The organism is Mesorhizobium sp. LNHC229A00, from assembly GCF_000502415.1.
Taxonomy (GTDB): domain Bacteria; phylum Pseudomonadota; class Alphaproteobacteria; order Rhizobiales; family Rhizobiaceae; genus Mesorhizobium.
In genome coordinates this window covers 1-57090 of record NZ_AYWQ01000019.1, presented here as the reverse complement: position 1 = coordinate 57090, position 57090 = coordinate 1, and the positions used below count along the sequence as shown (strand labels likewise).

At 64.0% G+C, this 57090-nt stretch carries 51 protein-coding genes and 2 pseudogenes (1 of these 53 only partly in view); 34 read left to right on the top strand and 19 right to left on the bottom strand.

What is annotated here, in order from left to right; genetic code table 11:
- Positions 1-739: the 3' portion of an alanine racemase gene (locus tag X742_RS144315; RefSeq protein WP_023774567.1), read on the top strand. It extends 602 nt beyond the left edge of the window; 739 of the gene's 1341 nt are visible here — the last part of the coding sequence; its start codon lies beyond the left edge, outside the window; the stop codon is at positions 737-739.
- Between the two features lie 76 nt (positions 740-815).
- The gene (locus tag X742_RS144320; RefSeq protein ID WP_023774566.1) at positions 816-1766 is read left to right on the top strand and encodes a helix-turn-helix domain-containing GNAT family N-acetyltransferase; all 951 of its coding nucleotides are present in this window, start codon (positions 816-818) and stop codon (positions 1764-1766) included.
- Between the two features lie 7 nt (positions 1767-1773).
- Here the strand turns inward: X742_RS144320 and X742_RS144325 are convergent, their stop codons facing one another.
- The 6 genes from X742_RS144325 to X742_RS144350 all read right to left on the bottom strand — a co-directional run bounded on the left by X742_RS144325 (position 1774) and on the right by X742_RS144350 (position 7738).
- Positions 1774-2607: an AraC family transcriptional regulator gene (locus X742_RS144325; protein WP_023782966.1), complete on the bottom strand. Its 834-nt coding sequence runs from the start codon at positions 2605-2607 to the stop codon at positions 1774-1776.
- A 150-nt stretch (positions 2608-2757) separates the two neighbouring features.
- Positions 2758-3810 (bottom strand): ABC transporter permease, encoded by a 1053-nt coding sequence (locus X742_RS144330; RefSeq protein ID WP_023774564.1) that lies wholly within the window; start codon positions 3808-3810, stop codon positions 2758-2760.
- Positions 3807-4604 carry an ATP-binding cassette domain-containing protein gene (locus X742_RS144335; RefSeq protein ID WP_023774563.1) on the bottom strand — a complete coding sequence of 266 codons (798 nt, stop codon included), beginning with the start codon at positions 4602-4604 and terminating at the stop codon, positions 3807-3809. Before X742_RS144335 ends, X742_RS144330 begins: the two co-directional genes overlap by 4 nt.
- 85 nt (positions 4605-4689) lie before the next feature.
- Positions 4690-5703 (bottom strand): substrate-binding domain-containing protein, encoded by a 1014-nt coding sequence (locus X742_RS144340; RefSeq protein WP_023774562.1) that lies wholly within the window; start codon positions 5701-5703, stop codon positions 4690-4692.
- Positions 5704-5798: 95 nt separating this feature from the next.
- Positions 5799-6704 carry a sugar phosphate isomerase/epimerase gene (locus tag X742_RS144345; protein WP_023782969.1) on the bottom strand — a complete coding sequence of 302 codons (906 nt, stop codon included), beginning with the start codon at positions 6702-6704 and terminating at the stop codon, positions 5799-5801.
- A gap of 2 nt (positions 6705-6706) precedes the next feature.
- Complete coding sequence (locus X742_RS144350) at positions 6707-7738, bottom strand: Gfo/Idh/MocA family oxidoreductase (RefSeq protein WP_031248395.1); 1032 nt, start codon at positions 7736-7738, stop codon at positions 6707-6709.
- A gap of 169 nt (positions 7739-7907) precedes the next feature.
- Between X742_RS144350 and X742_RS144355 the strand changes: the two genes are divergently transcribed.
- The 5 genes and pseudogenes from X742_RS144355 (at position 7908) to X742_RS144370 (ending at position 12906) form a co-directional block, all read left to right on the top strand.
- A complete protein-coding gene (locus tag X742_RS144355; protein ID WP_023782971.1) occupies positions 7908-8933 on the top strand; it encodes a LacI family DNA-binding transcriptional regulator in 1026 nt (341 codons plus the stop codon).
- Between the two features lie 184 nt (positions 8934-9117).
- Positions 9118-9282 (top strand): annotated as a pseudogene (locus X742_RS1000000174260) (iron ABC transporter permease); the annotation flags it as partial.
- A 172-nt stretch (positions 9283-9454) separates the two neighbouring features.
- Positions 9455-9934, top strand: a complete 480-nt coding sequence (locus tag X742_RS144360; protein WP_023774557.1) for a MarR family transcriptional regulator — start codon at positions 9455-9457, stop codon at positions 9932-9934.
- Positions 9931-11109, top strand: coding sequence for an HlyD family secretion protein (locus X742_RS144365; RefSeq protein WP_023774556.1), 1179 nt, complete (start codon positions 9931-9933; stop codon positions 11107-11109). The genes X742_RS144360 and X742_RS144365 overlap by 4 nt, the downstream gene beginning before the upstream one ends.
- Positions 11110-11415: 306 nt before the next feature.
- Positions 11416-12906, top strand: a complete 1491-nt coding sequence (locus X742_RS144370; RefSeq protein WP_023774555.1) for a DHA2 family efflux MFS transporter permease subunit — start codon at positions 11416-11418, stop codon at positions 12904-12906.
- Here the strand turns inward: X742_RS144370 and X742_RS1000000171605 are convergent.
- Both X742_RS1000000171605 and X742_RS144375 read right to left on the bottom strand, forming a co-directional pair.
- Positions 12828-13376 carry a CAP domain-containing protein gene (locus X742_RS1000000171605; RefSeq protein WP_023774554.1) on the bottom strand — a complete coding sequence of 183 codons (549 nt, stop codon included), beginning with the start codon at positions 13374-13376 and terminating at the stop codon, positions 12828-12830. The genes X742_RS144370 and X742_RS1000000171605 overlap by 79 nt on opposite strands.
- 77 nt (positions 13377-13453) lie before the next feature.
- Positions 13454-14677 (bottom strand): pilus assembly protein TadG-related protein, encoded by a 1224-nt coding sequence (locus X742_RS144375; RefSeq protein ID WP_023774553.1) that lies wholly within the window; start codon positions 14675-14677, stop codon positions 13454-13456.
- Between the two features lie 240 nt (positions 14678-14917).
- On the opposite strand from X742_RS144375, the gene X742_RS144380 reads away from it, so the two are divergent.
- Positions 14918-15742, top strand: coding sequence for a DUF2189 domain-containing protein (locus X742_RS144380; RefSeq protein ID WP_023795546.1), 825 nt, complete (start codon positions 14918-14920; stop codon positions 15740-15742).
- Positions 15743-15746: 4 nt separating this feature from the next.
- On the opposite strand, the gene X742_RS144385 is transcribed toward X742_RS144380, so the two are convergent.
- Positions 15747-16379 (bottom strand): LysE family translocator, encoded by a 633-nt coding sequence (locus tag X742_RS144385; RefSeq protein WP_023774551.1) that lies wholly within the window; start codon positions 16377-16379, stop codon positions 15747-15749.
- A 123-nt stretch (positions 16380-16502) separates the two neighbouring features.
- Complete coding sequence (locus tag X742_RS144390; RefSeq protein ID WP_023774550.1) at positions 16503-18488, bottom strand: TadE/TadG family type IV pilus assembly protein; 1986 nt, start codon at positions 18486-18488, stop codon at positions 16503-16505.
- Between the two features lie 258 nt (positions 18489-18746).
- Between X742_RS144390 and X742_RS144395 the strand changes: the two genes are divergently transcribed.
- Entirely contained in the window at positions 18747-19607 is an 861-nt protein-coding gene (locus tag X742_RS144395) for a TIGR01459 family HAD-type hydrolase (RefSeq protein WP_023774549.1), read from the top strand.
- Between the two features lie 6 nt (positions 19608-19613).
- Positions 19614-20594, top strand: a complete 981-nt coding sequence (locus X742_RS144400; protein WP_023774548.1) for a bifunctional riboflavin kinase/FAD synthetase — start codon at positions 19614-19616, stop codon at positions 20592-20594.
- Between the two features lie 29 nt (positions 20595-20623).
- On the opposite strand, the gene X742_RS144405 is transcribed toward X742_RS144400, so the two are convergent.
- On the bottom strand, positions 20624-21178 hold the full coding sequence (locus X742_RS144405; RefSeq protein ID WP_023795547.1) for an HdeD family acid-resistance protein: 555 nt from the start codon (positions 21176-21178) through the stop codon (positions 20624-20626).
- A gap of 187 nt (positions 21179-21365) precedes the next feature.
- On the opposite strand from X742_RS144405, the gene X742_RS144410 reads away from it, so the two are divergent.
- From X742_RS144410 to X742_RS144420, 3 genes are all read left to right on the top strand, one after another.
- Complete coding sequence (locus X742_RS144410) at positions 21366-22178, top strand: MipA/OmpV family protein (RefSeq protein WP_031248393.1); 813 nt, start codon at positions 21366-21368, stop codon at positions 22176-22178.
- A gap of 285 nt (positions 22179-22463) precedes the next feature.
- Entirely contained in the window at positions 22464-25448 is a 2985-nt protein-coding gene (gene ileS, locus X742_RS144415; protein ID WP_023774545.1) for an isoleucine--tRNA ligase, read from the top strand.
- A 205-nt stretch (positions 25449-25653) separates the two neighbouring features.
- Positions 25654-26331, top strand: a complete 678-nt coding sequence (locus X742_RS144420) for a hypothetical protein (RefSeq protein WP_023774544.1) — start codon at positions 25654-25656, stop codon at positions 26329-26331.
- A gap of 36 nt (positions 26332-26367) precedes the next feature.
- Here the strand turns inward: X742_RS144420 and X742_RS144425 are convergent, their stop codons facing one another.
- Complete coding sequence (locus tag X742_RS144425) at positions 26368-26817, bottom strand: nucleoside deaminase (protein ID WP_023795549.1); 450 nt, start codon at positions 26815-26817, stop codon at positions 26368-26370.
- A 181-nt stretch (positions 26818-26998) separates the two neighbouring features.
- Here X742_RS144425 and X742_RS144430 point away from each other — a divergent pair, with 181 nt between their 5' ends.
- From X742_RS144430 to X742_RS144450, 5 genes are all read left to right on the top strand, one after another.
- Complete coding sequence (locus tag X742_RS144430; RefSeq protein ID WP_023774542.1) at positions 26999-29011, top strand: pseudouridine synthase; 2013 nt, start codon at positions 26999-27001, stop codon at positions 29009-29011.
- The gene (gene rsmD, locus X742_RS144435; protein ID WP_023774541.1) at positions 29008-29562 is read left to right on the top strand and encodes a 16S rRNA (guanine(966)-N(2))-methyltransferase RsmD; all 555 of its coding nucleotides are present in this window, start codon (positions 29008-29010) and stop codon (positions 29560-29562) included. Before X742_RS144430 ends, rsmD begins: the two co-directional genes overlap by 4 nt.
- A 119-nt stretch (positions 29563-29681) precedes the next feature.
- A complete protein-coding gene (locus X742_RS144440) occupies positions 29682-31070 on the top strand; it encodes a pitrilysin family protein (RefSeq protein WP_023782981.1) in 1389 nt (462 codons plus the stop codon).
- A gap of 2 nt (positions 31071-31072) precedes the next feature.
- Complete coding sequence (locus tag X742_RS144445) at positions 31073-32470, top strand: pitrilysin family protein (RefSeq protein WP_023782982.1); 1398 nt, start codon at positions 31073-31075, stop codon at positions 32468-32470.
- A complete protein-coding gene (locus X742_RS144450) occupies positions 32467-33339 on the top strand; it encodes a patatin-like phospholipase family protein (protein WP_023774538.1) in 873 nt (290 codons plus the stop codon). The genes X742_RS144445 and X742_RS144450 overlap by 4 nt, the downstream gene beginning before the upstream one ends.
- 82 nt (positions 33340-33421) lie before the next feature.
- Here X742_RS144450 and efp read toward each other — a convergent pair whose 3' ends face one another.
- Positions 33422-33991, bottom strand: a complete 570-nt coding sequence (efp, locus tag X742_RS144455) for an elongation factor P (RefSeq protein ID WP_023782984.1) — start codon at positions 33989-33991, stop codon at positions 33422-33424.
- Between the two features lie 114 nt (positions 33992-34105).
- On the opposite strand from efp, the gene epmA reads away from it, so the two are divergent.
- Complete coding sequence (gene epmA, locus X742_RS144460; RefSeq protein WP_023774536.1) at positions 34106-35152, top strand: EF-P lysine aminoacylase EpmA; 1047 nt, start codon at positions 34106-34108, stop codon at positions 35150-35152.
- Between the two features lie 25 nt (positions 35153-35177).
- Here the strand turns inward: epmA and X742_RS144465 are convergent, their stop codons facing one another.
- The gene (locus X742_RS144465) at positions 35178-35594 is read right to left on the bottom strand and encodes a VOC family protein (RefSeq protein ID WP_023774535.1); all 417 of its coding nucleotides are present in this window, start codon (positions 35592-35594) and stop codon (positions 35178-35180) included.
- A 173-nt stretch (positions 35595-35767) separates the two neighbouring features.
- Between X742_RS144465 and X742_RS144470 the strand changes: the two genes are divergently transcribed.
- The 6 genes from X742_RS144470 to lpxK all read left to right on the top strand — a co-directional run bounded on the left by X742_RS144470 (position 35768) and on the right by lpxK (position 41360).
- Complete coding sequence (locus X742_RS144470) at positions 35768-37111, top strand: TldD/PmbA family protein (RefSeq protein ID WP_023774534.1); 1344 nt, start codon at positions 35768-35770, stop codon at positions 37109-37111.
- The gene (locus X742_RS144475) at positions 37098-37901 is read left to right on the top strand and encodes a 3'(2'),5'-bisphosphate nucleotidase CysQ (RefSeq protein ID WP_023774533.1); all 804 of its coding nucleotides are present in this window, start codon (positions 37098-37100) and stop codon (positions 37899-37901) included. Before X742_RS144470 ends, X742_RS144475 begins: the two co-directional genes overlap by 14 nt.
- A gap of 76 nt (positions 37902-37977) precedes the next feature.
- Positions 37978-38223, top strand: a complete 246-nt coding sequence (locus tag X742_RS144480; RefSeq protein ID WP_015318348.1) for a DUF4170 domain-containing protein — start codon at positions 37978-37980, stop codon at positions 38221-38223.
- Positions 38224-38228: 5 nt separating this feature from the next.
- A complete protein-coding gene (locus tag X742_RS144485; RefSeq protein WP_023774532.1) occupies positions 38229-39020 on the top strand; it encodes a lysophospholipid acyltransferase family protein in 792 nt (263 codons plus the stop codon).
- Positions 39017-40333, top strand: a complete 1317-nt coding sequence (gene waaA, locus X742_RS144490; RefSeq protein ID WP_023774531.1) for a lipid IV(A) 3-deoxy-D-manno-octulosonic acid transferase — start codon at positions 39017-39019, stop codon at positions 40331-40333. Before X742_RS144485 ends, waaA begins: the two co-directional genes overlap by 4 nt.
- A gap of 1 nt (position 40334) precedes the next feature.
- Positions 40335-41360, top strand: a complete 1026-nt coding sequence (gene lpxK, locus X742_RS144495; protein WP_023774530.1) for a tetraacyldisaccharide 4'-kinase — start codon at positions 40335-40337, stop codon at positions 41358-41360.
- Positions 41361-41453: 93 nt separating this feature from the next.
- Here the strand turns inward: lpxK and X742_RS144500 are convergent, their stop codons facing one another.
- Positions 41454-41687, bottom strand: coding sequence for a DUF2093 domain-containing protein (locus tag X742_RS144500; protein ID WP_023774529.1), 234 nt, complete (start codon positions 41685-41687; stop codon positions 41454-41456).
- Positions 41688-41801: 114 nt separating this feature from the next.
- Between X742_RS144500 and X742_RS144505 the strand changes: the two genes are divergently transcribed.
- A complete protein-coding gene (locus X742_RS144505) occupies positions 41802-42401 on the top strand; it encodes a hypothetical protein (protein ID WP_031248390.1) in 600 nt (199 codons plus the stop codon).
- A gap of 61 nt (positions 42402-42462) precedes the next feature.
- On the opposite strand, the gene X742_RS144510 is transcribed toward X742_RS144505, so the two are convergent.
- Positions 42463-43389: a LysR substrate-binding domain-containing protein gene (locus tag X742_RS144510; RefSeq protein WP_023774527.1), complete on the bottom strand. Its 927-nt coding sequence runs from the start codon at positions 43387-43389 to the stop codon at positions 42463-42465.
- Positions 43390-43479: 90 nt separating this feature from the next.
- Here X742_RS144510 and X742_RS144515 point away from each other — a divergent pair, with 90 nt between their 5' ends.
- Both X742_RS144515 and X742_RS144520 read left to right on the top strand, forming a co-directional pair.
- The gene (locus X742_RS144515; RefSeq protein WP_023795561.1) at positions 43480-44373 is read left to right on the top strand and encodes a DMT family transporter; all 894 of its coding nucleotides are present in this window, start codon (positions 43480-43482) and stop codon (positions 44371-44373) included.
- 104 nt (positions 44374-44477) lie between these two features.
- A complete protein-coding gene (locus X742_RS144520) occupies positions 44478-45269 on the top strand; it encodes a hypothetical protein (protein WP_023774525.1) in 792 nt (263 codons plus the stop codon).
- A 22-nt stretch (positions 45270-45291) separates the two neighbouring features.
- Here the strand turns inward: X742_RS144520 and mutL are convergent, their stop codons facing one another.
- Together mutL and X742_RS144530 are read right to left on the bottom strand one after the other, a co-directional pair.
- Positions 45292-47181, bottom strand: coding sequence for a DNA mismatch repair endonuclease MutL (gene mutL, locus X742_RS144525; protein ID WP_023774524.1), 1890 nt, complete (start codon positions 47179-47181; stop codon positions 45292-45294).
- Between the two features lie 55 nt (positions 47182-47236).
- Complete coding sequence (locus X742_RS144530) at positions 47237-48199, bottom strand: helix-turn-helix domain-containing protein (protein ID WP_023774523.1); 963 nt, start codon at positions 48197-48199, stop codon at positions 47237-47239.
- A 113-nt stretch (positions 48200-48312) separates the two neighbouring features.
- Here X742_RS144530 and X742_RS144535 point away from each other — a divergent pair, with 113 nt between their 5' ends.
- Entirely contained in the window at positions 48313-48621 is a 309-nt protein-coding gene (locus tag X742_RS144535) for an antibiotic biosynthesis monooxygenase (protein WP_023774522.1), read from the top strand.
- A 53-nt stretch (positions 48622-48674) separates the two neighbouring features.
- On the opposite strand, the gene X742_RS144540 is transcribed toward X742_RS144535, so the two are convergent.
- Positions 48675-49577 (bottom strand): LysR substrate-binding domain-containing protein, encoded by a 903-nt coding sequence (locus tag X742_RS144540; protein WP_023774521.1) that lies wholly within the window; start codon positions 49575-49577, stop codon positions 48675-48677.
- Between the two features lie 92 nt (positions 49578-49669).
- On the opposite strand from X742_RS144540, the gene X742_RS144545 reads away from it, so the two are divergent.
- From X742_RS144545 to X742_RS144560, 5 genes and pseudogenes are all read left to right on the top strand, one after another.
- On the top strand, positions 49670-51220 hold the full coding sequence (locus X742_RS144545; RefSeq protein ID WP_023774520.1) for a trimethylamine methyltransferase family protein: 1551 nt from the start codon (positions 49670-49672) through the stop codon (positions 51218-51220).
- Between the two features lie 45 nt (positions 51221-51265).
- Positions 51266-52915 carry an ABC transporter substrate-binding protein gene (locus X742_RS144550; protein WP_023774519.1) on the top strand — a complete coding sequence of 550 codons (1650 nt, stop codon included), beginning with the start codon at positions 51266-51268 and terminating at the stop codon, positions 52913-52915.
- A gap of 74 nt (positions 52916-52989) precedes the next feature.
- Positions 52990-54973, top strand: a pseudogene (locus X742_RS04655) (FAD-dependent oxidoreductase).
- Positions 54974-55210: 237 nt separating this feature from the next.
- Positions 55211-56320: a mandelate racemase/muconate lactonizing enzyme family protein gene (locus tag X742_RS144555; RefSeq protein WP_023774517.1), complete on the top strand. Its 1110-nt coding sequence runs from the start codon at positions 55211-55213 to the stop codon at positions 56318-56320.
- Positions 56321-56444: 124 nt separating this feature from the next.
- Positions 56445-56921, top strand: a complete 477-nt coding sequence (locus X742_RS144560; protein ID WP_023774516.1) for a DUF3828 domain-containing protein — start codon at positions 56445-56447, stop codon at positions 56919-56921.
- The last annotated feature ends 169 nt before the right edge of the window (positions 56922-57090 follow it).

The following is a 57090-nucleotide window of genomic DNA, read 5'->3' as shown; positions in this document are numbered from 1 at the left end:
GCGAGCCTCCGAACAGGCCGCCGCTTTCGTCGCACGCCTTGGCGCGGACCAGCGCCATATCCTGAACATCGGCGGCAGCAAGACCGCGCTGCTTCATCATGGCGGCATTGCCAATGAAGTGTCGATGGGCTCGGCCTTCGTCCTACCCGTCGATTTCGACACGCCCGGCCTTGATGGCTTCCAGCCGGCGGCCTTCATCGCGACGCCAATCCTGAAAGTGGTCGAGCCGATGCTGCCTGGCCCGCCGGCGGTCTCACGTCTGCTGCAGGCGCTCGGCCGGTTNCTGCTTCATCATGGCGGCATTGCCAATGAAGTGTCGATGGGCTCGGCCTTCGTCCTACCCGTCGATTTCGATACGCCCGGCCTTTATGGCTTCCAGCCGGCGGCCTTCATCGCGACGCCAATCCTGAAAGTGGTCGAGCCGATGCTGCCTGGCCCGCCGGCGGTCTCACGTCTGCTGCAGGCGCTCGGCCGGTTTCCGCGCAAGGGCTGCTATGTCTATGGCGGCAAGTGGATGGCCGAACCGTTGTTTCCCGAAGGCATGAGGACAAACGGCCTGATTGGCCTATCTTCCAACCAGCAGTTCATGGGTCTGCTCGCCCAGGCCGTCGTCAGCCCCGGCGACTATGCGTTCCTGCGGCCGACGCAGAGCGAGGCCGTGCTGCAGCAGTTCGGACCGATCGCGGTGCTTTCCGGTGGCAGGATCGTCGACCGCTGGCCGGTGTTGCCGATGATGTAGGCATCTCGGGCACCTTCCTTGATAGTTGACTCCGTCAAGTAAATGATCGATCCTGTGCCGGCAGGAGATGACTCGAATGACAATCCACCATCAGCCAGACAAGGCTGCGCCGAACAAGGACCTGATCGATGCGGTGCGGGCGTTCAACCGCTTCTACACCCGCCAGATCGGACTGCTTGATGAAGGGCTGCTGAAGAGCGCCTTCTCGCTGACCGAGGCACGCGTGCTCTACGAACTGGCGCATCGTGACGGACTGACCGCGACCGATCTCGGGCGCGATCTCGGTCTCGACGCCGGCTATGTCAGCCGTTTGCTGAAGAAGTTCGAGCGCCTTCACCTCATCTCCAGGGCCACCCTGGCTTCGGACGCTCGGCAATCGTCGATCGCGCTGACGCCGGCGGGCAGGAACGCCTTCGCGCCGCTTAACAAGGGTTCGCACGATCAGGTCGCGGCGCTGCTCGATCGTCTGCCTGCGTCGGAGCAGGACCGGCTGGTCAAGTCTATGCGGACCGTGCAGCGTCTGCTGGATGTCGATGCCGAGCTCAAAATCCCTTATCTGCTGCGGCCGCTGCAGGTCGGCGACATTGGCTGGATCATCCGCCGGCAAGGCATGCTCTACGCGCAGGATTATGGCTGGGATGCAACCTATGAGGCGCTGGTCGCCGAAATCCTCGCGGCGTTCGTAAAATCCTACGATCCGAAATGGGAGCGCGGCTGGGTCGCCGAGCGGGAAGGCGAGGTCGTCGGCTCGGTCTTCGTCGTGCGCAGGTCGGATCAGGTGGCCAAGCTGCGGCTGCTCTATGTCGAACCTTCGGCGCGGGGTCTCGGCATCGGCAAGCGCCTGGTCGAGGAATGCATCGGCTTTGCCCGCGCCAGGGGGTACAGAACGCTGACCCTATGGACCAACGACATTCTGACCGCCGCCCGGCACATTTACCAGGCGGTCGGTTTCAAGCTGATCGAGGAAGAGCCTCACCATTCCTTCGGCAACGATCTGATCGGCCAGAACTGGGAACTGGAGCTGTAGCGGCGCGTCATGCCTTGACCGGCACCCAGATCTCCAGCCCGCCATTGCCGGTGCGGGCATCGAATTCAGGCCCGTAGCGCTCGAATTCCGGCGCATCGGCAACCTCATGGCCGGATGCGGGCAGCCAGCTGTTCCAGATGGTGTTGATCGTGCGCCGGATGGTCGAGATGTGTTCGCGATGCGTGAAAACGGCGTATTTCCGCGCCGGCACCCGCACCCGTTGGAATTCCTTCGGCAGATCGGCGAAGTCGCGCACCTCGACGCCGACGACATAATCGAAATTGCCGGCATCGTCGCCGTTGAGGCAGACGCCGTAGAAAACGCCGGCCACTTGCCCGGGGATGTGGCCGATATAGGGAGCGAAGCGCTGCCATTGCATCGGAATGCCGGCGCTGGACTCACAACTGTAGCGCTCGCCCAGTCCGGCGATGAGGAATGGCCGGCTGGTCTCGAACCGCGGTGGTTCAAGTGTGGTCAAAAGCGAATTGTCCATCAGGATGGGCTCCACAAGGTCGAGGGTCTCAGTCGAACCTTGCGCGCGCACCAACTCCGGCGTGGTGCCGAACTGGTCGCGGAAGGCCCGGGTGAATGCCTCATGCGAGTTGTAGCCGGCGTCGAGCGCGACGCACAGGATGTCGGGCGCGCCGCCGGCCAGCCTTCGCGCCGCCTCGGTCAGCCGGCGCGAGCGCATGTAACCCATGACGGAGCGGCCGGTGGCGGCGCCGAAGGCGCGCGTCACATGAAAGCGCGACGCGCCGCTGCTTTGGGCGACGTCGTCGAGCGTAACAGCCTCCGGCAGGTGGCTTTCCACAAACCATAGCGCCTTCTCGGTCGGGTTCATGTGTTCCTCGCATGTGGCGTCCTCACTGTGGCGCCTCGTTGCCCGGCCAGCTTGATCGAAATTGCGCATCGCGCAAATAGGCGATCGGCCGCGCGGTGTCGTCCGCGCGGCCTGTCGTCTATCGTTGGCTCGGATCGCCAGCCGGCTGGTTCAGCGGTAGCGCGCCTGGTTCCATTTGTGGCCAAGCAGGGAGAGGATGATGATCAGCCCGTTGAAGAACTGGACGTAGAAGCCGCTGAGGCCAGCCGCCACGACGCCGGTTTGGATAAACGACACCGTGACGGCGCCGATCGCGCCGCCGGCCACGGTGCCGATGCCACCCCAGGTCGGCGTGCCGCCGACGAACACCGAGGCCAGCACCGGCAAGAGATAACCGTCGCCGGCGGTTGGCCACCAGGTGAAGTTGATCATCACCGAGAAGGTGCCGGCGATCGCGGCCCCGATGCCGACGAAGACGAACACTTTCACCCGCACGCGCTTGACGTCGATGCCCATCTGCTGGGCACTGTCGGGATTGTCACCGACCACCTTCACCTGCGCGCCGAAGCGGTGGCGGTTGTAGAGCATCGCCGAAAAGACGACGAAGGCGATGGCCCAGAAAATTTGCACCGGAATGCCCAGGACCTGGCTGGAGAAGATCCTGTAGGCCCAGCTGTCGGCAAGGCTGGTCAGCGAAGTCGATCTGCCCTCATTGATGATCTGAATCAGGCCGCGCAGCAGGAAATTCATGCCGAGCGTGGCGATCAGCGACGACAGCCCGCCATAGACCACCAGCGACCCGACGAGGAAGCCGAGCAGCGTGCCGGTGACCAGCGCCGCCGCGATGCCGAGGAACGGATCGTAGCCCGCCTGCACCACCAGCGCGAAGACCCAGGAGGCAAACCCCATCGTCGCGGGAAACGACAGGTCGATCTCGCCGCAGGTGACGACGAAGACCAGCGGCACGACCACGAACAGCGCCACCGGAAGCGTGGTGAGCACGGCGCTGTAGAGATACCAGGTTGTGAAGACCGTCGGGTTGGCGATCATGAAGACCGCCATCATGACGACGAACACGCCGAGCGTGCCAAGCGAAGCGCGGTTGTCAAGGATGAAGCCGCGCATCCAGTGATCGGACGGGTGCTTCCACTCGCTCTGGGAACTGCCTTGGCGGGAAATGCCGGCCGACGGCTCGTGCAGATCGGGCTGCATGGTCTTGCTCATCGTGCTCTCTGCTCCGCGTCACCGGTGTCGTGCAGCCCAGCCAACCCGCCCGGATGCGCAACGTCTTCCATGAAGTTGATGAGGTCTTCGGCCGACTTGACCTCGCCGCGGTCGGCGGTGAGCGCGACCTTGCCGCGATCCAGCACCACGAAGCGATCGGCGATGTCGAAGACATGATGGATGTTATGGCCGATGAACAGGATGGAGCGGCCGCTCGCCCGCACCTGGCGCACGAAATGGAAGACCTTGGCGGTCTCGGTCAGAGACAGCGCCGTCGTCGGCTCGTCGAGGACGATCAGTTCCGCCTGCTTGTAGATGGCGCGCGCGATCGCCACGCCCTGGCGTTCACCGCCCGAAAGCTGGCCGACGATCGAATGCGGCGTGAACACTTTCGAGGTGAAGCCGATCTCGCGCATCAGCCGGCTCGCTTCCTCGATTTCCTTGCCGACCTTCAGCCAGCCCAAAGGGCCGGTGAGTTCGCGGCCCATGAAGATGTTGCGGACGATCGTCTGCTGCACGGCCAGCGCCCGGTCCTGGAACACCGTTTCAATGCCGGCCTCGCGCGAACGTGCCGCATTCCATCCGGTCACCGGCTTGCCGCGGATGAGGATCTCGCCGCTGGTCGGCTTGACCACACCGGAGAGGATCTTGATCAGCGTCGACTTGCCGGCGCCGTTGTCGCCGATGAGGCCGACCACCTCGCCGCGATCGACGCTGAGGTTGACCCCGCCAAGTGCGTAGACATGGCCGTAGGACTTGGCGATATCGCGCAGTTCTATGAGACGTTCGGCCATCGCATCCTCGCTTGATTGTCTGGCACCAGCCTTCTCGCCAGCGGCCCCGCCGGCCGGGCCTGATCCCGGCCGGCGGCTTGGGAGGTCAGCGCAGCGCCTGCTTGGCGAGTTCTGCGACGATCTCGTAATTTTCGGGCGTGACGAAACCGGCGCCGGTGTCGACATTCATCGGCGCCAGACCCAGCACCACCTGCTGGCACAGGCTGAGGATCGGCAGATAGCCCTGCAGGAATGGCTGCTGGTCGGCCGTCAATTGCACCCAGCCCCCCTTGAAGCCCTCGACGATCTGCGGGCTGGTGTCGAAGCCGAAATTGAAGATGTCGCCAGGCTTTCTGCCAGCTGCCTGCATGTAGGTGGCGACATTGCCGAGCATCTGTCCGCCGGGATAGCCGACGGCCTTGACATCAGGATTGTTGAGCAGCGCTGCCGTAAGCACCGGTATCGCCAGATTGGGGTCGGAAGCCCATTCGCCGCTCGGCGGCGACGACAGCTGGATGACTTCGACGCCCGCCTCCTTCAAGGCCGCCACCGTGCCGCGCTCGCGTGCGCCGCGGCTCTCGTTCTCGAACGGGCCGATCATGATCGCCTTGTCGCCTGCCTTCAGCTTGCCGAGCTTGAACGCTTCGGCGCCGAGTGCGCGGCCCTGCTGTTCCTGCTGCGCGCCGATATAGCCGCCACCGAATGCCGCCGTCACCTTCGGCACCGGGACGTTCTGGTACATCATCTTGATGCCCTCCTTATGCGCCTCGTCGGCGAGCGGCATGATCGCGGCGTCGCCCGGATGGCCCATCATGGCGATGCCCTGGGGCTTGACCGCGACCGCTTCGCGCAACTGCTGCACCATCTTCTCCGCGTCCCACTGGGAGAAGATGTAGTCGACCTTGGGCCCGAGATCGGCCGCCGCCTGCTTGGCGCCATTGTAGACGATGGTGCCGAAGGCGTCGCCCTCGGCGCCGCCGACGAAGAAGCGGATGTGGACGTCCTTGCACCATTGGGCGTCGAGCGCCTGCGCCGGCAAGGTGAAGATTGCGGCGGTAAGCGCCGTGGCCGCTGCCACGACGGTCGTGCGCAGAAGTGTCGTCCTGATCGCGATGCTCATGCACGTTCCTCCCATGTTTTCCTCGTCAGCCGAGGGCCTTTGAACGATTGCTTTGGCAATGCCACTTGCGGCCGGCTCCTCCCGCCGACCGATCCTCACGCCGGATTTGGCAGGTAGCTCGCACCTCCCCGGCATAGTTTGAGATACTCCAGGGCGCGTGCCTGCCCCGTGATCTCGAGGTCGCCGCGATAGACCGGGTCGTGCCAGCCTTCGATGTCGATGGCGCCCTTGTACCCGGCCAGCCTGAGTTCACTGATCACCCGGGTCCAGTCGCTGTCGCCGAAGCCGGGCGTGCGCATCTGCACGAAGGGCAGGCGGCCGAACACGCCGTGCTCGCGGATGACGTCCCAGCGCACCGTGGCGTCCTTGCCGTGGACATGAAAGATGCGATGCGCCCATTTGCGGATCTGCGGCATCGGATCGATCAGGTAGACGAGTTGGTGGCAGGGCTCCCATTCGAGACCGAGATTGTCATTGGGCAATTCGTTGAACATCAGCTCCCAGGCATCCGGATTGTGGGCGATATTCCAGTCTCCGCCGGCCCAATTGCCGTCCATGGCGCAATTCTCGAAGGCGATGCGCACGCCCTTGTCGGCGGCGCGTCTGGCCAGTTCGCCCCATACCTCGCGATAGCGCGGTAGGCTGTCGGTCAGCGGTTTCCCGCGGATGCGGCCGGTGAAGCCGCTGACCAGCGTGGTGCCGAACAGATGGGCGTTGTCGATGACCGTTTTCCAGGCATCGAGCACGCCGCGGTCGGTGTCGCCGCTCTCGAGCGGATTGCCGAACATGCCGATCGAACTGACGGTGACGTCGGCATTGCCGATCGCCTCTTCAATCTCTCCGGCGAGCCGCGCCAGATCCTTGCCGCCGAGCGTCTGCCAGAAGAAGGGCTGGATGCTCTCGAAGCCGAGCGGCAGGATTTGCCTGACATAGGCGGCCGGGTCTTCGAGATTGGCCCGCACCATGGTGCCGATCCTGATGTCGAGAAGCGGGTTCGGCATGGTCATCCTTCCTGCGATGCGATGTTCACGCGACGACCGGTCTCGGCGCTCTCGATCGCCGCGAAGACCATGGCCAGGCTCTTGATGTTGTCCGAGCCCCGCGTCTCCGGCTCGGTGCCGGTTTTCACGGCTTGCACGAAGTCGGCAATGACCCCGAGATGCCCGCCGATACGGTCGGACGGATCGAGGGGAGGCACCGTCACCGGCCCGACCTTGTCGATCAGGCCTTCGCGCTCCGGCAGCACGACTTCCGCCTTCACCTCGTCATGGCCGTCCCAGATCAGGCTGCCGCGCTCACCGACGATACGCCAGCTGCCCTCCCAACTGGTGCGAAAGCCGTCGGCGCACCAGCTGCCCCGATAGGTGAACATCCTGTTTCGGCCGAGCTCGAAAGTGGCGCTTGCCGACGACCCTTGCCGATACCAGGAATTGGCCGGCTCCCATTCCTGGCAATAGACGTCGGCCGGTTCGCCGTTGACCATGTAGCGAGCGGCATCGAAGGTGTGGATCGCCATGTCGAGCAACAGCACGTGACGCATCTCTTCGCGAAAGCCGCCAAAATGCGGCGCCACGAAAAAATCCGCGTGGATGCTGGTCGGCGCGCCGATGGCGCCGGAATCGAGAAAGCGACGGATGCGCCGGACATTGGCGACATAGCGGCGGTTCTGGACGACGGCGTGGACGCGGCCGGCGCGCCGCGCGGCGTCGACGATGGCGCGGGCGTTGGCCGGACTGTCGGCGAGGGGCTTTTCCGTCAGCAGGTGACAGTGATGGGCAAAGGCCGAATTGGCCACCTGGCGGCGGGCGGCCGGAACGACCACGTCGAACACCGCATCGGCTTTGGTCTGATCCAGAATGACGTCGAGATCGGTGCCGATCGCGACCCCTGCAAGTTCGTATTCGCGGGCTCGCTGGCGTGCCCTGTCGGCGTCGAGGTCGACGAGACCGGCAATCCTGATTTCAGGGGACTGACGGGCGGCCTCGAGCCACGTTTTGCTCATGGCTCCGCACCCGACCAGGACGACGTGCAGCATCCGGCGCTCCTCCGCCAACCCCTCCCGGTTGGCATTCACGGCCCTTCCGTAAACGTTTACGATGACACACCCGAAGGCGTAGAATGTCAACCGGATTTGTGGGCCGTTCGTCTGTGTGGCCTTGGCCGCAAGGTCCGCTAATGTTAGCGGGAACGGAAGGGGATTGGTCTTGGCATCCAGCATTCACGATCTTGCGCGTCATTTGAATATTTCGATCGGCACGGTGTCCCGCGCGCTCAATGGGCGCGCCGATGTCAATGCCGAGACGCGGCAGCGCGTGCTCGATGCGGCGCGCCTACTCAACTATTCACCCAACCAGTCGGGCAGGAACCTGCGCCGAGGCACCACCCATGCCGTTGCTTTCATGCTGCAGCCCCACCCGGGCGATCAGCAATATGGCGAGCCGTTTTTCATTCCGTTTCTGAGCGGGCTGCAAGCGGCACTGGCCGAGCACGGGCTCGACCTGATCATCGTCATGGGCGCGCCCGCCGATTATCAGCAGGAGCGCCTGCGACGGGTCGTCGAGACACGCCGCGCCGATGCCGTGCTGCTGGCCTGGACCCGGCGTGAGGACGATCGCATCGACTATCTCAGCAGCGCCGGCTTTCCGTTTGCGACGCTTGGCCGAAGCCAGTCGGGTGACGAGACCTATCCCTCGCTCGACCTCGATTTCGAGAAGGCGGGCGCCGACGCAGTCGACCGCCTGGTTGCACGCGGCCACCGCCGCATCGCCGCCATCCGGCCGTCGCTCGACCTAAACTTCGGCTATCTGTTTCTTGATGGCTATCGCAAGGCGCTGCGGCGGCACGGCATCGACATCGATCCCGAGCTGATAGCCGACGGCTTCATCAACGAAGCCGGCGGGTACGCGGTGACGCCGCAAGTCATGCGCTCGAAGGATCCGCCCACAGCGATCATCTTCAACAATGACGCGATGGCGCTCGGCGGCTGCAAGGCGCTTGCCGAGATGGGGATCATGCCCGGCCAGGGCATCGCGGTGATCGTCATTGTCGATACGCCGCTTTGCCGCTATTTCTCCCCGGCGCTGACCGCTTTCCGTCCGGCATTGGAGCCGATGGGACGGCGGCTCGGCGAAATCCTGCTCGCCTCGCTGCCGGCTTTCGCCGGCAGCGAGGGGCCGCAGACCATCCGGGAAGTCTGGCCGCTGGAACTGGTCGCGCGTGACAGTGACTGACCACATGCCTGTATTGTTACAACATGACAAAGACCGCCGCCTTGGCTCGCCGCCGCGCGCGGCCTAGGCTGCGGCTCGTGATGGTCCCAGGCCGAAAGGCGAGGGGTGAAAAAGGGAACGCGGTTAGACCGTCGGCAAGATCGTCGTCGACCTGCGGCTGCCGCGCACGATCCTGGCGATCTGTGTCGGACCGATGATCCCGCATCTGTCGCGGCCGCTGGCCGGTCCCTTGCACCAGCGCCTGATCGCAAGCAGCGCGCTGTTCGGGGCGGTGCCGCCGCAGGAACCGCCGATCGGCATCATCACCAGCTCGCTCGGCGCGTTCTTCGTCGTTATAATGATTGTCTGAAACCGCCTTTGACAAAGGCATCTTCCGTGGCTTTCAGGCGTTGTCGCGGACGGGTACGGCGTTCACGCGGCGCCAACCAGGATCGAGTTTGCAGGTCCGCCATACGTGTTTGCCGGCTTTCATCGCGAAATGGCATCTTGAATAGTGAGCACGCTTATCATATGTATCGCTCATGGTTTCAGATGGCATCGATAGATTGGGATTTTTGATCCACGACGTGCAACGCCTGATGCGCAAGCGCTTTGAGGCGCGCGCCAGCGGGCTCGGCCTGTCTTCGGCGCAATGGCGGCTTCTGGTCCGTGTTGCCAAGGAGGCGGGCGTTGCACAGGCGCGGCTCGCCGAACTGCTCGAAATCGAGCCGATCAGCGTTTCACGCCTGGTCGACCGAATGGAGGAGGGCGGCTGGATCGAGCGCCGCTCCGACGCGGCCGACCGGCGCGTACGCATGATCTTCCCGACCGAGAAGGCGAATGCGGCCTATGCGGAGGTCAAGAGCCTTGCCGGCGAGGTCTATGAGGAATCGCTGAGCGGCGTTTCGCCGGAAGACCGGCGCGTCCTGATCCGGGCGCTGGATGTAATCGTGCAAAATCTGACGGAAAGCGAAGCTTCGTCGCTTGAAAAGATCAAGAGTGCGGAAGGTGCGACAGCATGAACGCGGTAGCCAAGGTAGAAGAAAACGCTCCCAAGGTGGAGATGGAAAAGCCGGTCCAACCGGCATCAACCCCGGTCGCGGTCGCTCCTCCCGTGCAACCCGCACCGGCGCCGAAGAAGAAGCGCCGCATCGGCCGCTTCTTCTTGATGTTCGCCTTGCCGGCGGCATTGATCATCGGCGGCGGCTATGTCTGGGTGACGGGCGGGCGCTACCAGGAAACGGAAAACGCCAATCTGCAGCAGGCCAAGGTGTCGATCGCCTCTGATACGGCCGGTCGCATCGTCCAGGTCGCCATATCGGACAACCAGACGGTCAAGCACGGCGAGCTCCTGTTCGCCATCGATCCCGAGCCCTACCGGATCGCGCTCGCCCAGGCGGACGCCGCGGTCGCTACCGCGCGCCTCAATGTCGAGCAGTTGCGCGCGGCCTATAGCCAGGCGCTGTCGCAGCAGAAGTCCGCTGCCAGCGAGGTCGACTATGCGCAGTCGCAATTCGATCGCGCCGCCGATCTTGCCCAGAAGGGCATCAACGCCAAGTCGTCGCTGGATCAGGCCAAGAACGATCTCGACAAAGCCAGGCAGCAACTGGCTGTTGCCGAGCAAGGCATCGTCAGCGCCAAGGCGGCACTCGGCGGCAACCCCGACATCGAAACCGACAAGCATCCGACGGTGATGTCGGCGCTGGCGGCGCGCGACAAGGCTGCCTATGATCTGGAGCAAACGACGGTGAAGGCGCCTGCCGATGGTGTCGTCTATCAAGCCGCGTCCTTCAAGGTCGGCCAGTATGTCGGCTCCGGCACGCCATTGTTTGCGCTGGTCGAGACCGGCGACACCTGGGTCGACGCCAATTTCAAGGAAACCCAACTGACCAACATGAAGCCGGGCCAGAAGGCGGAGATCGTGGTCGACACCTATCCGGGCAGGACCTTCGAGGCGACGGTCAGGGCTATCGGTGCCGGTACCGGCGCGGACTTCTCGCTGCTGCCCGCCCAGAACGCCACCGGCAACTGGGTCAAGGTCACCCAGCGCATCCCGGTGCGCCTGGAACTGACCGACCCCGACGCCAAGATGGCGCTGCGCACCGGCATGAGCGCCTCTGTTACAGTCGATACGGGCGTCGCGCGTGGCTGGCCGTCGATCTTCGGTCACGCTACGGCCGGCGAGCCCGCGAAGTAGTCGGCGGAAGCCCGCGGGCACCAGGCGGGTTAAAGCGAGTTGGAGGATTGGTCTGACGGGAGGGGTGGGAAGGATCAGCGTTTGGGCCGAGCCGCGTGGCAGGCGTCCAAAATCTGAAATCTTCGACACGGACCTGTCGGTCCTCAGGTTTCCGGGCGGCAGGCATCCGCTCATCAGAGACTTTCAGTCGATGTAACCCCCACATCGACAATCGCGTCCCACCGCGACGAAGGTCTCTCGACGGAAGGCTTCGCCGCCCGGAAACCCGTTGTACACGTTTCTGTTACCTTCTGGAAGTTCTGCCCCATGAGCACGTCCGAACCATTCAAAGAAGTGCCGCATCGTGGCCTGATCACGGTCGCGCTCATGCTGGCGACGATCATGCAGGCGCTTGACACCACCATCGCCAACGTCGCGCTGCCGACCATGACCGGCGATCTCGGCGCCTCACCCGACAACATCAACTGGGTGCTGACCTCCTACATCGTCGCCGCCGCCATCATGACCCCTGTCACCGGCTGGCTCGCCGACCGTTTCGGCCGCAAGGAACTGTTCCTGACGGCGGTGGTCGGCTTCACAATCTTCTCGATGTTATGCGGCCTGGCGTGGAGCCTGGAAACCATCGTGCTTTTCCGGCTGATGCAAGGTGTGTTCGGCGCCGCGATCGTGCCGCTGTCGCAGACCTTCCTGCTCGACATCAACCCCAAGGAGCGCCATGGTCAGGCGATGGCCATATGGGGCGCCGGCATCATGCTGGGACCGATCCTCGGCCCCACCCTAGGCGGCTGGCTGACCGAGAATTTCAACTGGCGCTGGGTGTTCTTCATCAACCTGCCGGTCGGCATCGTCGCCTTTCTTGGCATGGCGGCCTATCTGCCGGCGGTCGCCAGGCGGGTGCGCAGCTTCGATTTCTTCGGCTTTGCCATGATATCGCTCGGCGTCGGCGCCCTGCAGCTGATGCTCGATCGCGGTGGCGAGGTCGACTGGTTTTCCTCGGTCGAGATCTGGATCGAGCTTGGTCTTTCGCTCACCGGCTTCTGGGTGTTCATCATCCACACGATGACATCGGAACATCCCTTCATCGATCCGAAGATTTTCCTCGATCGCAACTTTGTCACCGGGCTGGCATTCATCTTCGTCATGGGCGTGCTGATCCTGGCCTCGATGTCGCTGCTGCCGCCGATGCTGTCGACCATCTTCGGCTATCCGACGGTCACCATCGGCATCGTCATTGGGCCGCGCGGTGTCGGCACCATGATTTCCATGCTCGTCGTCGGGCGCATCATGGGCAAGGTCGATGCCAGGATTCTCGTCGTCATCGGTTTCCTCCTGACCGCGCAGTCGCTCTACACCATGGCCAGCTTCACCCCGCAGATGGACAACTGGCTGATCCTCAGCTCCGGCGTGATCCAGGGCCTGGGCATGGGCATGGTGTTCGTGCCGCTGTCGACGGTTGCCTTCGCCACGCTCGACGCCCGCTACCGCACCGATGCAACCTCATTGTTCAGCCTAGTGCGAAATCTTGGCTCGTCGATCGGCGTGTCGGTCGTGACCGTGCTGCTGGTGCGCAACACGCAGATCAACCATGCCGAGCTTTCAACCTTCATCAACCCGTTCAATCCCAATCTCTGGGCGGTTTCGCCGGCGGCCGCCGGCGGCGACCCGACGGCACTGTCGCAGGTCGACCGCATGGTCAATCTGCAGGCCATGATGATCTCTTACGTCAACGACTTCAAAATTCTGATGATCATGACGCTGGCCGCCATCCCGTTCGTCTTCCTGCTGCGCAAGCCNTAGGCAAGTCCAAAGCGGCTGAAGTCCGGATCGAGTATGTTGCGCCGGTGCCCCTGCGAATGCATCCAGATATCGAACAGCTTCTGTTGGTCGAAGCGGCCGGCCGCGATGTTCTCGGCCGCGGCGCCGTGCACGCCATTGTCCCTCATGCGCGAGGCGAAATCCTTGCCCCAGCCGGTGGTGTGGCTCATGTTTTCACGCTTCGCCATGTAGCCGGCCTGCTGCAATGCTGCTTGCTCCAACTGCGCGTCGGGGGTCAGCGGGCCGCGCCCGGCCGTGGCGCGCAGGCTTGCCAGCGTGCCGGTTGCCGAGGAGGAAACCCCGGCGCCTTGCCCTGTCGGCAGCGAGACGGTGCTGCAGGCGGCAAGCCCAAGCAAGGCCGCCAGGCCAGCCGCCTTGAGCCCAGCCGTCTTGAGCCAGGTGCGCCTGTTCAAGTTCGCGATCCGATCGCAATCGATTTTCGAAGTGGTCATGCGTGCCTGACTCGGTCGCGATCATGGCTTTTGCCGGGCAGGCGGTGAAAAATCTCGATCGAAGCGGCCATTGGCCGCTAGTTCACAAGCGTGATGAGGCGGCTGGAGTACATCTCTCGATTTCCGAACACCGCCGTGCAGTCGGTCTTGATGGAAGAGTTGCCTGTCATCTGCACGGTCAAGCCAACAAGCCTCAGGCAGTCCCCCTGACCACTCATATCCGAGTTGCCGGCAAACGAAACGGCCGCGTCAGGCGCATAGACGAATCCGCTGATCACCGAATTTGCGCCGCCATTCAGGGTCAAGGCCGAAATGTTCCCGCGGCTCTGGAAGATCGTGATGCCGGCGTAAGGCCCGCTGGTCGGCGGGGAAAGGTTCACCTTTTCATTTGCGTTTATGGTGATCTGTGCCCCTTCCGTGAGGAATATGGTTACGCCCTGGCCGGTCAGGCTGCCATTCCCGCCCGGCTTCAGGGTGACGCCGCGCAAGATGTAGACGCCCGGGTTGAGCGTGATGTTTCCTGACAATGTCTTGTCGCAATAGGTGCCGGGCGACAGCGTGTAGGTTTTGCCGTTCGGCACCGGCAGGCAAAGTGTGTAGGGGGGAGGGACGATATCGGCGAGGGGATCGAAGGACGCATATTGATGTTCGAGCGGCGCGCCGCAGGTGAGATCGGCAGCGGGCGGAGAAAGCCCGGAAGTGCCGCCGACGGCCGATACGCAGCCCGCCGAAACCTGCGCGGAACCGCCCCTGCTGACGGCGTCGGATGCGTCCGAGTTTGCCGCGATCACGCAGTTGCTCATGGCGACATCGGTCGAGCCTTGCAGGCTCACCGCCGCCGACGCATGCGGATCGAGCGCCAGCACGCAGGCCTGCGCGCCCGGGTGCATCTTGACCGTCGCCGACCGTTGAGCTGGCCAGGGGGCAGCGCCATTGATGAAGCTCGGACGGTTGATGCCGGACGACAGCGAGATGTAATAGGCGCTCGGATCGCCGCTGGCGGTGGCCGAAAAGGCGGAAACGCTGTCTGAATATTCCTGCTGGTCGGCAATGCTCAAATTGGCTGCGAAGAATGTCAGCCCAAGCCCCTGGACATCGCTCGCGCTCATGCTGGGCAGGTATTTGGTACCGACGGCAAGGCCAGCCGCGTCGAGCGAGTTCTGCAGTTGCGCGGCGTCATCGCTCGTCCCCGTCAGGTCGAGGGTGCCGGCGACGACAGCCATTATCGGCAGCAAGGCTACGGCGGTCGCCATGGCGAAATTGCCCCGTTCGCAAGACCAGAAGCCCTTCAATGTGAACATCGCCCCACGCCAACGTTTGTAAAGCTCAGGTGATACGCTGTGGGTCTCTACGAGTAATTTAAGCAATAGCTAAAATGCATGGATTCTAAAATGAACTCAGTGGTTCGCCAGACGAGTGAACCTTATGAGGCGCGGCGACAATCCCGGGAAGATCGGCTATTATGCGAGCGTTCTTGAAGTGGCAGCTACGGGCAGCCACCCTAGGCGGTGACCGCCCCCCGAGAAAAACGGAGGAAGGTTATGGCCGGCTTTCATGTCATGGCGGACGCGTACGGGATGCATGTGCAACCTGCGATCCGCAGAATTTCCACGGCGGACCTCAGGGACGCGCTCAGGCTTGGCGCCGAGGACTTCTGGGCCAAGCCCTCGCATTACGTGTTCCTGTGCCTGATCTATCCGGTCGCCGGCCTGATCCTGACGCAGTGGACGTCCGGCTCCAACGCCATCCAGCTCGTCTATCCCTTGATGTCGGGCTTTGCCCTGGTCGGACCGTTCGCCGCGATCGGGCTCTATGAGATCAGCCGCCGGCGCGAGCTCGGCATGAACACCAACTGGCGGCATGCGCTCGATGTTCGTCATTCATCGGCGCTGCCCTCGATAGCGGTTATCGGCATCATGCTGTTCGCGCTGTTCCTGTTGTGGCTGTTCACGGCGCAGTCGATCTACACCAGCCTCTTCGGCGGCGAGCCGCCGGCCTCGGTCGGGGCCTTCCTGCGGGATGTGTCGACGACCAGCAAGGGCTGGAGGCTGATCCTTCTCGGCAACGCGGCCGGCCTGGTCTTCGCGGTGGTCGTGCTGGCGACCACGGTCGTTGCCTTCCCGCTCTTGCTCGATCGGGATGTCGGCGCCGTTTCGGCGATAGAGACCTCGGCGCGCGCGGTCATGGCAAATCCGCTGCAGATGGCGCTATGGGGCCTCATCGTCGCGGTGCTGCTGGTGATCGGCTCGATCCCGCTGTTTGCCGGTCTGGCCGTCGTCATGCCGATCCTCGGCCACGCGACCTGGCATCTCTACCGCAAGGTGGTCGAGCCGGCGCAGATCCGGCCGCCGCGCCGGCCGATGTGACGCTTCAGCGCTGCGCGTCGGTCGCCATCTTCAGCGCCAGCGCCGTCAGCACGGTTCCCATCAACCAGCGCTGGATGACCAGCCATAGCGGTCGTCCGGCGAGGAATGTGGCGATCGAGCCGGCCGTCAGCGCGATGACGGCGTTGACGCTGAGGCTGATCGATATCTGCGTCGCGCCCAGCACCAGAAGCTGCGACAGGACATGGCCCTTGCCGGGGCTGATGAACTGCGGCAGCAGCGACAGATAGAGAACGGCCACCTTGGGATTGAGCAGATTGGTCATCAATCCCATGGCGAACAGCTTGCGCGGCCGGTCTTTCGGCAGGTCGCGCACTTGGAATGGCGAGCGTCCGCCCGGTTTCACGGCCTGCCAAGCCAGCCACAAGAGGTAGAGTACGCCGGCAAAGCGCAGCACATCATAGGCATAGGGCACCGCGATCAGCAGCGCCGTGATGCCGAACGCTGCCGACAGCACGTAGAACAGGAAACCGACCGCAACCCCGCCAAGCGAGATCAGTCCTGCCTTGGGCCCTTGCGACAGTGAGCGCGAGATCAGATAGATCATGTTCGGACCCGGCGTCAGCACCATGCCGAGGCAGACCAGCGCGAAGGCAAGATGGTTGCCGGTGTCGGGCATTGTTCGTTCCCCAGCCTGCCGCGATGATGAGAGACCATGCGAGCGGCCAATCTGTGCCTGTCACGGCAGGCGCCCGCAAGGGCTTGACGGCGTCGGGCGTTGCGCCAGGGGAAGGAACTCGGGTTAGCCGACCACGCGCAGGTTGGACAGCTCGTTGCCGATTTCCTTGAAATCGTTTGCGAGGCTGGCGCCGGTCGCATTCCAGAACAGCTTCGCCGGTTTGCTCGGATCCGTCGCATCCTTGCGGAAGCGCGAATTCGACGAGCAGGATTTCAGCGCATCGATCGCCAGCTTGTCGCTGGTCTTGGTCGTCGACAGGTCGAGCGCCACCGTCATCACCATGATGTTGGCTGCCTTGGCGTTGTTGCAGAGCGTGGCCATCTGCTCGTTGAGGGCATTGGTATAGTTGCCGTTCGAATAGTCGAACTGACCGATGGCGCTCGATGTGCCCATGAACAGGCGTCCGATTGGGGTGCCGTTGTATCCGGGGTTGAGGTAGCCGAAGGACGCGTAGGTCGATTTCGAATTGGCGGGGTCGGAGTAGCCCAGCGAGGATGGCGTATAATAGGTGTTGGCGCCGTCGGTCAGCACGATCACCACCTTGTCGTTGCCTCTTTCGGTTTCCGGGCGCCCTTGCGTGAACGGCTCTCCGCTCGAGACCACCCGCCAGCCCCAGGCCATACCCTCGGGAACATTGGTGCCGCCATTCGGCTGCATCAGGTCGATCGCCGCCTTGATCGAGGTGAGCCCGTCGGCGACGCTGACGTCGGTCAGCGGCGTGATCGGGTTGGTGGTGCAGCTGTAATTCGGCCCGTTGCCGGCGGGCAGCGCCGGCGCATCGATCGGCCGCGGTTGGAAATATTTGGCCATGTTGCGCAGCCGAGCTTGGCCGCTGCTGCTCGATGGATCGTCGTTCCACCAGCTGTTGATGGCTCCATAAGTTACCGGTGCGGCCTCGTCGGGGTCCTGGGTGAGCTTCCAGTGATTGCCGGGTTCGTCGGGGGCGAACATCGGCACGAACATCGTTGCCGGATCGCCGACGGCGATGCCGGTATTGGCCGAGCCACCGGACGGCGTGGCGTCGTTGATATTGTAAGGGTAGGGCCGCGCCTCGACGCAGCCCTGCCAGCTGGCGAACGGTCCGTAGGAATCGACATAGTCGTATTCGTTGTGGCTGCTTTTGCAGGTGTTGTTCGAATTGTATTCGTCGCAGACCACGCGCTTGCTATTGACGACACGCTCGTGGTTGGTGACGACCTTCATGTCGCGGTAGAGCGAAAACCGGGTCAGCATCTGGCCTTCCTCGGTTCCCCAGCCGGTGCCGCGCTTGTACCAGATGCCGTTGGTCTGCTGGGCGTATTTGTTGGCCGTGTTCAGCGTCGACCAGTCGAAATTCTCGTTCGATACCGGCGATAGACCCTCGGTGTCCATCCACGAGGCGTTGCCGTTGCCGGGGCCGACATTGACGGAGGCGGCAAAGGGCACGAGGCCGAATTGCACCGGCCTGTCGACCTGCTTGATCATCGCGGCCTGCTGGGCAAGCGTGTCGACCAGTTGCTTGGCCGCTGTCTTGAGCAGATCGATGCGCATCTGTCCTGAGCCGGTGCCGGGCGTGACCATCGATCCGGAATTGTCGAGCACCAGGGCAACCTCCAGCGTGTTCTTCAGCCGTACTTGCGAGGTAACGTTGACGCTGAGCCTCTGGTTGGCATCGGTCGCCGATTTGCCGACGAACTGGGCGAATGCGGGGTAGAAATAGGGTTTGTAATTGAGTTGGGCGGTCATGGTCAGCAGGCCGCCGCCGCTGGTGTTGCTCGGCAAGGTGACGTTGAGCGTCGCGCTGGCGGGATCGATGTCGTTCAAATTGGCGTTGAAAAAGTCGAGCGCGTAGGCTCTCAACTGGTCGTCGGTGGCGCCTTCCGTCAGCCGGCGGGCCGTGGCGAAGTTGGCGGCGTCGAGCGCGTTCATCACCATCTGCTTTTCACGGTTCATTTCCGTGAAATCGACCGCGATCGCCAGGCCGCCCATCAGCGGCACCATCGCCACAGCCGTCATGAGAGCATAGTTGCCGCGCCTGTCGCGGCGGAACTGACGCCAGATTTCAAACATGCTTGCAGCGGCCCCCGCCGACGGATTCTCGGCCGGCGCCAGCTTTCCACGAAACGCTGAAGGACGGGTTTGGGAAACCGCTCTATTGCTTGGTCGGCGCTTCACCAACCGCTAACCAATCAAGGCCGCGGCTTGCGCCGCAATTCGCGCCGATCAAGGCGAAAGCTGGTGACAGCATGGGCCGGTTCGGATAATTCGAACCGGCCGCGGAGAACCGTCGGCCGCTGTAACCGCAACGATCATACTGAAGGAAACGGCATGGCGGATTCGCCTGAAATCGTCGGCTCGCTCGAAGATGTCTCGAAAGCCTATTCGGCAATTCTCTGCGATGTCTGGGGCGTGGTGCACAATGGCGAATGGCATTTTCCGGCTGCCGCGGCCGCGCTGGCGGCGGCAAGGGCGGACGGCACTCCTGTCGTTCTGATCACCAATTCGCCGCGCCGCAGCGCCGATGTCGTGGCGCAGATGAGCGTGATCGGCGTCCCACCATCAGCCTATGACCGTGTGGTGACCTCGGGCGACGTGACCCGTGATCTGATCGCGGAGGGCCCGCGCAAGGTCTTCCACATCGGCGCCGACCGCGATCTGACCCTGTATGACGGCCTCGGTGTCGAACTCGTCGAGGAGTTCGAGGCTGCCGGCGTCGTGTGCACCGGGCTGTTCGACGACGAGGTCGAAAAACCCGACGACTATACGGAACTGCTGCGCCGGTTGCGCGCCAGGAACCTGCCGTTCATCTGCGCCAATCCCGATATCATGGTGGAACGCGGCGAACGGATCATCTGGTGCGCCGGCGCGCTCGCGCGCGACTACGCGCAGCTCGGCGGTCGCACGCTGATCGCCGGAAAACCCTACGCGCCGATTTACGAGGTCGCGATGAAGGAGGTGGCCGAGATCCTCGGCCGGTCGGTTGAGCGTTCGCGAATACTGGCAATCGGCGACGGCATGATGACCGACGTCAAGGGCGCTGCCGACAATGGTTTCGACGTCCTCTATGTCTCTGGCGGCATTCATGCCCGCGACTATGGCGATCCATCCCGGCCGGATCCGGCAAAGCTCGGGCTCTTCCTGGAGCGGCACGGCTTTCGTCCGGTGGCCGTGATCGCAAGACTGCAGTAAGTGGCAATGGTCGCGTTCCAGCATCTTACGACAACCGCGCCGCTACCCGCAGATCTGCGAGGGGGCGTGGTCGCGATCGGCAATTTCGATGGCGTCCACCGCGGCCATCAAGCCGTGCTCGAACGGGCATTGGCGGAGGCCGTGCGGCGTGGCGTACCGGCCCTGGTGCTGACCTTCGAACCGCACCCGCGAACGGTTTTCAGGCCTGATCTGCCGCTTTTCGTGCTGACGCCGCCGCCGATGAAGGCGCGCCTCCTGTCGCTGCTGGGCTTTGCCGCGCTCGTCGAGCAGCCCTTCACGCGCGACTTCGCCTCGCTGTCGGCGGAAGCCTTCGTCACCGATGTGCTGGAGAGGGCGCTGGGCATCACCCACGCCGTGACCGGTTTCGATTTCCATTTCGGCAAGGACCGCCAGGGCGGGCCGGCTTATCTGATGGCTGCCGGCGAGCGCCACGGCTTCGGTGTTACCCTCGTCGACGCCTTTCGCGACGAAGGCGCCGAGGTGGTTTCGTCGAGCCGCATCCGTGCCTTGCTTTGCAAGGGCGAGGTGGCCGAGGCCGCCGGTCTGCTCGGCTATCGCTTCACGGTGGAAAGCGGGGTTGTCGGCGGCCAGCAGCTCGGGCGAACGCTTGGCTTTCCCACAGCCAATATGAGGCTTCCGGCGGAAGCCACGCTCAAGGAAGGGATCTACGCCGTCCGCTTCCGTCGCGCGGACGGTACGCTGCACGACGGCGTCGCCAGCTTTGGCCGCCGCCCGACCGTCGACGACAATGGCGCGCCGCTCCTGGAAACCTTCGTCTTCGATTTTTCCGGCGATCTCTATGGCGAGACTTGCGAGGTGTCGTTCTTCGGGTTCCTGCGCAGCGAGATCAAGTTCGACGGGCTCGACGCACTGGTCGTGCAGATGAAGCGCGATGAAGCCGAGGCCCGCGCGCTGCTTGGCGGCGTCAAGCCGCTCTCCGGCCTGGACGCCGCGGTGGCGTTCTGAAGCATGATACCGAAAGGGGAAACGAGTTCCTATTTCCTCAACGCAAGACCGACGGCTATGAAAGTCCAGCCCTGGAAGATCAGGTCGATCGCCAGGAACAGTCCGAGCACCCACAGGCTGTTGACCGGCCAGCCCATGGCGATGATCAGGCCCGCGAGCACGCTGATGACGCCTGCCGCGACAATCCAGCCCCAGCCGCGCTCCGGACGGTGGCTGTAGCCGACCCAGGCCCGCAGCGCGCCGGAAGCGACGAGCGCGATGGCCAGCAGGAAGGTCAGCACCGCCGAGGCGAGCAGCGGATTGTCGAAAGCGAAGAACCCTGCGACGGCATAAAGCAGTCCGCTGAGCAGCCAGTAGAAGAAGCGTCCCCAGGTCTTGACCCCGAAGGCATGCATGATCTCGATGATGCCGGCCACCAGCATCAGCCATCCGACAACGTAGACGGAAGCCACCGTGGCTATGAACAGATTGCCGAAGGCAATGCCGCCGAGGATCAGCAGCACCACGCCTAGACCGACGAACCAGCCCCATTTGTCGCGCGTCTGGCCGATCGCGTTCTTCAGAGTATCGCCGTGCAAGGTCATGTCGCCACCTCCATGGAGGACCGCCAGCATGCAGGAGGTTACCCTCGGCGCCGACCCGCGTCCAGCCGATGGCGGGCGCGATGGCGCAGGCAACACGCGCCGGATGTCTCGCCCTTAAATCAAATTTTACCAAAGCCTCGTCAAAGCTGTCGCCGCAGGACAGTTGTATCGTGTTAGTGGAGTGACCATGAGTCAGGTCGGGAAGATTTCTGTAGCTCTAGCCACTGTCGTGCTCGCTATGTCAGGCGCGGCCGAAGCCGGTGATGGCGCTTTCGGCTGGTTGTCCGGCGACTGGTATCTGACGGTCGGTGCGACCGGCTTGGTGGCGCCCAATTTCGAGGGCGGCAAGAAATATATGCTGAGCGCTCAGCCTATCATTTCGCTAGGCAAGGCCGGCCCTGCTGCTCGCTTCACCTCGCGCAACGACAATATCTCGCTGGCGCTCGTCGACGATGGCGGTGTCCGCGCCGGTCTGACCGGCAAGTTCCTGTTCTCGCGCGACGACGGCGATGCCGACGAACTCAGGGGGCTCGACCCGGTCCGCTGGGGCGGCGAGGTCGGCGGCTTCTTCGAAATTTATCCGACGGACTGGATGCGCGCGCGTGCCGAATTGCGGCATGGCATCCGAGCCCATAACGGCTTTGTCGCCGACATCGCCGCCGATGCTTTCTACGATGTGACGCCAACCGTCAGGATCTCGGGTGGCCCGCGCGTGTCGTTTGCCTCGGCGAACTATTTCGATGCCTATTACGGTGTCAACGCGCAGGAAGCCGTGGCCTCGGGCCTGAGCCAGTACAATCCCGGCGGCGGCCTGAAATCCGTTGGCCTCGGTGGCGCGGTGACCTGGAAGGTGACCGAGCCAGTGACCGCCAGCCTGTTTGGCGAATATTCGCGCCTCAAGGGTCCGGCCGCCGATTCCAGCCTGGTCAGGGAGCGTGGTGACCGCAACCAGTTCATGGTCGGCGTGTCGACCACCTACCGCTTCGACTTCAACATGTAAGCGAATCGAACGAGACGCTTTATTCCTGCGCTCTTCTCCGCTAAAAGCCCAGCAATGACGAGCTTTTTGCGCCTTGACGCGCCGACGATACGAATTACCAGCCCGGTGTTCCCAGCAGCCTGAAGGCTGTAGGAGCCGCCGGGAATATTGCGCGCGGCCTCTCGCGCTTTTCCAGATCATCAAAGCATGTCGCCCCCGAGTGGGCCCCGTTTTTGGGAACGGCATGCGTGTAAAATAGAATTTCACGCCGCAAGCCACGTGGCCCGGCATGCACATGGCAGACCAATGACCGACGAAACCCAATCGACCATCGACTATTCGAAGACCCTTTATCTGCCGCGGACGGAGTTTCCGATGCGCGCCGGCTTGCCCGAGAAGGAGCCGGTGCTGGTCAAGCGCTGGCAGGACATGGACCTCTACCGGAAGCTGCGCGAGAGCGCGGCGGGCCGCACAAAATACGTGCTGCATGACGGACCGCCCTATGCCAACGGCAACATCCATATCGGCCACGCGCTGAACAAGATCCTCAAGGACGTCATCACCCGCTCATTCCAGATGCGCGGCTATGACTCGAACTATGTGCCCGGCTGGGACTGTCACGGCCTGCCGATCGAATGGAAGATCGAGGAACAATACCGCGCCAAGGGCAAGAACAAGGACGAGGTGCCGGTCAACGAATTCCGCCAGGAATGCCGTGAATTCGCCGCGCACTGGATCTCGGTGCAGGGTGGAGAGTTCCAGCGTCTCGGCGTCGTCGGCGATTTCAAGAACCCTTATACGACCATGGCCTTCCACGCCGAGTCGCGCATCGCCGGCGAATTGTTGAAATTCGCCATGTCCGGCCAGCTCTACCGTGGTTCGAAGCCGGTGATGTGGAGCGTCGTCGAGCGGACTGCGCTCGCCGAGGCCGAGATCGAGTACCAGGACTACGAGTCCGACACGATCTGGGCGAAGTTTCCGGTGGCCAATCTCGTCGTCGCCAGTGTCGTGGACGGGCAGCCGGCGGAGCTCGATCCGGACCTGAGTGGTCGGTCGCTTGACCTGCTGGATGCTCATGTCGTCATCTGGACGACGACGCCCTGGACCATCCCGGGCAACCGCGCCGTCAGCTATTCGCCGCGTGTGTCCTATGGCCTCTACGAGGTGGAGGCGGCCGAGAATGCGTTTGGCCCGCAGCCAGGCGAGAAGCTGATCTTTGCCGATGCGCTGGCCGAGGAAAGCCAGACCAAGGCCAAGGTCACCTTGAAGCGTCTTCACGGCATCAGCGCCGAACAGCTTGGAAATCTTGTGCTTTCGCATCCCTTCAAGGGCCTCGGTGGTGGCTATGAATTCCCGGTTGCGATGATTGCCGGCGACCACGTCACCGACGATGCCGGCACAGGCTTCGTGCACACCGCTCCCGGTCATGGCCGGGAGGATTTTGATGCCTGGATGGACGCCGCGCCCGCGCTGCGCCAACGTGGGATCGACACCGAAATCCCGTTCACCGTCGACGACGCCGGCTTCTTTACCAAGGATGCGCCGGGCTTCGGCCCGGACCGCGAAGGCGGACCCGCGCGCGTCATCGACGACAATGGCAAGAAGGGCAACGCCAACCAGGCGGTCATCGACGAGCTGATCAAGCGCAATGCGCTGTTCGCGCGCGGCCGGCTGAAGCACAGCTACCCGCACTCATGGCGTTCGAAGAAGCCGGTCATCTTCCGCAACACGCCGCAATGGTTCGTCTACATGGACAAGGACCTCGGCGACGGCAGCACGCTGCGCGGCCGCGCGCTGAAGGCGATCGACGAGACGCGCTTTGTCCCGGCCGCCGGCCAGAACCGCATCCGCGCCATGATCGAGGAGCGCCCGGACTGGGTGCTGTCGCGCCAGCGCGCCTGGGGCGTGCCGATCGCCGTCTTCGCCGACGAGGATGGCAATGTGCTGAAGGACGAGGCCGTCAACCGACGCATCATGGACGCCTTCGAGGCGGAAGGCGCCGACGCCTGGTTCGCGCCCGGCGCCAAGGAGCGCTTCCTCGGCAATCACGATGCCTCCAAATGGAAGCAGGTGATGGACATCCTCGACGTCTGGTTCGATTCGGGCTCGACACATGTCTTCACCCTGGAAGACCGGCCCGACCTGAAGTGGCCGGCCGACGTCTATCTCGAAGGCTCCGACCAGCATCGCGGCTGGTTCCACTCCTCGCTGCTCGAAAGTTGCGGCACCAGGGGCAGGGCGCCTTACGACACCGTCGTCACCCATGGCTTCACCATGGACGAGGATGGGCGCAAGATGTCGAAATCACTCGGCAACACGGTCGTGCCGCAAGATGTGATCAAGCAGTCCGGCGCCGATATACTGCGGCTCTGGGTGGTGACGACCGACTATTGGGAAGACCAGCGGCTCGGCAAGAACGTGCTGCAGACCAACATCGACGCCTATCGCAAGCTGCGCAACACCATACGCTGGATGCTGGGCACGCTCGCCCATGACGATGGTGAGGTCGTTCCCCTGGAGACGATGCCGGAGCTTGAGCGGCTGATGCTGCACCGGCTGGCCGAACTCGACGAGGTGGTGCGCCAGGGCTACGACGCCTTCGAGTTCAAGCGCATCACGCGCGCAGTGCTCGATTTCATGGTGGTCGAGCTGTCGGCCTTCTATTTCGATATCCGCAAGGACGCGCTCTACTGCGACGGCCCGTCGAGCGTGAAGCGCAAGGCCTCGGTCCAGGTGGTGCGCCATCTCTTCGACTGCCTGGTGAAATGGCTGGCGCCGATGCTGCCCTTCACCACAGAGGAGGCGTGGCTCGAGCGTCATCCCGATGCGATGTCGGTGCATCTCGACCAGTTCCCGCAAATCCCGGCGGATTGGAGGAACGAGGCGCTGGCGGAGAAATGGCGCAACGTCAGGCAGGTGCGCCGCGTCGTCACCGGCGCCCTCGAGATTGCGCGTGCCCGGAAGGTGATCGGCTCGTCGCTGGAGGCCGTCCCCGTGGTCACGATCAACGACGCGACGCTCGAGGCGGCGATATCGGACGTCGACATGGCTGAAATGGCGATCACCAGCGATCTCGTCATTGCCCATGGCCAGGCGCCGCGAACCGCCTTCGCCCTCGACGATGTCAAGGGTGTTGCCGTGGTCGTCGAGAAAGCGGAGGATCGCGGCCTGGTCAAATGCGCGCGTTCGTGGCGCTACACCGCCGATGTTGGGCAGGATCCCGAGTTCCCGGATGTTTCGGCACGGGATGCCGCGGTGCTGCACGAACTGAAAGCGCTGGGAAGGCTCTAGTGCCTGTCGCCCAAAGAAGTGCACAAGTGCCACGCCGCGCGGGTGCAAACCCGCCCGTGCGTTGCCCTTAACGAGTGGTTGAGGTAAACACGCGAAACTCCGGAAGACAAATTGTCGCCGGATTTCCGTCGCAAGTGCTTGCACGATGGGGACCGGACACAAGGCCGGTGCGATCGAGAGGTTGTCTAGAGTGGGACTTTTTGGCATGACCGAAAGATATAACGCGCGCCTTGCGCTGCTGGCGCCGCTTGTCGCATCGGGCCTTGCTTTGTCCGGCTGCATGGGCTCTCCGACCTATGGCACCGACAAGACGGCCGCCGAACAGTTGGCCGGCGATCTTACAGGCGCCGTTTCCTTCGCGCCGAAGCGCAAGGACCCGATCGACTACAAGCCGCGTCCCACCCTGGTGAAGCCGGCACCTGGCCAGAAGGAAGCGCTGCCTGCCCCGCAGGAAAGCATCCAGACGGCAAACGCCGGTTGGCCCGAATCGCCCGAGCAGCGTCGCGCGCGCCTGCGCGCCGACGCCACCGCGCACCAGAATGATCCGGCCTACCAGTCGGAGATCGTCGATGACGTGCAGACGGATCCGGCATCGGTGAAAAGGGCGATGGAGGATTCAGGATCCAGCCACCCGCCGGCGTGGAAACCCGCCGATTCCGACAAGGGCCGCGCCGCCGAGATCCAGCGCCGCCTTGCCGACAGCAAACAGGGCGACCCGAACACGCGCAAGTATCTCAGCGAACCGCCCTTGGCCTACCGCACCGCCTCCGGTGCCGCACCGCAGAACGAACTCGGCGAAGACGAGTACAAGAAGGAACGCCGCCTCAAGGCCAAGGCCGAGGGCAAGAAGGGCGGCTGGTTCGACTGGTTGCCGTCGCTGTAGGAACAGTGGCGCCGCTGATCTTGCAGCGTCCTTGGCTCAATCTCGACGTCCCCTGAAAAAATCCTTCAGCAGCAGGCCCGCTTCGGTCTCGGCCATGCCCGGATAGATGTCGGGCGTGTGGTGGCAGGTCGGAGAGGCGAAGAAGCGCACGCCGTTGACGACGGCGCCGCCCTTTTCGTCGGCCGCACCAAAATAGAGACGGCGCAGCCTGGCGAAGGAGATTGCCCCGGCGCACATGGCGCAGGGCTCCAGCGTGACATAGAGATCATGGCTGGTGAGCCGCTCGCTCGAGAGTTTGCCGCAGGCTTCACGGATCACCAGCATCTCGGCATGGGCTGTCGGGTCCGCAAGCTCGCGCGTGCGGTTGCCGGCACTGGCAATAACCGCGCCGCCATTGGCGATGACCGCGCCGACCGGCACTTCGCCACGCAAGGCTGCCGCTTCGGCCTCTTTTAGCGCCAAGGCCATGAAATCCGGCCTCTTCAAGGGGTTTGTCTTCCCATTATGTCCTCGCCACCCGGCGGTGATCCTGTTATGGAGCGCATCAACCCGAAAAATCGGACTCGATTTTCGGAAATGATCATGCGCCAAATCAAAAGTGCTACAGCGTTCGTTGCGCGCCGAACGGATGCGCCACGCTGTAGCAGCGCAAACGGACAAAGGCCACATGGACGACAACGACAAGAAATCTCCGCGCAAAGCCGGCCCGGGCAGGAGTGGCCCGAAATCGGCAGGTGCACGTGGCCGCGATGCCGGCAAGGGCGGGAAGCCCTCCTTTGCTGCGAAAAAACCTTATGCGCCACGTGGCGATCGGCCGACGGCCGCCGACGGCGACCGGCCGAAGCGGGACTTCAAGGGCGGCGACAGGCCGTTCAGCAAGGGACCCCGCCCCGAAGGCAAGCCTTATGAAAAGCGCGAAGGCCCGCGCAAGCCATATGCGCCGCGCGGCGACCGCCCGATGGCGGCCGAAGGCGAGCGCAAGCCTTATGAAAAGCGCGAGGGACCACGCAAGCCCTACGCGCCGCGCGGCGACCGCCCGATTCCGGCCGAAGGCGAGCGCAAGCCATATGAAAAGCGCGAGGGACCACGCAAGCCCTACGCGCCGCGCGGCGACCGCCCGGTTTCTGCTTCGGCGGAGGGCGGTGAAAAGCGCTTCGACCGTCCCAAGCGTGATTTCGGAGATCGTCCGAAGCGGGATTTCGCTGACCGTCCAAAGCGTGACTTTGGCGGCGACAGACCCAAGCGTGATTTCGGAGATCGGCCGCAAGGCGCGTCTGGCGGCGGCTTCAAGCCGCGCCCTCGGCCTGCCGAAGCAACGGAAGAAGCCGGCGAGCGCATCGCCAAGCGGCTGGCACGCGCCGGGCTCGCCTCGCGCCGCGACGCCGAGGAGTTGATCGCCGCCGGCCGCGTCAAGGTCAATGGCAAGGTGCTCGCCTCGCCGGCGTTCAACGTCATGCCCAATGACATCATCCATCTCGACGGCATGGAAATCCCGCCGATCGAACGCACGCGCCTGTTCCTGTTCCACAAGCCGGCCGGCGTCGTCACCACCAACCGCGATCCGGAAGGCCGCAAGACCGTCTTCGACGTGCTGCCGGCCGAACTGCCGCGGCTGATGACCATCGGCCGCCTCGATATAAACACCGAAGGCCTGCTGCTGCTGACTAATGATGGCGGCCTGTCGCGCGTACTCGAGCTGCCGGCCACTGGCTGGCTGCGCCGATACCGCGTGCGCGTTCATGGCAAGGTCGAGGAAAGCGCGCTCGCCGGCCTGCGCGAAGGAATTGCCGTCGACGGCGTTTTCTACGGCGCCATCGAAGCCAGCTTGGATCGCGAGCAGGGCTCCAACGCCTGGCTGACGATCGGTCTGCGCGAGGGCAAGAACCGTGAGGTCAAGAACATCCTCGGCGCGCTCGGCCTGGACGTCACGCGGCTGATCCGCATCTCCTACGGTCCGTTCCAGCTCGAGGATCTCGCCGAGGGCCATGTTCTGGAGATCAAGGGCCGGGTGCTGCGCGACCAGCTTGGCGAGCGCCTAGTCGAGGAATCCGGCGCCAATTTCGACGCTGAGATAACAAAACCGTTTTCCAACCAGCCGGTGCGGCGTACCGAAGTGCGTGAGGTCGAGCCCGAACGGCCGAAGTTTACGCGAGACGGCGAGCGCCGGCCGATCGGCGAGGGCGGACTGATCAAGAACCGCAAACGCCGGGAAGGCAGCCGCGACGAGGCGCTCGGCAAACTGTCGACGAGCCCCGACAGGGGCGAGAGACCAGAAAAGAGCTTCGGCGATCGCGGCCCGCGACCGGAGCGCGGCGGCTTTGGCGATAAGCCGCGTGGAAGTTTTGGCGACAAGCCGCGCGGCGGATTCGGTGACAAGCCTCGTGGCGGCGGCAAGAAATCCGAACGCGAGCAACGGCCGATCGAGCCGCCCGGCCAGCGCAAGGCCAATGTCTGGATGGCGCCGGGAGCCCGGCCGATCGGCAAGGGCAGGGCGGAGGCCGATGCGGCCAAGGCGGCCGAGAACAAGGCACGCAAGGCGTCGTTCAAGCCATCTTATGGCAAGCCCGCCGGCAAACCAGGTGGCGCAAAGCCATTCGGCAAGCCGCGTGGCGAGCGTCCAGGAGGCGCCGGTGGCGGCGAGCGGCCGCGCGGCGGCCCCAAGGGCCCCCGGACAAGATGAGAATCGTCGGCGGTGAGTTTCGCGGGCGGCCGCTGGCGACGCCCCGTGGCAGCGCCATCCGCCCGACGACCGACCGCACCCGCGAGGCCGTCTTCAACGTTCTGGCGCATCGCTTTGCCGGGCAACTGGACGGCGCGCGCGTGCTCGACCTGTTCGCCGGCACCGGTGCGCTTGGCCTGGAAGCCCTGTCGCGCGGGGCATCCTATGGCGTCTTTATCGAGGAATCGGCCGAGGGCCGTGGTCTGATCCGCGACAATGTCGAAGCCTTCGGCCTGACCGGACGCACCAAGATCTTCCGCCGTGATGCAACCGGGCTTGGCGAGGCGGGCACGCTGGCGCCGTTCGGCCTGGTCTTTGCCGATCCGCCCTATGGCAGGGGCCTTGGCGAGCAAGCCCTGCGGTCGGCCCAGGCCGGCGGCTGGCTGCGGCCAGGCGCACTTTGTGTGGTCGAGGAGACGGCGGTGGTTCCCTTCGAGCCGGGCCCGGGCTTTTCCGTCCTTGATGAGCGCAACTACGGCGAGACCGTGATCCGCTTCATCGAGGCTGCCTGACAGGCCTGCTTTCAGCAGTGGCCTCTTTGCCGCCGCCTTTGCCGGCAACATGACCAACAATTCACTTTGCTTGTCGCCAGCGCCTTGCCTATCGTCGCTGCATGAAACCGGAGCCATCGATGACATCCAGGACTAAATGGCTGCGGGCCACGTTGCTGGCGACGTCGCTGGCTTTGTTCATGACCGACCCCGTCCTGGCGGACGGCCCCGTATTGCCGAGCACCGTGCCGGCCGAGTTCAAGGTCACGGACTTCCTGCTCGACAACGGCATGGAAGTGGTCGTCATTCCCGATCACCGCGCGCCGATCGTCACCCACATGGTCTGGTACAAGATCGGCAGCGCCGACGAGCCGCCGGGCAAATCCGGCATCGCCCATTTCTTCGAGCATCTGATGTTCAAGGCCACGGCCCACCACGCGGCCGGCGAGTTCGACCGCGCCGTCTCCGACATTGGCGGCTCCAACAACGCCTTCACATCCTACGACTACACCGCTTTCCATGAGACGGTGGCGCCGTCGGCGCTCGAACTGATGATGAGCTTCGAAGCAGACCGCATGCGCAACCTCATCCTCACCGATGACGTCATCAAGACCGAGCGCGATGTTATCCTGGAGGAGCGCCGCTCGCGCATCGACAACAATCCGCAGGCCGTGCTCGACGAAGAGGTCGATGCCACGCTATGGCAGAACCAGCCCTATCGCATCCCGGTCATCGGCTGGATGCAGGAGATGGAGCAACTGAACCGCACTGACGCGGTCGCGTTCTACAACAAATACTATCGGCCCAACAACGTCGTGCTGATCGTGACCGGCGATGTCGAACCGGACACGGTGAAGGCGCTGGCCGAAAAGACCTATGGCAAGGTGGCCCGCGGGCCGGACCTGCCGCCGCGCGTCCGCCCGGTCGAGCCGGAGCAGAATACCAGGCGCACGGTCACGCTCTCCGACGCTCGCGTCAGCGTGCCGAGTTTCTCGACACAATGGGTCGTGCCCTCCTATCACACTGCGAAGCCCGGCGAGGCCGAAGCGCTCGATCTGCTGGCCGAGATCCTCGGCGGCGGCAACCGCAGCCGGCTTTACCAGGCGCTTGTCGTCAAGCAGGGCATAGCTTCCGGCGCCGGTGCGTACTTTCAGGGCACCATGCTCGACGACACCAATTTCACTGTCTACGGCGCGCCGCGCGGTGACGCCAAGCTGGCCGACGTCGAAGCCGCGGTCGATGCGGAAGTGGCGCGCATCGCCAGCGACGGCGTCACCCCGGATGAGCTCGAGAAAGCCAAGGACCGCTATGTCAGGTCGATGATCTTTGCTCGCGACAAGCAGGATTCCATGGCCAACATCTATGGCTCGACGCTCGCCACCGGCGGCAACGTCCAAGACGTGCAGCAATGGCCGGACCGCATCCGCAAGGTCACCACTGACGAGGTCAAGGCCGTTGCCGCGCGCTATCTGTTATTGGCCCGCTCGACGACCGGCTATCTCTTGCCGCAGCAACAGGCGGGGAATTGATAATGACGAACCAGTTTAGCGGCGCGTTGACGTCTCCCCGCCAGGCTCCCCCTTCTCCCCTCGCGCGAGAAGGGAAGGCCCTCCACGCCCTTGCAACCTTCTTCCTCTCCGTCCTCTTCCTTGTTCTGCCGGCGCTTGCCGCCCGCGCGATGGAGATCCAGTCCGTTACCTCTCCGAAAGGCGTCACGGCCTGGTTGGTCGAGGACTATTCGGTACCGGTGGTCGCCGTCCGCTTCGTCTTCGGCGGCGGCTCGACGCAGGATCCGGTGGGGAAGGAGGGTCTTGCAAATCTGATGACCGGCCTGTTCGACGAGGGTGCCGGCCCGCTCGACTCGGAAGCCTTCCAGATCAAGCTTGACGACGCCGGCGCCGAAATGAGCTTCGACGAGACCCGCGATGGCATCTACGGTTCCATGCGCATGCTGGCGGAACAGCGCGACGAAGCCTTCGACCTGTTGCGTTTGGCGGTCAATGAGCCGCGCTTCGACCAGGCGCCGATCGACCGCATCCGCGCGCAGGTCCTGTCCGGCATCATCGCCAACGAGAATGACCCCGACACGGTGGCGCAGAACCGGTGGGCGCGCGCCGTCTATGGCGACCACCCTTATTCGCGTTCCGACCAGGGCACCAGGCAGAGCATCGCCGCCGTCACGCAGGCCGATCTCGAGACTCTGCACAAAGCGGTGTTCGCGCGCGGCGGCTTGCATGTCGCCGTGGTCGGGGCCATCGACCCCGAGACCCTGAAGAAGAAACTCGACATGGTGTTCGGCGACTTGCCGCGGGACCAGACGCTCGCTCCTGTAGCCGATGTCGAGCCCAAGCTGGCGCAGCATATCGAGGTCAATTACGACCTGCCGCAGACATCGCTGCAGCTCGCCTGGCCGGGCGTGAAGCGCAAGGCGACGGATTTCTTCCCGGCGGTGCTGATGAACGAGATCCTCGGCGGTGGAACTTTCACCTCGCGCCTGTTCCAGGAGGTGCGCGAAAAGCGCGGGCTCGCCTACAGCGTCAATTCCTCGCTGGTCAACCAGGACCATGCCAATGCGCTGATCGTCACCACTGGGACGCGCTCGGACCGTGCGGCCGAGACGCTCGCCATCGTGCGCGACGTCGCCAAGCGCCTGGCCGAGGATGGCCCGACAGAGGCCGAACTGGCGGCGACCAAGAAATATCTCATCGGCGCCTATGCGATCAGCAATCTGGATTCCTCGAGTTCCATCGCCGCCACGCTTGTCGAGCTGCAGATCGACGATCTCGGCATCGACTACATGCAGCGCCGGGCCGGCTATATCAACGCGGTGACGATCGATCAGGTCAAGGCGGCGGCGAAGAAGCTGCTGACGACCGAGCCGACCATCATGGTGGTCGGGCCGCCGCTGGCGGGAGCCGGCAAGGGATGAGCCCCACTTTCGGCATAGCGTTCGGCGGTGGCGGCGCGCGCGGTCTGGCGCATATCCATGTCATCGAGGCGCTGGACGAGCTCGGCATCAAGCCGGTGGCGATAGCCGGCTCGTCGATCGGCGCCATCATGGGCGCCGGCATGGCCTCGGGCATGACCGGCAAGGAGATCCACGACTATGCCCGCTCGATCCTCGGCCGCCGCGCCGAGGTCGCGAGCCGCATGTGGCGGGCGCGGCCTGGCACGATCGCGGAGGCCATGCAAAATGGCATCCGCGTCAGCCAGTTCAATGTCGAGCGCATCCTGAAGGCGTTTCTGCCGGAGGCCATTCCCGAAAGCTTCGCCGAACTAAAAATCCCGCTGAAGGTCACGGCAACCGACTATTTCGGCCACAAGCTCGCTGTGTTCGACGACGGCGACCTGCATTCCGCACTTGCGGCCTCAACCGCCATTCCTGCCGTCTTCCGTCCGGTGACGCGCGATGGCAGGCTGCTGATCGACGGCGGCATCTATAACCCCGTGCCCTTCGACCTGATCGAGAAGGATGCCGATATCATCATCGGCGTCGACGTGGTCGGCGCGCCGGAAGAGGCCGACCGCAAGCAGCCGACCTCCGTCGACCTGATGTTCGGCGCCACGCAGCTGATGATGCAGTCGATCATCGCAAACAAGTTGAAACAGTGCCAGCCCGACATACTGGTCCGCCCGGCGGTGTCGAAATACCGCGTCCTCGATTTCCTGAAGATCGAGGCCCTGATGAGCGAGACAGTTGAAATCAAGGATCGGCTGAAGCGGGAGGTGGAGGTCGCAATTGAACGGCGTTCCGCCAAGGTCGAAGCAAAAAGGACAAAAACACCAGCCAAGTCGTGATCGCGGTCAGCGAGACTGCGAGCTTACTTTGTGCCGTGTCGGCGGGGCATCAATGCCGAGATGGCAACAATGCCCGCTTCGCTCAGTCCTTCGCCCGCTCCACATAAGCGCCATCCGCCGTCATCACCACGACGCGGGTGCCGGGCGCGATGTGCGGAGGCACGGTGGTGCGCACGCCGTTGGAAAGCACGGCCGGCTTGTAGGACGACGATGCCGTCTGACCCTTGGTCGTCGGCTCGGTCTCGACCACTTCGAAGGTGGCGCGCTGCGGCAGCACCAGGGCGATCGCGATGCCGTTGAACTGTGACACCTGCACCGGCATGCCCTCCTTCAGATAGGGCGCCGCGTCGCCGACCACGGCTTCCGACACCGCCACCTGGTCGTAGGTTTCCGGGTTCATGAAGTGATAGCCTTCGCCGTCGGCGTAAAGGAAGGTGTGCTCGCGCTCCTCGACATAGGCGCGCTCCACCTGTTCGGTGGTGCGATAGCGCTCGGATACCTTCACCCCGTCGCCGATGCGGCGCATGTCGAGCTGCGTCACCGGCGTGCCCTTGCCTGGGTGGATGTTTTCGGCAAAGAGGATCACATAAAGCTTGCCGTCCTTGTCGACGACATTGCCTTTGCGGAGCGAACTGGCGATGACTTTCACCACGGTTTTAAATCCTGCGAGAGTTGACTGGCGTTTGCCGGCTTGTGCGGCGCTGGATGGGGGCCTAGCGCATCTTGGCGCGAACCGCCAGCCCCCTCGGCGAACCGAAGCGCGCTGATGACCGCCGCGTCGCCCTGGTGGACGCCGCATGTCCATGCCGACCGCCGTCCGCGCCTGATGCTGCGCAATGGGCTGACGGCTGCCTTTCGCGACTGGTTCGCCCGCCACGACTTCATCGAGGTTGAGACCGCGGCGCTGCAGGTCTCGCCCGGCAACGAGGCTCATCTGGCGGCCTTCGCTACCGAAGCGGTCGGGCCGGATGGCGCCCGCTCGCCGCTTTATCTCCACACCTCCCCCGAATTCGCCTGCAAGAAACTGCTCGCTGCCGGCGAGCGGCGCATTTTCAGTCTGGGTTCGGTTTACCGCAACCGTGAGCGCGGTCCCTTGCATCATCCCGAATTCACCATGCTCGAATGGTATCGGGTGGGCGAGACGTATGAGAGCCTGATGCGCGACTGCGCCGATCTGCTGGCGATGGCCGCGACACGGGCAGGGGCCACGCACTTCTCTTTCAGGGGCCGCGAGTGCGATCCGTTTTCCGAACCGGAGCGGCTGACCGTGGCGGACGCCTTCAGCCGGCACGCCGGGATACGTCTGCTGGCAACGGTCGCGCCCGACGGCGGCACGGACCGGGACGCGCTGCATGCCGCTCTGATCCAGGCCGGCCTGCGCACCGCGCCTGACGACAGCTGGGCGGATTTGTTCAGCCGCGTGATGGTGGAAAAGATCGAGCCCAATCTCGGCCTCGGCCGCGCGACCATTCTTTGCGAATACCCGGTCGTCGAGGCGGCGCTGGCGCGGCCGAGCCCGAGGGATCCGCGCGTCGCCGAACGCTTCGAGCTCTACTGCTGCGGCGTCGAGCTCGCCAACGGCTTTGGCGAACTGACCGACGCGGCCGAGCAGCGCCGGCGCTTCGTCATCGAGATGGACGAGAAAGAGCGCGTATATGGTGAGCGCTACCCGCTGGACGAGGACTTTCTCGCCGCGTTGGCCATCATGCCGCAGGCCAGCGGCATCGCGCTCGGCTTCGATCGGCTGGTGATGCTGGCGACCGGCGCGCGGAAGATCGAGGACGTGATCTGGACTCCGGTCGCGGCATCTTGAATGAGGTGCTGCCGCCCCTCCGATCTCAATGCGCGAAAACCTGCTCAAGAGAGCGAAAACCCTTGAATTCCAAGGCGTTGCCAGAGGGATCGCGGATAAACAATGTCGCTTGTTCGCCGGGCTCGCCCTTGAAGCGGACCATCGGCCGCTCCAGCCAGTCTATGTCGTCGCGCGCTTCCAGCCGCTTCGCCAGGCGCTGCCAGTCGTCCATCAAGAGCACAGCGCCGAAATGCGGGATCGGCACCAAAATGCCGTCGACCTTGCCGTCGCTTGCAGCTTGCGCGGCCTGCGGCCGCAAATGTGCCGACATCTGGTGGCCGTACAGGTCGAAATCGACCCAGGTCGCCGACGAGCGGCCGATCGCACAGCCCAGTACGTCGCCATAGAAAGTTCGGGTTTGATCGAGATCACGGACTGGAAAAGCAAGATGGAAAGGCGTCATGGCGAGGCTCCAGATAGGCAAAAACTGCGACGTCCGCTCTTTGCGGGCGCTTCGATGGCGATTTGGTCGCGACATCCTGATTGGCCTTCTGCCATTGCACAAGCGGCAGTGGAACAATAGATGGTGCGGCAGCACCTGCCTTCCGGACAGGCTGAAGAAATAGGATCAAGTGCATGACCGACAAGCTCGACGCCGCGAAATTGACTGACCGCGTCGCGGCCCTGGTCGAGGCCGCCAAACGCGCTGGCGCCGATGCAGCGGACGCCGTCGCGGTGCGTGGCCGCTCGACCGGTGTTTCGGTACGGCTTGGCAAAGTCGAAAACACAGAGGCGTCCGAGGGCGACGACGTTTCGCTGCGGGTCTTCGTCGGCCAGCGTGTGGCCAGTGTATCGGCCACCGCCGCGTCCGATCCGAAGGCCCTTGCCGAGCGCGCCGTCGCCATGGCCAAAGTGTCTCCCGAGGATCCCTACCAGGGTCTTGCCGACCCCGCGCTGCTCGCCAGACAGACGCGCGATCTGGACCTGTTCGATGCAACCGAAGTGTCGGCAGACCAATTGAAGGAGGCGGCCCTCGCGGCCGAGGCGGCGGCTCTCGCCGTCAAGGGCGTAACCAATTCGGCCGGCAGCAATGCCAGCGCCGGCCTGGGCGGGCTGGTTCTGGCCACCTCGCACGGTTTTGTCGGCCAGTATGTCGCCTCGCGCTTTTCGCGCTCGGCCAGCGTGATTGCCGGCGAGGGCACGGGCATGGAACGCGACTATGAATTCTCCTCGCGCCAGCATTTTGCCGATCTCGACGCGGCCGAGGATATCGGCCGTCAGGCCGGCGAACGGGCCGTGCGTCGCCTTGGCGCGCGCAAGGCGGCGACCGGATCGGTCGACGTGGTGTTCGACCCGCGCGTCGCGCGCGGCATTGCCGGCCATATCGCCGGAGCCATCAACGGCGCTTCCGTCGCGCGAAAAACCTCGTTCCTGCGCGACATGATGGGCAAGCAGGTGGCGGCTTCCGCCATCACCGTCACCGACGAGCCGCTGCGGCGCCGTGGCCAGGCCTCGCGCCCATTCGATGGCGAAGGCGTCGAGGGCGAGAAGCTCCTGATGATCGAAAAGGGCGTCCTGAATCACTGGTTCCTGTCGACATCGGCGGCCCGGGAGCTCGGCCTCGTCACCAACGGGCGCGGCGCGCGCGGCGGCTCTTCCGTCTCGCCGTCTTCCACCAATCTTGCCATCGAGCCAGGCGAAAGGTCGCCGGAAGACCTGATCGGCTCGCTCAAGAGCGGCTTCTACGTCACCGAAGTGTTTGGCCAGGGCGTCGACTTGCTCACCGGCGAATACAGCCGCGGCGCCTCCGGCTTCTGGATCGAAAATGGGGCGCTTGCCTATCCGGTCGCCGAAGTCACCATCGCCTCGAACCTGAAGACGATGTTCCTCAACATGGTGCCCGCGAATGACCTTGATCGCAATTTCGGCACCGCCGCCCCGACGCTCCTGATCGAAGGCATGACCCTTGCCGGAGCATGAGCTGACCACCGCCGGTGCCGATCTGGACCTGCCGCTGCTGCGCGACGCCGCCCGCGAGGCGGGTCTTATCGCGATGCGCTACTTCGGCAACAATCCGCAGGTCTGGATGAAGGGCGGCACCTCGCCGGTCAGCGAAGCCGATCATGCCGCCGATGCGTATCTGCGCCAGACGTTGCTTGCGGCACGGCCGGATTATGGCTGGCTGTCGGAAGAGACGGCCGACGACCCGGCGCGGCTTTCGGCGCGCCGCACCTTCGTTGTCGACCCGATCGACGGCACGCGCGGCTTCCTTGAAGGCCAGCGCGCCTGGTGCGTCAGCGTCGCCGTCGTCGAGAATGGCCGCACGCTTGCCGGCGTGCTCGAATGCCCGGCGATGGACGAGACCTATTCCGCGCTGCCAGGCCAGGGCGCATTCCGCAACGGCAAGCGCATTGCGGTGCGCAAGCCAGGCGACAAGCCCGAGATTTCCGGCCTGAAGCAGTTGATCGACCTGATGCCGGCCGGCTGGCAGGAGCGGCTGCAACGGGCGCCCTACAGCCCTTCGCTTGCCTACCGCCTGGCGATGATCGCCAACGGCACGCTCGACGGCACCTTCGTCAAGCCGAACGCGCATGACTGGGACATTGCCGCCGCCGACCTCATCCTGCGCGAGGCAGGTGGCCAACTGCTCGACCCGCACGGCCACGCGCCGCTCTATGCCGGCGAGGTGACCCGCCACGGCGCGCTCGCGGCCGGCAGCGGCGATCTGCTGGCGGTGCTGGTCGACGTCATTGCCGGGCTGGATGGCTGAAAGCGTTTTCGAAGGTTTCAAAGTCGGCGGCTTTGGTCTAGACCTGTCACAAACTCACGATATGTGAAGGATCGACATGGCCGCGGAAGACGGAAAGAAACAGCTTTTGCATCTGGTGTTCGGCGGCGAACTGAAGAAGCTTGGCGGCACCGAGTTCCGCGATCTCGATGCGCTCGACATCGTCGGCGTCTATCCGGATTATCAATCCGCGCACACGGCGTGGAAAGCCAAGGCGCAGGCCAGTGTGGACAATGCCCATATGCGTTATTTCGTCGTTCATCTGCACCGTTTGCTGGATCCCGATAGCAAGGCCGCCGGTTGACTTCGATGGAGCATGATCTGGCGAAAGAGCCAGCCGGCGAGGCCGCGCCCACGGGCAGGGGCCGCAGCCGCACGACCAAGGCCTTCTGGCGCAGGATTCGCGAACCGCTCGCGCAGTCGCGATTCGTCAAGAACGCCATTGCCAGCCTGCTCGCGCAGTTCGTGCGGCTGGTTCGCCTGACCAGCCCCCTGGTCGCCGGATCGGCGCGCTTTTCGGGCGGCGCCTATGCCGAGTTCGAGCCGGGGATCATTGCTCTATGGCATGGCCAGCACCTTTTGACGCCGGCCTATTATCCCAAGCGCAAGCCGCTGGTTGCCATGGTGTCGCGCAGCGCCGATGCCGAGCTCAACGCCCTGATGCTGGAGAAATTCGGCATCGAGGCGGTGCGCGGTTCGGGTGGGCGCGACAATGCCAGGCATCTCGACAAGGGCGGGGCCAAGGCGCTCATCGCCCTCAAAAAGTCGCTCACATCAGGCAAGAACGTCGCCATGATCGCAGACATTCCCCATGGTACCCCGCGCGATGCAGGGCTCGGTATCGTTCTCCTGGCTCGCCTCTCCGGCCGGCCGCTGCTGCCCGTCGCCATCGCCACCAGCCGCCGCAAGGTGCTGGAAAAGAGCTGGGACAAGACCACCATCAACCTGCCCTTCGGCCGCTCCGCCGTGACCATCGGTGCGCCGATCTTCGTGGCGGCGGATGCCGATGACGCCGAAATGGAGCGCAAGCGCCAGGAAATCACCACGGCCCTCAATGCCGCGACCGCCGAGGCCTACCGCCTCGTGGACGGTCCGCGATGAGCGGCCGCTGGGCCCGCACGATGTTGTCGGCATACCGCTTTGCCGGCGCTGCCGCCTATCCGCTGGTCGGGCCTTACGTCGCCTGGCGCACCTCGCGCGGCAAGGAAGACCGCAATCGCCGCCGCGAGCGCTACGGCGTCGCCGGCCGGCCGCGCCCCGAGGGCCCGGTGATCTGGATCCACGCCGCGAGCGTCGGCGAGACCTTGGCCGTCGTGCCGCTTGTCGAAAGCATCCTCGACTATGGCGTCAACATCGTGCTGACGACCGGTACGGTCACCTCGGCCCAGGTCGTCGACGAGCGGCTCGGCGATCGCATCATCCACCAATATGTGCCACTCGATCTGAAGCCGGCGGTCAGCCGCTTCCTCGATCACTGGAAACCCGATCTGGCGATCATCGCCGAATCCGAGATATGGCCGATGACCATCCTCGAACTCGGTGCCCGCCACGTGCCGCAGGTGCTGGTCAATGGCCGGCTCTCCGATCGCTCCTTCACGTCTTGGAAGAAGCGGGCCAACATCGCCGAGGCCCTGTTCGAGAATCTGGCCCATGTAGTTGCCCAGTCCGACGTCGATGGCGAGCGTTTTCGGGCGCTCGGCGCCCGGCCGGTCACTGTGTCGGGCAATCTCAAGGTCGACACCAACCCGCCGCCGGTCGACTTGCGAGCGCTTGGCACATTGCAGCGGCAGATCGGCGATCGCCCGACCTGGGCGGCGATCTCGACCCATGATGGCGAGGAAGTGGTCGCCGCGGAAGTTCACGCGACGCTGCACAGGCGTCACCACGGGCTTTTGACGATCGTCGTTCCGCGCCATCCCGATCGGGCCGAAGCCCTTGCCCTGCAGATTTCCGGCATGGGCCTTAAAGTCGCCCGGCGCAGCAAGGGCGACCGTATCGGAGGCGATACCGATGTCCTGCTTGGCGATACGATCGGCGAAATGGGCTTGTATCTCCGGTTGACCGAAATCGCTTTCGTCGGCCGCTCGCTGACCTCCGAAGGCGGCCAGAATCCGCTTGAGCCGGCCATGCTCGACACCGCCGTTCTCGCCGGGCGCAACGTGCAGAATTTTCGCGAAGCCTATCAGCGCCTGCTCGACAGCGGCGGCGCCAAGCTGGTGCGCGACCGCGACATGCTGGCCGGCGCCGTCAATTTCCTCCTGACCAACGAAGTGGCGCGCCACGAGATGATGGCGGCGGGGATCGCGACTGTCGATGAGATGCGCGGCGCACTGGCACGCACGCTCAAATCGCTCGAACCCTATATCCAGCCGCTGGTGGTCAAGGCGCGCCTAAAGGGCGCCAACGGGCGTTAAAATGGCCTCCGAAGCACCGCCATTCTGGTGGGAAGAGCCGGACTGGAAGGTCCTGGCGCTGTCGCCGTTATCGGCTGTCTACGCGCTGGTCGCCGGTCGCGGCATGCGGCGGGCCCGGCGCGAGAAGATCCAGGCGCCGGTTCTGTGCGTCGGCAATTTCACCGTCGGCGGCACCGGCAAGACACCGGTGGCGATCGCACTCGCCCAACAGGCCCAGCGCATGCATCTGAAGCCCGGGTTCCTGTCGCGCGGCCACGGCGGTTCCTTCGCCGAGCCGCATGTCGTCGATGCCAGCCATGACAGCGCCAGGCATGTCGGCGACGAACCGCTGCTGCTGGCCGAACATGCCCCGGTGGCGGTGACGCCGAACCGTGCCGCCGGCGCCCGGCTGCTGCTGGAAAAACACGGTTGCGATTTCCTGATCATGGACGACGGCTTCCAGAGCGCGCGCATCCACATCGATTATGCGCTGGTCGTGGTCGATGCCCGCTACGGGATCGGCAATGGCCGCGTCATCCCGGGCGGTCCGCTCAGGGCCAAGATCGTCGACCAGTTGGTCTTCACCAGCGGGCTGCTGAAGATGGGCGAGGGCACGGCCGCCGACGCCGTGGTCCGCCGAGCCGCGCGTGCCGGCCGGCCGATCTTCGAGGCCCACACGGAGCCGAGAAGCACGGCCGGGCTTGCCGGCAAGCAGTTCCTGGCCTTTGCCGGCATCGGGCATCCCGAAAAGTTCTTCGACACGGTGCGTGACGCCGGGGGCGAAGTGGTGCTGCCCAGGCCCTTTCCGGACCATCACTTCTACGCCGAGGACGAGCTTACCGAACTGGCCGCGACGGCACGCGCCGAAGGCCTTGGCCTGATCACCACCGCCAAGGACGCCGTCCGGCTGCGTCACGGCGCTCCGCAGGACTTTCTCGACCGTCTCGACGTGCTGGAAATCGACACGGTGTTCGAGCTTGATCACATGCCCGAACGGATCATCGGGGAAACGCTCGATGCATGGCGGCAGCGCAAGCTGAGAAACTAAAGCTATTCCAGGAAGAGTGCGTAGCGGTTTTCCGTCCGCAATTGCGTAAACAAAGAAGGAGAGCGGTCAAATTCTATCAAACGCCGAGCCGCTCTAACTCCGTTTGCGCAACTCCGGATGCACCTCGATTTCGCGGCGCAGCGATGCGGTGGCGTTCACGTAGGGCTCCTGCCTGGCGACGCTCCAGTATTTCAGCTCGTCCAACGGGATGCTTTCGCCCGTCACGGCGCAGCGCACGAACGAGCCCGGGCTGGTGACCTGGAAATCGCCATCGAGATAGCGGATGCGGGCTTCCTTGCTGCCCGGGCCTTCGAAACGGTTCATCATGCAACGGCACTTGAGTTCATCGGGATTCAATCGCCATAAATCGTGGGCAAGGTCAAGCTTGGCGCAATGCTCATATACTATTGCGGTTCGGCACAATGGTTGTCAGGAAGCGCCATGGACATCGCCAATGCCAGCATGACGTCTTTGCTGAAAGAAGCGCTCATTCCCGAGCCGGTGCCTTCGCCCAAGGCCGATCCCGCGACCGCGGCTCTGGTCAAGGCGCTCGTCCAGCCGCAGGCGCCCGCGATCGTGCAATCGGCGCAGTTCGCCGCCCAGGCGCTGCAAGGCTCGCTACCGCGGCCGGCCGGTCAAACGTCGCAACGCCTGTCTTCCCCCGAGATCGAGGATGCCTACCGGGCCGTCATGGAACCTGACGCCACCCACCATGCATTGGCACAAGCCTCGATGGGTGGGGCAGGGCCGGACGCCGATCATGCTTCGCGCGGCTTCGCCCCGCCGCGGATAACGGCCAACGACAGCACCCCCAAACTGGCGGCGGCGCCGGCCCCGACCACATTCTCGCCGGCCGTCTCTGCCGCCGCGGTGCTGGTCGCGGCCAACGCCAACGCGCCGCAACCGCGCGGCGCCTCCATCCGTCCGGCGGGCCATGCTCCCCGATCCGAGCCAGTTCCTTCGTCGCTGTGGACGATATCGATCGTAACGGCCATCGTCTCCGCCGCAACCACCACGATCGTGCTTTTGCTGTTCCGTTAGTCTAGGCGAGTATCACGATCCGACAGCGGCCGTCACGCATGTCTCCGAGATGCGTCAGCGCCTAATCGTAATCCTGCAGGAAAGCTTCCAGCCTTGCCGAAGCAAGCCCGGCCTGTTCGGCAATGCGCCTGGCGAGATCCGCGGCGGCCGCGCGCGGCCGGCCAATCGGACGATCCAGCCAGTAGGAAACGGGATTGAGCGCGGTGCGACCGTCAACCGCGACGAGGCGGCCGGACTGTATCTGGTGCTCGGTGAGCGGCGGCCGCGCCAGCGCGATGCCGAGGCCATGAGCCGCTGCGTCGAGCACCAGATTGTAATCCTCGAAACGCCGATCTTGCGGGCGCGGCCGGTAGTCCATGTCCTGCGCGGCCAACCATGCGCGCCAGCCCGAAGCGTCGGAATCGTTGATCAGCGGGAATTTGAGCAACCGGGCCGGATCGCCGCTGCCGATCTCCCGTGCGAGGCCCGGCGAGGCGATCGGGAAGAGATATTCTTCGAACAGTTGCACCGAGACCCGGCCCGGGATGCGGCCGCGACCGCAGCGCACCGACAGGTCGATGCCTTCGTCGGCCAGATCGGCCTGGCGGTTGTCGACATCGAGCACGATGCGCAGGCGGGTGGGGTCGTTCTCCAGCGCCGCCATGCGCGGCATCAGCCACAGGCCGCTCACCGAAGGAATGGAGGCCAGGCGCACCACAGCGGTGCCGCGCGGCTCCACCCACCGGTCGGAATTGACCGAGATCAGCGCGAAGGCTTCGGTGGTCCTGAGATGCAGGCGATTGCCTTCGTTGGTCAGCGTAACGCCACGCGCGCCGCGCTCGAAAACCTTCAGGCCAAGCCAGTCCTCGAGTTTGGCGACCTGCCGGCTGACCGCGCCATGCGTGAGGTTGAGTTTTTCGGCGGCGGCCGAGAAGCTCCCCGTGCGCGCCGCCGCGTCGAAAGCGCGCAACGTCTCCAAAGGCAGCATGCTGTTCGAGCTGTGATCCATGCTCACAGGTGACCCTCGATTTGGTCGTTTGTCAATTAACCTGGAAAGGCGTTTCCTGCTCCCGAGACCTGAAGAATCCGAGGCACTGGGATGAGCACGACGACAGGCACATTGAATTCGACACAGCGGATGGACACCACGGCCGCCATCGCAGTGGCGCTGACCGTGATCGGCTGGGCCTCGGCCTTCCCCGCAATCCGGGCCGGGCTCGCCGCCTTTCAGCCGCTGGAGCTTGGCGCCCTGCGCTTTGCCATAGCCGCCGTGCCGGCTGCGATCTTCCTAGCCGTCAAGCGTCCGGCATTGCCCAGGATCGGCGATCTCTGGCGCTTCGCCTTTGGCGGCGCCATTTTCGTCGCGCTCTACACGGCGATGCTCAATTTCGGCGAACTGACCGTATCGGCCGGAGCCGCCGGCTTCATCATCAATGTCAGTCCCATCTTTACCGCCATCATGGCAATGGCGCTGCTCGGCGAGCGCTTCTCCGGCCTGGCCTGGATCGGTACGGTCATCTCCTTCGGCGGCATCGGCATCATCGCCGTCGCCGACGGGCACGGGCTTCATTTCAATGCCGGGGCGCTGCTGGTGCTTGGCTCGGCCCTCTGCTCGGCCGTCAACACCATCGTCCAGAAGCCGCTGTTTGCCCGTCATCATCCGCTGACGATCGCGGCGTCCAACATGGTGCTCGGCGCGCTCTGCCTGGCGCCCTTCCTGCCCGCCGCTCTCCAGCAGGCCGCTGTCGCCGACACCGCCGGCCTCGGCGCAGTCATCTATCTCGGCATCGTGCCGAGCCTGATCGCCTATGCGGCCTGGGCAACGGCCCTGTCGCGCCTGCCGGCGGCGCGTGCCTCGAACTTCCTCTATCTGGTCTCGCCGATGTCGGCCCTGATCGGCTTCTTCTGGCTGGGCGAGGTGCCGACGCTGCTCGGCATCCTCGGCGGCGCGCTGGCGCTGGGCGGTGTCATCGTGGTGAATTTGAAACGCTGATTCAAAAGCTTGCGATGTTTCCCTGACTCGTACCGGGAACCACTGATCTCATCGCCAGTTGACGGCTGCCGCAAGGCAAGGCAACTGTCACGCAGTCTTGGCGGATGGTCGACGCGGGGCGCTGCGAGGTCGGGATGGGAAGACGTTTTATCTCAACGGTCGTTTGCTTGTTGCTGCTTAACGCGAAAGCCGTCGCGGGTTGGTACCACGTGGAAAACTACGAGGGTTTCCTCGGCCCGTCTCCCATCCATTTCTCCATACAGACATATGATAGCTTGGGCAGCGCGCCAAAGGTCGATGGAAGCTACTTCTACGACGCGAAGCAAAGCCCGATTGCGCTGTATGGCACGGTCAGCGGCACCAAGTTCGTGCTTTGCGAGATCTCGGACGACAACGAATTCTATCGGATAATGGTGCAGGGGCCGAGACCCGCTGTCGATACCACAAGCTGCCCATTCTCCCTCGACCTCAATGGAAACGCTGTGACCGGAAGCTGGAGCAAGGGCACGGACAGATATCCCGTCACCCTCACGAAAGTAGCGAGCCTGGATGACACCGGCGATGCGAAGACCGATGGCACTGTCGAGATTTCCTTCTGGGCGCAGACAGCCACCGACAGGTTTTCGGGAATTTACACAGATACCAGCGCCGGCCTTTGCATGGAAAAAATGCGTGTCATCAAAAAGAGCAGCCGCAGGGTTGTCCAGGAAATTACCTTCCCCGATGACGACGTGTGCAGTGCCGGCATGCTGATGACGACCATCTACATGAACGTCGAGAGATGGGTGGAGCGAGGCAAGGACGTCATTTCCGTGAATTTTCGAGGCGGTGGCGCCGGAACCGCGGTCGATTACGTCTTCAATGGACGGACGGGGAAATATCAATGCAGGAAATGAGGGCTGGCCGCCGGGCAGCGCTTCAGCGCCGCCCGAACAGCCTTTCGATATCGGCCAGCTTGAGCTCGATATAGGTCGGGCGGCCATGGTTGCAGGTGCCGGATCCCGGCGTTGCTTCCATCTGGCGCAGCAGCGCGTTCATCTCCTCGGCCTTGAGCAGCCGCCCGGAGCGCACCGAGCCATGGCAGGCCATGGTGGCGGCGATCTTGTCCAGCCGTTGCTTGAGCGTCTCGACCGTGTCGTTGTCGGCAATCTCGTCGGCAAGGTCGCGGACCAATTGCTGGACGTTGGTCTCGCCGAGCATCGACGGCGTCTCGCGCACGGCAACCGCACCCGGTCCGAAACGCTCGATGCCGAGGCCGAAGCGGGCGAGCGTTTCGGAATGCATGGCCAGCCGTTCGGCGTCCTCCTCCGGCAGATCGATAATCTCGGGCAGGAGCAGCATCTGTGACGGCACCGGCCGCGCGTGCAGCGCGTTCTTCAGCGCCTCATAAACCAGCCGCTCATGGGCTGCGTGCTGGTCGACGATGATGAGCGAATCGTTGGTCTGGGCGACGATATAGTTCTCATGCACCTGCGCGCGCGCGGCCCCCAGCACCGCGCCGAGCAGCGTCTCCGCTGCCTCGCTCTGCCCGGCGCGCGCATCGGCGGTGGCAAGCGAGCCGGCATCGAACGCGGCTTGCTCATTTTCGCGAAATCCGCCCTGTCTGGCGCCGGTGCGTTCAAAGCCCGGGCTGTCGAATTGCATGTCGAGCGGACGCTGCGGCGAGCGCCTGGGATCGAAGCCGGCGGCGCCTGAAGCGCGATAGGCCGCGTCGTAGCTGCGATGGCCGTTGGCCGGGCCGGGATGCGCATAGGACGGGCTGCCCGGCCGGAACGCTGCCATCATCCCAGCGGCACCGGTGGTGGCCGAGCGGATGCCGGCATCGGCCAATGCTTGCCGGATCGCGCCGACGATCAGCCCGCGCACGAGGCCCGGATCGCGGAAGCGGACATCGGCCTTGGCCGGATGGACGTTGACGTCGACGATGGCCGGATCGAGCGAAACAAACAGTACCGTCACCGCATGGCGGTCGCGCGGCAGGACGTCGGCGAAGGCGCCGCGGATCGCTCCGGCGATCAGCTTGTCGCGCACCGGGCGGCCATTGACATAGGCATATTGCTGCAATGCGTTGGCGCGGGTGAAGGAGGGGATCGACACATGGCCGGTCAGGTGCACGCCTTCGCGCATCGCGTCGATGGCAATGGAATTGTCGGGAAAGTCGGCGCCCATCACCTGCGCGACCCGGCGCAGGCTGCCGTCCGCGCTATCCTCGGTGGCCGGCAGTTCCAGCGTCGTGCGGTCGGAACCGGCCATCGTGAAACGCACCGTGGGAAAGGCGATGGCGATGCGCTTGACGATGTCGCTGATGGCCGAGCTTTCGGCGCGTTCGCCCTTCATGAATTTCAGCCGTGCCGGTGTGGCGAAGAACAGGTCGCGCACCTCGACGGTCGTGCCGCGATTGGCCGCCGCCGGCCTGACGGGCAGGATGCGGCCGCCCTCGATGCCGATCTCGGCCGCGCTGTCGCCCGAGGCCGTGCGCGAGCGGATCGACAGCCGCGACACCGAGCCGATCGATGGCAACGCTTCGCCGCGAAAGCCGAGCGAGCGGATGTCGTTGATGTCCTCGGTGAGCTTGGAGGTGCAGTGACGTGCAATGGCCAGCGCCAGTTCCTGTTCGGGAATGCCAAGGCCGTCATCGGTGACGCGGATCAGGTTCAGCCCGCCACCCGATGTGACGACTTCTACCTTGCTGGCCCCGGCATCGAGCGCATTCTCGACCAGTTCCTTGACCACGCTCGCCGGACGCTCGATGACTTCGCCGGCGGCGATCTGGTTGATCATCGTTTCGGAAAGCTGGCGGATGGGCATGGGGGTATTATAAGCGGATTCGTCTCATGCGGGAGGGGAGAATTGCCAGGGTGGATCAGTTTGCAGCGCGGATTTCGCGCACGCCCTTGCGAAGCCGCCGACGCAACAGATTGCGCAACGTCACCCCGTCGCCGTAGCCGACCTTGGCGGCAATCTCATCGACACTATCGGATGTGGTCTTCAACAAATGCACAGCCTGCTCGACGCGCAGATCCTGGAAATAGGATAGCGGCGTCTTGCCAAGTACGTCGTTGACCCGCCGCGACAGCGTCCGCTTGCTGGCACCCAGCGCCGCCGCTGCTTCGTCGAGATTGAAACCGGCGGCGAGATGGCCGCGCGCCCAGCGCTCGAAACGTTCTACCAGCGGGTTCGAATGGGCGAGGTGGTCGGAGATTGCATAGGCCGATTGCAACGGCCGGCTGTCGACGATGAGGTATTTCGCAGTCAGCGCGGCGAGCTCGGGACTGGTCTGGCGGATCACCATCAAAGCGAGATCGATATGGCCGAGCGCCGCACCCGCGGTTGCTAACTGCCCATCATTGATCAGCATTCGCGAAGCATCGAGCCGCACTTGCGGGTAACGTTGCCGGAACATCGGCGCCAGCCACCAGGTTGTGGTCGACGGCCGCCCATCGAGCAGGCCGGTCTCTGCCAGCACAAACGTACCGATGCAGGCAGCACCAATGCGCGCGCCGGCTTTGGCCGCGTCACGCAAGGCCACGACCGCCTCAGCGACATCCGGCCTGAGCAGCGCCTTGCCGAGCGGATCAGGCATCTTCTGGCCGAGTGCCGGAATGAGAAGCCAGTCCGGCGCCGGCTCACTGCCGATTGCCGACATCGGAACCTGCAGGCCTTGCGCCGTCAGCGCCCTGTCCCTGACGCCGACAATGGTTGTGCTGAAGCGGGCGGGCGGCTCCGGCAGCAGGCCCGCCAGTTCGTTGGCGGTGCCGAAAACGTCAAGCACCGTAGCGAGGCCGGTGTCAAAGGCGCCATCGAGAACAAGCACGGAAATGTTCATGGCAAGAATTATATCAAAGATGTCATTTTTGCCAATACGATTTTCACGCCATTCCTGCGAGGCTTGAAATCGACGGCCGGTTCGGCCGCACGAATACCAACAGGAGGATTGAGATGATCAAGCTCGCGCTGTTCGCACGTTTCGAGGCCAAGCCCGGCAAGGAGAAGGACGTCGCCGCATTCCTGAGCGAGGGATTGCGGATGGCCAACCAGGAGGCGAAGACGCCGATCTGGTTCGCCCTTCGGCTTTCGCCAAGCGTCTTTGGCGTCTTCGATGCCTTTCATGATGAGACAGGACGCCAGGCGCATCTCACCGGCGAGATTGCCAAGGCACTGATGGCCAACGCCGAAGCGCTGTTCGTCGGCCCCCCGACTATCGACAAAATCGACGTGCTCGGGCTGAAGAACGACGGCTCGGTCTGATCTCTTTCAGCACGCGAACGCAATCCGGTCATGCGCCGGATTGCGCCACGCATTTACGCTTGCGCCAGCAGCCAATCCCTTACCTTGCGCGCATTGTCGCTGAGCTCGCGGTTCTTCGGCCAGACGACGTAGAAAGCCGTGCCCGTCTTCATGACGTGATCCGTCACCGGCACCAGCAGTCCGGTCGACAGCAGCCGTTCGACAAGGTGGCGCCAGCCGAGCGCGATGCCTTGCCCTTCCATGACCGCCTGGATCACGATCGCATAGTCATTGATGCGCAAGCCACGCTCCGCATTGCGGAGGCTGGTTCCGGCCGACCGGAACCATTCGTCCCAGTTCGGAGCCTCGCGATAGGGCTCCTCAAGATGAATGAGGCGGTGTGTCGCCAATTGCTCCACGGTCTCCGGCTGGCCGAATTTCGTCAGATAGCTGGGACCCGCGACCGGAAAGATCTCTTCGTCGGAGAGCGATAGCGAGTGGTAGTCCGGCCAGTCGCGTGGCACGCCTCCGCGCACGGCGAGCGGAATGCCTTCCGCGATGATGTCGAGATCTCGGTCGCCGGTCTGGATGCGCAGATCGATGCCCGGCAGTTCGTCGCGGAACCGCTGCAGGCGCGGCATCATCCAGAACGAGCCGAAGGCCGTCGAGGCGGCGAGCGTCACATGGCCGCCAGTCGCCTGCAGACGCAGGTCCTCCGCCGACTTGCGGATGTGGGAAAGGCCGAGCGAGACGTCGGCATGGAAGCGCTCGCCGGCCTCGGTCAGGCTGACCTGGCGGTGGCGGCGCTGGAATAGCGTGGCGCCAAGCTGTTCTTCCAACCCGCGCACGGCATAGGAGACCGCGGCCTGCGTCATGCCGAGCTCGCGCCCGGCGGCGGTGAAACTCGACAACCGGCCGGCTGCTTCGAAGACGACAAGGCTGCCGGCGGAGGGCAAGAGATGGCGCAGGCTTCGCATAAGCTCAGCTTATACAAGAGATCAGGATTTTCCAGCGTCACAGTCGAATTTCACCTCGCTAAGTTGACCGGGATCGAAGAGATGGAGGCTCCATGAACGCGCCGGCCGCTGAATTGACCGAGCAAACCCATCGCCGTGGTGGTGGCCGTCTCGGGCGCAAGGCGATGAGGAGCGCGCCGATTGCCTCGTTCCCGACCCTGGTGCGCCAGATTCCGGTCTATGAGATCGTTCCCGATGAGGCGGTGGAACTGATCCACGAGGAATCGCTCAAGATACTCGAAGAAGTGGGCTGCGAATTCCGCGACGACGGAGCCATCGAGCTCTGGAAGGCGGCTGGCGCCGATGTCAGGGAAACGCGCGTGCGCATCGACCGCGCGCTTCTGATGGAGCTCGTCTCGAAAGTTCCATCGGAATTCACGCTCAATGCACGCAATCCCGAGCGCACGGTCCGCGTTGGCGGCAAGAACTCGATCTTCGTGCCCATGTATGGCGCGCCGTACATACGCGACCTCGACAACAACAGGCGCTACGGCACGCTTGCCGACCTCAACAATTTCCACAAGCTTGCCTATATGGCGCCGGCGCTGCATTCCTCGAGTTCGGTCATCTGCGAGCCGATGGAAATCGCCGTGCCGAAGCGGCATCTGCACATCATCCATTCGGCGCTGAAACATTCCGACAAGCCGTTCATGGGCATCGTGACCTCGAAGGAGCGCGCCGAGGACACGATGGCGATGGCTGCAATCGTCTTCGGCGAGGAGTTCGTCCGTGAGAACCCGGTGCTGGTGGCGATCACCAACTGCAATTCGCCGCTGGTCTGGGACGCCACCATGATCGATGCGATGCGGGTCTATGCAAGTCACAACCAGCCGCTGATCCTGGCGCCGTTCGCGCTCTGCGGCGCCTCGACCGCGGCATCGGCCGTCGGCGCGGTGGCGCAGGTCAATGCCGAGGCGCTCGCGGGCGTGGCCCTGACCCAGCTCATCCGTCCCGGTTCGCCCCAGATCTACGGCCAGTTCATGGTCACGGTCGACATGAAGACCGGCGCTCCCATGGGCGGCACGCCGGAGGCCGCCCAGATGATGTACTTGATGGGTGCGCTGGCGCGGAAATACAAACTGCCGTGGCGCACGTCGGGCTTTCATGTCGGCTCGAAGCTCAACGATGCCCAGGCTGGCTACGAGGCGAACATGCTGATGCATGCGGCCATCCTCGCCGGCGCCAACTACATCTGGCATTCGGCCGGATGGCTGGAAGCGGGTCTCACCTGCGGTTACTCGAAATTCGCCACCGACTGCGAACAGCTTGTCGGCTGGTACAAATATGCCGGCGGCCTGCCTTTCGACGATTTCAAGGAAGCGATGGCGGCGATCCGCGAGGTCGGGCCGCAGGGCCATTTCCTCGGCACCCAGCACACGCTAGAGCATTTCGAGAAGGCTTTCTTCATGCCTAGCATCATGGACTTCAACTCCTACGAACAATGGAAGGCGGAAGGGGCGAAGGACCATGACACGCGCGGCCGCGAGAAGGCGCGCAACATGCTCGCCGACTATGAGGAGCCGAAACTCGACGAGGGCATCGCCGACGGTCTCAAGGATCTGATCGCGCGGCGCGAGGAACAACTGCCTGACAGCGTCAGTTGAAAAAAGCAGGCAAAGACCTCACGGGAACAACAAGGGGAGAATGACATGACGATTTTCAGAAGCAACGGCGACCGTGTGCCGCCCGCAATCGAAGCGATGGCAGCGGAAGCGAAGGCGGGTCGCATGGACCGGCGCGAGTTCCTGGCGCTGGCCAGCGCGCTTGGTGCGTCAACGGCATTTGCCTATGGCATGATCGGCCTCGTCGCGCCGACGCAAGCTGTGGCCGAGGAACCGAAGAAGGGCGGGACGCTGCACATCTCGATGGCGGTGAAAGCGCAGAAGGATCCGCGCACTTACGACTGGGTGGAACTGGCCAACATCTCGCGCAGCTGGCTGGAGCCTCTGGTGCGCTACACCAAGCAATTCACCTTCGAGCCGGTGCTGCTCGAAAGCTGGGACATCAACGACGACGCCACCGAATACACGCTGCATGTGCGCAAGGGCGTCACCTGGAACAATGGCGATGCCTTCGGCGCCGATGACGTGGTCCACAATGTGACGCGCTGGTGCGAGAAGGGCGTCGCCGGCAACTCGATGGCGGCCCGCGTCGGTGCGCTGATCGATGCCAAGACCGGCAAGGCCAGGGACGGCGCCATCACCAAGGTCGACGACAACACGGTCAAGCTGAAGCTCAGCGAGCCCGATATTTCGCTCATTCCCAATTTCACCGATTATCCGGCGCTCGTCGTGCACCGCAATTTCGACGCCGATGGCGCCGATCCGATCAAGAAGCTGATCGGCACGGGAGCGTTCGAACTGGTCTCTTACGACGTCGGCCAGAAGGCGGTGGTCAAGCGCCGCGAGAACGGCAAATGGTGGGGCGGCGAGGCGCCGCTCGACGGCATCGAATTCATCGACTACGGCACCGATTTCAACGCCACTGTGAACGCGTTCGATTCCGGTGAAATCGACCTCAACTTCGAGTCGCCCGCCGACTTCATCGACATTCTCGACAAGATGGGGCTGCAGAAGTCGGAGGTCGCGACCGCCACCACGCTGGTTGCCCGCACCAACATCACGCACAAGCCCTACGACGATCAGCGGGTTCGCAATGCGCTGCAGATGGCGGTCGACAACAACGCGGTGCTGCAGCTCGGCTACAACGGCCGCGGCACGGTCGGCGAGAACCACCATGTCAGCCCGATCCATCCCGAATATTATGCCCTGCCCAAGAAGGAGCGCGACGCCGCCGGCGCCAAGAAGCTGATGGCGGACGCCGGGCAGGCCGACTTCGAGCACGAGCTGATCACCATCGAGGACGACTGGCAGAAGAACACCGGCGACGCGATCGCCGGCCAGCTGCGTGACGCCGGCATCAAGGTCAAGCGCACGGTGCTGCCGGGCTCGACCTTCTGGAACGACTGGACCAAATATCCCTATTCGATGACCATCTGGTACATGCGCCCGCTCGGTGTCCAGGTGCTGGCGCTGGGATATCGCACCGGCGAGGCCTGGAACGAAACGGCCTATTCCAATCCCGATTTCGACGCCAAGCTCAAGCAGGCGCTGTCGCTGATCGACGTCGCCAAGCGCAAGGAGGTGATGAAGGATGTCGAGCAGATCCTGCAGGACTCCGGCGTCATCATCCAGCCGTTCTGGCAGAAGCTCTACAGTCACACGAACAAGAAGGTAAAGAACTACGGCGTCCACCAGACCTTCGAAATGGACCTCCAGAACGTCTGGCTGGACGCCTGACGCCAGAGGTTCAGCCACACAGCGCCGGCGCTCCGTTGCGCCGGCGCAATGCTGCCGATGGGGAGAGAATTTGCATGCCCGGCCGGGTCTTCAAACGTTTGTTCGAGCCGGCCACCTTGCGTGGCAAAACATTGCGCAACAGGATCGTGTTTGGAGCCCATACGGCGAACATGGCCGAGAACGGGCTGCCGACCGAACGCCATGTCGGCTACTACGCGGAACGCGCCATCGGCGGCGCCGGCATGATCGTGGTCGAGCCGATGCCCGTGCATCAGGCCGCCGTGCTTACCCGTGGCAATTTCAGCCCTTCCGATGACCGCGTCATCCCGCATTTTCGCAAGGTGACGGAGGCGATCCGCGGTAACGGCGCCGTCGCCATCCAGCAGCTCTATCATGTCGGTCAGCACGCGGACGCGGACAACTCGTTTCACCCCGGTTGGTCGCCGTCGGGCCTGCCGAGCTACCACGATTCCGACGGTTCGCATCGGATGTCCGAAGCCGAGATCGAAGAAACGATCGACGGCTTTGTCCAGGCCGCGCGCCGTTGCCACGAGGCCGGCTTCGACGGCGTCGAGGTCTGGGCGGCGTACCATTCGATGCTGGACCAGTTCTGGACACCCTGGTCGAACCGCCGGGACGACCGATGGGGCGGCAGCCTCGAAAATCGCACCCGGATGAGCCGTGAGGTGATGACCAGGATTCGCCGGGAATGCGGCGATGATTTCATCATCGGTCTGGCAATCAATGATGAGCCCGAAGTCGAAGTGGCGCTGAAGCGCGAAGCGCTGGCCGAGATCATCGACCTCCACGACCGCGACGCCTTGATGGACTATGTCACTTGCGGGACGGGTTCCTACTTCGATTTCTACAAGATCATGCCGACCTTTGTTTATGCGGAAAAGCTCGGTGCCGACCTGGCGTCCGTGCTGAAATCCACCGTGCGCCACGCGTTGATCACCGCCGAGAGCCATATCCGCACGCCCGAGAACGCCGAGAGCGTGCTGAGCGAAGGCCACGCCGATCTCGTTTCCATCGTGCGTGGGCAGATCGCCGATCCGCATCTGGCTGCAAAGGCTGCCGCCGGCCGGCCGCAGGACATTCGAGGCTGCCTGTCCTGCAACCAGATGTGCTGGGGCCGGCGCAGCCGTGACTACTGGATCAGCTGCGTCATCAATCCTTCCGCGGGGCGGGAATGGGAGTGGGGCGGCGACCGCTTTGCTCCGGCCGGCCAGCCGAAGCGCGTACTGGTCGTCGGTGGCGGCCCGGCCGGTCTCGAAGCGGCGCGCGCCGCCGCCGAGCGCGGCCATCGCGTCACGCTAGCCGAGGCATCCGACCGCCTTGGGGGGCAGTTCCGTCTTGCCGGACTGCAGCCGCGCCGTGCCCAGATTCTGGACCTGATCGACTGGTACGAGCGCCAGCTCGGCCAGCTCCAGGTCGACATCCGCTACGGGCAGTATGTCGAAGCTGACGATGTCGAGCGCGAAGGCGCCGATCACGTGATCGTCGCGACCGGGTCGATGCCGCCGGACGGCGCTTTCCAGCGGGCCTTGCCGCACTGGGAGAGCATTCCGGGCGGCGGTCCGGTGCTCTCGGCCGAAGCGGTGATGGCGCGCGAGGCGAGGCCGGGAAAAAATGTTCTCTTGCTGGACGATGGCGGCAATTGGAAGGGCTGCGGCACCGCCTGGAAACTCGCCGAGGATGGTCACAATGTGACGCTTGTGACACCGGACGCCCTGGTCGGCAAAGAGCTTCAGCGAATGGCCGTCGATACGCCGCTGCGACGGGCACTCGCCAAGCTGAAGGTGCGGTTTTGTGACCGAGAGCGCCGTCGTTCATTGGGACGGCAGGGCGGCCAGGATCGCTTCGCTGCTCGACGGGACCGAGCAGCAGGTCGAGGCCGACGCTTTGGTCTTCGCCGCAACCAGCATGGCGCGGGACAGCCTCTCCATCGAGCTCGAAAGGCGCGGAATTGCGCATACCTCCATCGGCGATTGCACCGCCTCCAGACAGGCGGCCTTTGCCATTCATGACGGGCGCAAGGTGGCGCTTGGTCTTTGACCATCGCGAAAGGTGCCATACCAGGCAAGGCATGAACGGGGCTAATGTCTGAATGCGTATCAGGGCGATCAAGGTCTATCAGGTGCTTCTGCCTGTTAAAGGCGGNCTCCATCGGCGATTGCACCGCCTCCAGACAGGCGGCCTTTGCCATTCATGACGGGCGCAAGGTGGCGCTTAGTCTTTGACCATCGCGAAAGGTGCCATACCAGGCAAGGCATGAACGGGGCTAATGTCTGAATGCGTATCAGGGCGATCAAGGTCTATCAGGTGCTTCTGCCTGTTAAAGGCGGCGCCTACCGGATGGCCAGCGACACCGTGCAGAATTTGGACAGCACGCTGGTTGAAGTCACCACTGAGGATGGACTGTCAGGGTGGGGTGAGACTTGCCCGATCGGCCCTGTTTATCAACCTCAGCATGCTCTGGGCGCGAGAGCGGCAATTGCTGAAATAGCGCCGGGACTCATCGGCGAGGACACAGCGTCCATGCGCCGCCTCGCCAAACGAATGGACGAACGGCTGAACGGTCACAACTATGCCAAGGCGGCCTTGGACATAGCTCTCCTCGACCTCGCCGGCCAGCGGCTGGGCGTCCCTGTTTCAACACTTCTCGGCGGTGCGCTCACCGATCGCGTGCCGTCATACTACTCGACGACCGTCGGTGCTCCGGACGAGACCGCGCGTATTGCCGCCGACAAGGTCAATGCCGGATATCCACGGCTTCAGATCAAGATCGGCGGGCGGGATCTCGAACAAGATGTCGCCACTGTGCACAAAGTATGGGAGGCGGTTGGCTTCAAGGCTCGGATAGCCGTCGACGCCAATCGCGGTCTGACCGCTGCCGCGGCGCTGCACATCGATCGGCTTTGCCAGGCAATCCCGTTCGCGTTCGAACAGCCTTGCAACACCATGGAGGAAGTCGCTGGTCTCAAAGGACGCGTTACGCATCCGATCTATCTCGATGAGAGTACCGAGGATTTGAATGCCGTGCTTCGGGCAGTTTCGTCAGGGATCGCGGACGGATTCGGATTGAAGGTCACTCGCCTTGGTGGTCTCACCAAAATGGCCACGGTCCGCGACCTGTGTGCGATACGATCTCTTCCGCACAGCTGCGACGATGCCTGGGGCGGAGACGTCATCGCCGCGGCATGCGTCCACCTCGCCGCTACCGTCGAGCCGAGACGTTTTGAGGGAGCCTGGATCGCCCAGGAGTACATCGAAGGGCATACAGATCCCGCAAACCCGATCGTGATCGAGAACGGGCATATACGCGTCCCGCAGATCCCAGGGCTCGGTGTCAAGCCTGAGCGCTCCCAACTCAACGCGCCGATCGCCACTTTCGGAGACTAAGGATCGTTGGATTTGATCTATGCAAGCAGACGCGCCGCCCGGAGGCTTCATGGGCCGCAAAAAAGCCGATATGCACGATGCGTGATATTGATTGCTTTCCGCAGCCAAACATTCGGGGAAATCCATGAAACTGCTGCTCGCTGCCATCCTGTCGATTGCCGCACCAGCCGCGGCATTGGCCGGCCCGGCGTCCGACGCCGTGAAGTTCTTCTATGTCCCGCAGGTCAAGTTCGAGGCCGACGCGCAATACCGCGATCGCTTCACCGAGCCGGTGACGAAACTGTTCGACCTCAACGACCAGGCGACCAAGAAGAATCCGGACCAGGTCGCCTGTATCGACTTCGACCCCGGCCTCGACGCGCAGGATTTCGACCAGAAGGCCCTTTCCAGGACATTGAAGCTGTCCGAAACGGTGGAGGGCGACACGGCGCAGGTGATTGCGAGTTTCAGTCTTTTTCCGGAAGGAGACGATTCGCAGCGCGAAATGCACTGGTCGCTGAAGAAGGTCGACGGCAAGTGGAAGATATCGGACATTGCATCGAAGACCAGCGACTGGACGCTGAGCCAGCTCGAGTGCATGGCGGGCCAAGATCCGGAGTGATGGGATGGCCGGTCGCACGCTTCTTTTGTTCTCGGCCATGTGCCTGCTGGCGGCGGGCTTGAACGGCGCAGCTGCTCAGGGGCTGTTGGGCGCGCCGCCGGCAAAAGCTCCGGCCGGGACCGCGCCCGACAGCGTGACGCCGCAGGCAACCACGCCTGGCGGCGCCGCG

Bases quoted from the DNA above. Each gene is read 5' to 3' on its own strand.
- X742_RS144320 (WP_023774566.1), top strand. From the start codon at position 816: ATGACAATCCACCATCAGCCAGACAAGGCTGCGCCGAACAAGGACCTG.
- X742_RS144325 (WP_023782966.1), bottom strand. From the start codon at position 2,607: ATGAACCCGACCGAGAAGGCGCTATGGTTTGTGGAAAGCCACCTGCCG.
- X742_RS144330 (WP_023774564.1), bottom strand. From the start codon at position 3,810: ATGAGCAAGACCATGCAGCCCGATCTGCACGAGCCGTCGGCCGGCATT.
- X742_RS144335 (WP_023774563.1), bottom strand. From the start codon at position 4,604: ATGGCCGAACGTCTCATAGAACTGCGCGATATCGCCAAGTCCTACGGC.
- X742_RS144340 (WP_023774562.1), bottom strand. From the start codon at position 5,703: ATGAGCATCGCGATCAGGACGACACTTCTGCGCACGACCGTCGTGGCA.
- X742_RS144345 (WP_023782969.1), bottom strand. From the start codon at position 6,704: ATGCCGAACCCGCTTCTCGACATCAGGATCGGCACCATGGTGCGGGCC.
- X742_RS144350 (WP_031248395.1), bottom strand. From the start codon at position 7,738: ATGCTGCACGTCGTCCTGGTCGGGTGCGGAGCCATGAGCAAAACGTGG.
- X742_RS144360 (WP_023774557.1), top strand. From the start codon at position 9,455: ATGGTTTCAGATGGCATCGATAGATTGGGATTTTTGATCCACGACGTG.
- X742_RS144365 (WP_023774556.1), top strand. From the start codon at position 9,931: ATGAACGCGGTAGCCAAGGTAGAAGAAAACGCTCCCAAGGTGGAGATG.
- X742_RS144375 (WP_023774553.1), bottom strand. From the start codon at position 14,677: ATGTTCACATTGAAGGGCTTCTGGTCTTGCGAACGGGGCAATTTCGCC.
- X742_RS144380 (WP_023795546.1), top strand. From the start codon at position 14,918: ATGGCCGGCTTTCATGTCATGGCGGACGCGTACGGGATGCATGTGCAA.
- X742_RS144385 (WP_023774551.1), bottom strand. From the start codon at position 16,379: ATGCCCGACACCGGCAACCATCTTGCCTTCGCGCTGGTCTGCCTCGGC.
- X742_RS144390 (WP_023774550.1), bottom strand. From the start codon at position 18,488: ATGTTTGAAATCTGGCGTCAGTTCCGCCGCGACAGGCGCGGCAACTAT.
- X742_RS144395 (WP_023774549.1), top strand. From the start codon at position 18,747: ATGGCGGATTCGCCTGAAATCGTCGGCTCGCTCGAAGATGTCTCGAAA.
- X742_RS144400 (WP_023774548.1), top strand. From the start codon at position 19,614: ATGGTCGCGTTCCAGCATCTTACGACAACCGCGCCGCTACCCGCAGAT.
- X742_RS144405 (WP_023795547.1), bottom strand. From the start codon at position 21,178: ATGACCTTGCACGGCGATACTCTGAAGAACGCGATCGGCCAGACGCGC.
- X742_RS144410 (WP_031248393.1), top strand. From the start codon at position 21,366: ATGAGTCAGGTCGGGAAGATTTCTGTAGCTCTAGCCACTGTCGTGCTC.
- ileS (WP_023774545.1), top strand. From the start codon at position 22,464: ATGACCGACGAAACCCAATCGACCATCGACTATTCGAAGACCCTTTAT.
- X742_RS144420 (WP_023774544.1), top strand. From the start codon at position 25,654: ATGACCGAAAGATATAACGCGCGCCTTGCGCTGCTGGCGCCGCTTGTC.
- X742_RS144430 (WP_023774542.1), top strand. From the start codon at position 26,999: ATGGACGACAACGACAAGAAATCTCCGCGCAAAGCCGGCCCGGGCAGG.
- rsmD (WP_023774541.1), top strand. From the start codon at position 29,008: ATGAGAATCGTCGGCGGTGAGTTTCGCGGGCGGCCGCTGGCGACGCCC.
- X742_RS144440 (WP_023782981.1), top strand. From the start codon at position 29,682: ATGACATCCAGGACTAAATGGCTGCGGGCCACGTTGCTGGCGACGTCG.
- X742_RS144445 (WP_023782982.1), top strand. From the start codon at position 31,073: ATGACGAACCAGTTTAGCGGCGCGTTGACGTCTCCCCGCCAGGCTCCC.
- X742_RS144450 (WP_023774538.1), top strand. From the start codon at position 32,467: ATGAGCCCCACTTTCGGCATAGCGTTCGGCGGTGGCGGCGCGCGCGGT.
- epmA (WP_023774536.1), top strand. From the start codon at position 34,106: ATGACCGCCGCGTCGCCCTGGTGGACGCCGCATGTCCATGCCGACCGC.
- X742_RS144465 (WP_023774535.1), bottom strand. From the start codon at position 35,594: ATGACGCCTTTCCATCTTGCTTTTCCAGTCCGTGATCTCGATCAAACC.
- X742_RS144470 (WP_023774534.1), top strand. From the start codon at position 35,768: ATGACCGACAAGCTCGACGCCGCGAAATTGACTGACCGCGTCGCGGCC.
- X742_RS144480 (WP_015318348.1), top strand. From the start codon at position 37,978: ATGGCCGCGGAAGACGGAAAGAAACAGCTTTTGCATCTGGTGTTCGGC.
- X742_RS144485 (WP_023774532.1), top strand. From the start codon at position 38,229: ATGGAGCATGATCTGGCGAAAGAGCCAGCCGGCGAGGCCGCGCCCACG.
- waaA (WP_023774531.1), top strand. From the start codon at position 39,017: ATGAGCGGCCGCTGGGCCCGCACGATGTTGTCGGCATACCGCTTTGCC.
- lpxK (WP_023774530.1), top strand. From the start codon at position 40,335: ATGGCCTCCGAAGCACCGCCATTCTGGTGGGAAGAGCCGGACTGGAAG.
- X742_RS144500 (WP_023774529.1), bottom strand. From the start codon at position 41,687: ATGATGAACCGTTTCGAAGGCCCGGGCAGCAAGGAAGCCCGCATCCGC.
- X742_RS144505 (WP_031248390.1), top strand. From the start codon at position 41,802: ATGGACATCGCCAATGCCAGCATGACGTCTTTGCTGAAAGAAGCGCTC.
- X742_RS144510 (WP_023774527.1), bottom strand. From the start codon at position 43,389: ATGGATCACAGCTCGAACAGCATGCTGCCTTTGGAGACGTTGCGCGCT.
- X742_RS144515 (WP_023795561.1), top strand. From the start codon at position 43,480: ATGAGCACGACGACAGGCACATTGAATTCGACACAGCGGATGGACACC.
- X742_RS144520 (WP_023774525.1), top strand. From the start codon at position 44,478: ATGGTCGACGCGGGGCGCTGCGAGGTCGGGATGGGAAGACGTTTTATC.
- mutL (WP_023774524.1), bottom strand. From the start codon at position 47,181: ATGCCCATCCGCCAGCTTTCCGAAACGATGATCAACCAGATCGCCGCC.
- X742_RS144530 (WP_023774523.1), bottom strand. From the start codon at position 48,199: ATGAACATTTCCGTGCTTGTTCTCGATGGCGCCTTTGACACCGGCCTC.
- X742_RS144535 (WP_023774522.1), top strand. From the start codon at position 48,313: ATGATCAAGCTCGCGCTGTTCGCACGTTTCGAGGCCAAGCCCGGCAAG.
- X742_RS144540 (WP_023774521.1), bottom strand. From the start codon at position 49,577: ATGCGAAGCCTGCGCCATCTCTTGCCCTCCGCCGGCAGCCTTGTCGTC.
- X742_RS144545 (WP_023774520.1), top strand. From the start codon at position 49,670: ATGAACGCGCCGGCCGCTGAATTGACCGAGCAAACCCATCGCCGTGGT.
- X742_RS144550 (WP_023774519.1), top strand. From the start codon at position 51,266: ATGACGATTTTCAGAAGCAACGGCGACCGTGTGCCGCCCGCAATCGAA.
- X742_RS144555 (WP_023774517.1), top strand. From the start codon at position 55,211: ATGCGTATCAGGGCGATCAAGGTCTATCAGGTGCTTCTGCCTGTTAAA.
- X742_RS144560 (WP_023774516.1), top strand. From the start codon at position 56,445: ATGAAACTGCTGCTCGCTGCCATCCTGTCGATTGCCGCACCAGCCGCG.